The following is a 57,671-nucleotide window of genomic DNA, read 5'->3' as shown; positions in this document are numbered from 1 at the left end:
TCTTACCTTGAGGCTAGCCCTAAAGCTATTTCGGAGAGAACCAGCTATCTCCAGGTTCGATTGGCATTTCACCCCTACCCACACCTCATCCCCGCACTTTTCAACGTGCGTGGGTTCGGGCCTCCATTCAGTGTTACCTGAACTTCACCCTGGACATGGGTAGATCACCTGGTTTCGGGTCTACGACCACGTACTCATGCGCCCTATTCAGACTCGCTTTCGCTGCGGCTCCGCATCTTCTGCTTAACCTTGCACGGGATCGTAACTCGCCGGTTCATTCTACAAAAGGCACGCCATCACCCGTTAACGGGCTCTGACTACTTGTAGGCACACGGTTTCAGGATCTCTTTCACTCCCCTTCCGGGGTGCTTTTCACCTTTCCCTCACGGTACTGGTTCACTATCGGTCACTAGGGAGTATTTAGCCTTGGGAGATGGTCCTCCCGGATTCCGACGGAATTTCACGTGTTCCGCCGTACTCAGGATCCACTCAGGAGAGAACGAAGTTTTGACTACAGGGCTGTTACCTCCTATGGCGGGCCTTTCCAGACCTCTTCATCTACCTCGTTCTTTTGTAACTCCGTACAGAGTGTCCTACAACCCCAAGAGGCAAGCCTCTTGGTTTGGGCTAATCCCGTTTCGCTCGCCGCTACTCAGGGAATCGCATTTGCTTTCTCTTCCTCCGGGTACTTAGATGTTTCAGTTCCCCGGGTCTGCCTTCTCATATCCTATGAATTCAGATATGGATACCACTCCATTACGAGTGGTGGGTTTCCCCATTCGGAAATCTCCGGATCAAAGCTTGCTTACAGCTCCCCGAAGCATATCGGTGTTCGTCCCGTCCTTCATCGGCTCCTAGTGCCAAGGCATCCACCGTGCGCCCTTTCTAACTTAACCGTTAAAAAGAATCACTATGTGATATCTTGTGTTACTAATTGAATGTGATGTCTACTGTTATCTAGTTTTCAAAGAACACGTTTCGAAGGAATGATCCTTCAAAACTAAACAAGACAGGGAACGTTCTGTTTATAAGACCCAAGGTCTTATATTCCGTATAATATCCTTAGAAAGGAGGTGATCCAGCCGCACCTTCCGATACGGCTACCTTGTTACGACTTCACCCCAATCATCTGTCCCACCTTCGGCGGCTGGCTCCTAAAAGGTTACCTCACCGACTTCGGGTGTTACAAACTCTCGTGGTGTGACGGGCGGTGTGTACAAGGCCCGGGAACGTATTCACCGCGGCATGCTGATCCGCGATTACTAGCGATTCCAGCTTCACGCAGTCGAGTTGCAGACTGCGATCCGAACTGAGAACAGATTTGTGGGATTGGCTTAACCTCGCGGTTTCGCTGCCCTTTGTTCTGTCCATTGTAGCACGTGTGTAGCCCAGGTCATAAGGGGCATGATGATTTGACGTCATCCCCACCTTCCTCCGGTTTGTCACCGGCAGTCACCTTAGAGTGCCCAACTGAATGCTGGCAACTAAGATCAAGGGTTGCGCTCGTTGCGGGACTTAACCCAACATCTCACGACACGAGCTGACGACAACCATGCACCACCTGTCACTCTGCCCCCGAAGGGGACGTCCTATCTCTAGGATTGTCAGAGGATGTCAAGACCTGGTAAGGTTCTTCGCGTTGCTTCGAATTAAACCACATGCTCCACCGCTTGTGCGGGCCCCCGTCAATTCCTTTGAGTTTCAGTCTTGCGACCGTACTCCCCAGGCGGAGTGCTTAATGCGTTAGCTGCAGCACTAAGGGGCGGAAACCCCCTAACACTTAGCACTCATCGTTTACGGCGTGGACTACCAGGGTATCTAATCCTGTTCGCTCCCCACGCTTTCGCTCCTCAGCGTCAGTTACAGACCAGAGAGTCGCCTTCGCCACTGGTGTTCCTCCACATCTCTACGCATTTCACCGCTACACGTGGAATTCCACTCTCCTCTTCTGCACTCAAGTTCCCCAGTTTCCAATGACCCTCCCCGGTTGAGCCGGGGGCTTTCACATCAGACTTAAGAAACCGCCTGCGAGCCCTTTACGCCCAATAATTCCGGACAACGCTTGCCACCTACGTATTACCGCGGCTGCTGGCACGTAGTTAGCCGTGGCTTTCTGGTTAGGTACCGTCAAGGTACCGCCCTATTCGAACGGTACTTGTTCTTCCCTAACAACAGAGCTTTACGATCCGAAAACCTTCATCACTCACGCGGCGTTGCTCCGTCAGACTTTCGTCCATTGCGGAAGATTCCCTACTGCTGCCTCCCGTAGGAGTCTGGGCCGTGTCTCAGTCCCAGTGTGGCCGATCACCCTCTCAGGTCGGCTACGCATCGTTGCCTTGGTGAGCCGTTACCTCACCAACTAGCTAATGCGCCGCGGGTCCATCTGTAAGTGGTAGCCGAAGCCACCTTTTATGTTTGAACCATGCGGTTCAAACAACCATCCGGTATTAGCCCCGGTTTCCCGGAGTTATCCCAGTCTTACAGGCAGGTTACCCACGTGTTACTCACCCGTCCGCCGCTAACATCAGGGAGCAAGCTCCCATCTGTCCGCTCGACTTGCATGTATTAGGCACGCCGCCAGCGTTCGTCCTGAGCCAGGATCAAACTCTCCGATAAAGTAGTTTGACTGACTACGCACATCGCTGTGCGATTTTTAAAAACTGAATTAACAGGTACGTTTTGTCTTGTTTAGTTTTCAAAGATCATTTTGTTCACTTCGTTCAAGCGACTTTATTATTATAACTCGTTGACTCAGTGAAGTCAATAACTTTTTTTGAAGTTCTTTTTTTCGTTATCGCCTTGTTTAGCGGCAACGAATAATAATATACCACCTAGTAAATAATAGTGCAATAGTTTTTTTGAAGAAATACTAAGGAATTTAAAAAGAGCGGCATCCTTTCCCTATGGAGGATACCGCTCTTCTTTATTAGCGTTGTCTCATTTGCGGGAATAACAGCACATCGCGAATAGAAGGGGCATTCGTCAGCAGCATAACCAGACGGTCGATACCGATGCCTAAACCTCCTGTTGGCGGCATACCGTATTCCAGAGCTTCAACAAAGTCTTCATCCATTAGATGAGCTTCATCATTACCGGCTTCACGCTCTTTTAATTGCGCTTCAAAGCGTTCTCTTTGATCAATAGGATCATTCAGCTCTGTAAACGCGTTGGCATGTTCACGGCCAACGATAAACAGCTCAAAACGGTCTGTAAAACGCGGGTCCTCAGGGTTTTTCTTAGCAAGAGGAGAAATTTCTACAGGATGCCCGTAAATAAACGTTGGCTGAATAAGCGTTTCTTCAATTTTTTGTTCGAAGAATTCGTTGATGATATGGCCTACTGTCATAGAGTCTTTAATTTCTACTCCATGTTCTTTTGCATATTCACGCGCCTGTTCAACAGTAACCTCTTCCCAGAAATCAACGCCGGTCGCTTCTTTGACTGCGTCAACCATATGGATTCTTTTCCACTCCGGTTTAAGGTCGATTTGCTCTTCCCCGTATTGAATCGTAGTTGTGCCAAGCACTTCTTGGGCGATATGAGCGACAAGGTTTTCAGTTAAGCTCATGATATCTTTATAGTCCGCATATGCTTCATATAACTCAATCATTGTAAATTCAGGGTTATGGCGTGTAGAGACACCTTCGTTACGGAAAACACGGCCGATTTCATATACTTTTTCTAAACCGCCGACAATTAGACGTTTTAGGTGCAGTTCGATAGCAATACGCATATAGAGTGGAATGTCTAACGCGTTGTGGTGAGTGATAAACGGACGTGCAGAAGCTCCCCCAGGAATGCTGTGCATTGTAGGTGTTTCTACTTCTAAGTATCCATGATCATCAAGGTATCTTCTCATAGCTTGAATGATCTTGCTTCGTGTAATAAACGTATGTTTGCTGTCTGGGTTTACGATAAGATCCAGGTAGCGCTGACGGTAGCGCTGCTCAACGTCTTTTAAACCATGGTATTTGTCAGGAAGCGGACGAAGCGCTTTTGTCAGCAATTCAAAGGAAGTTGCTTTAACAGACAATTCGCCTACATTTGTTTTGAAGACTTTTCCGGTTACGCCGATAAGATCACCGAGGTCAGAAGACTTGAAGATTTCATATTGGTCGTCACCGACACTGTCTTTTCTTACGTAGATTTGGATTTGGCCTTCTAAATCCTGAAGATGGGCAAAGCCGGCTTTTCCTTTGCCGCGTTTTGTCATCATGCGGCCTGCGATTGTAACTTCAATCGCTTTTTCTTCCAACTCTTCTTTGGTTAGATCTTGATATGCCGAAATAACTTCTTGAGACTGATGAGTTCTTTCAAAACGTGCGCCGAATGGATCGATGCCGTTATCTCTCAGCTGATTCATTTTATCGCGTCTGACTTGCAGCTGATCATTCAATTCTTCATGGTTATGCTCTTCTTGACTCATTGTTATCACTCCATTACAGATATTGTTTCATGAAAAAAGCAGAAAAACTGCCAGCGTAAAACTAGCAGTGAGCAGCAAATAGAGGTGAGTATTATCCTACTTTTGCATTTTGAAGCTCTTTTGCCTCAACTTCAACCGTAAATGCATCTAAAAGCTGTACAAACTCTTCTCTCGTCTCGCAATGATTGATTTCATTACGAACGTTCGCATTGCCTTTCACGCCTTTCAGATACCATGCAGCGTGCTTTCTCATTTCTCTTACCGCTACGTTTTCACCTTTTAAGTCAATCAGGCGGTCAAGATGCAGTTTGCATACGGCCATTTTTTCGCGTACTTGCGGCTCTTCTTTTAATTCACCTGTTTCAAGATACTGAACCGTACGGTAAATCATCCACGGGTTGCCCAATGCAGCGCGTCCGATCATAACCCCGTCTACTCCTGTCTCATCGAGCATACGCTTAGCATCCTGCGGTGTCTTAACATCGCCGTTTCCGATAACCGGAATCGATACTGATTGTTTTACTTCTTTGATGATATCCCAGTTTGCCGTTCCTTCGTACATCTGCACTCTCGTACGGCCGTGAAGCGCAACTGCTTTACCGCCCGCACGTTCTACAGCCTGTGCATTTTTCACTGCGAAAATGTGGTCTTCATCCCAGCCCATTCTCATTTTCACTGTAACTGGTTTATTAACAGCATCCACTACTGCAGAAACCATTTCGTAAATCTTATCAGGATCGAGAAGCCATTTGGCTCCCGCATCGCATTTTGTAATCTTCGGCACGGGACATCCCATGTTAATATCAATGATATCAGCAGTTGTGTTTTGGTCTACAAACTTCGCCGCTTCCACAAGGGTTTCCTTTTTTCCTCCGAAAATTTGAAGGCTCAGTGGTTTCTCACGTTCATCAATATAAAGCATACCCATTGTTCTTGCATTGTTGTAAAGGATCGCTTTGTCACTGACCATTTCAGCGCATACCAATCCGGCTCCGAATTCCTTTACAGTCAATCTGAACGCAGAGTTGCAGACACCAGCCATAGGTGCGAGCACAACCCGGTTTTTCAATTGAATATCTCCGATTTTGAACAATTTTTCTCCTCCTTTCATTTGTTCTATTTTTCTGGCGGCGCCAATTCGTCCGCACTTATATTTAAAACATCTGCTGCATCTTGAATGATGGCAGCTGACGGCAATCGGTTTCCGCGTTCAATTTCGCCGAGAATAGAAACTGATATACCTAATGCTTTTGCAAATCCTTCTTGAGTATAACCTTTCAGCTTTCTGAATGCACGAATTCGTCTACCCCAGATTTCTGCTTCCATACTCTTACACCTTCTTGGTCTGTTTCGGCGCTTGTAGCCTCTTTTTCAACCTGCTGGCAAATTTCCGCAAGCGGCGCAAGGACAAACAAACGCTCATACATTCTCGGATGCGGAACAATTAGTTGCTCTGTTTCAATATTTTCACGATTAAATAACAAAATGTCAAGGTCTGCCGTCCGCGGCCCCCATCTTACTTCCCTTGTTCTGCCTAATTCATTTTCTATCTGCTGCGTCAGTTCAAGGAGTTCAAAAGGGTTCAGTGATGTCTTGATTTCAACAGCCATATTCAAAAATTGAGCTTGATCTTCGTATCCGACCGGGTCAGTTTCGTAAATAGACGACACTTTAGTGACTGTCACCGCAGCATGCTGATGCAGTAAAGCCACTGCTTGCCTTAAATACGTTTCTCTATCTCCAATATTAGATCCAAGTGCAATATAAGCTATGTTGTTCATGACTTTTTTCTCGTAATTTCAATTGCTACTGATTTATAGTGTCCGGGAATTGGCGGGTCTGGCTTAATCACTTTCACCGTACATTGCTGAACAGGCTGAAATTTTTCGAGAACAGTGCCAGCAATACGTTCCGCCAGCGTTTCTACCAATTTTACAGGCTCCCCTTCCACGATATCTTTACATACGTGATAGAGCTCAGCATAGTTGATCGTTTGCTCAAGGTCGTCTGTTTGTCCGGCTTTGCTTAAATCCAGCTCAGCGGTTAAATCGACTTTAAACCGCTGGCCAAGTTTGTTTTCTTCTTTGAACACACCGTGATATCCGTAAAACTCCATACCTTCTACATAAACTTTATCCATGGTGCACCCCTCCCTTATTCAGCATCGCGTCCATCATTTTCGCCATTCTGGCAATTTGCTTTACATCATGGACCCTGACAATGTCACAGCCTTTTTGAATGCCGAGACACACAGTCGCGCCTGTGCCCTCAGCCCGCTCCTCAGGCGGAAGATCCAGAACACGTCCGATGAATCTTTTTCGGGAGGTTGCCAGAAGAACCGGATACCCCAGCCCGCTGAAAATCTCTAGTTTGTTCATCACTGCCAAGTTATCGTGATAGGTTTTCGCGAAACCGATACCGGGATCAAGAATAATGTTCTTCTCGTCTACTCCGGCCTCAACAGCAATTTTTACACTCTCCATTAAGTCCGACAGCATATCCGGCAATAAGTCATTGTAGTTTCTTTCAGGGCGGTTATGCATGAGTACAATTGGAACATTATGTTCAGCTGCAACGGAAGCCATCTTCGGATCATGTTTGGCTCCCCAAATATCATTGATAATGGATGCACCGGCTTTCACTGCTTCATCCGCGACAGAAGCCTTGTACGTGTCTACAGAAATAGGAACACCAAGCTCTTTCGTAATCCGCTCAATCACCGGAATGACTCTGGACATCTCCTCATCCTCAGATACGCACTCAGCGCCAGGCCTTGTCGATTCCCCTCCAATATCAATGATATGGGCACCATCATCGATCATCTCTTTCGCGTGCAGCAGCGCCTTGTCCAAGCTGTCATATTTTCCGCCGTCCGAGAAAGAGTCAGGCGTTACGTTTAAAATTCCCATCACCAGCGTCTTCTCTTTATATGATAAAGCGCTGGGCTTAGTGTGGATTACTTGTGTTTGATCTATTGTGTGCTGCGCCATGCTCTTCCTCCCTTTTCATGAATCATGTTCTTTATTTCTTTTTTGTATAACAATTGAAGAGCGGAGGTTGCTTCTCCGCTTTGGCTTCCATAGTTTACTTCTTCTATTTTAGTAAACGGGATGATTTCAAGAACCGAGTTCGTCATCCACGCTTCGTCAGCTGTCAAGAGAGCTTCTAGCTCATATCGGCCCGTTTTGAGCTCCAGGCCGATATCCTTTGCATTTTCTATGATAAAACGTCTCGTGACGCCGTCCAGAATACCAGTATCAAGCGATGGCGTATAGATACAACGACCTTTTCTCCAAAAGACATTAGATATGATACCCTCTGCAACAGCTCCATCCTCCGTTAGGAAAATTCCCTCGACACGCGGATCATTTCCAATTTCCCGTTTCGCATACATATTATTTAGATAATGATGAGATTTTAACCGGAACGATCCCTCAGGAGTGTTTCTCCGTATCGATAAAACCTTCCCTTCTTTTTGCAAAGGAAGGCTTTCTGGATTCAGCTGATTCACAAAGCATAAAACGGTCGGCTTATCGTACGTCTGGGCGACAAAGCCTTTATCGCTGATCCCCGCTGATATGTTCAGTCTGACGCGGGCATTGCCATCCTTGATATCATTTAGCTTAAGCAGCTTGTCCAGCATCTCAAGGATCTCATGCTTTGAAACAGTATATTCGATTTGCAGATCCTTAAGCGCGCGTTCAAGCCTTTCTATATGCCAATCAAGCAAAAACGGGCAGCCTTCGTAGAGCCTGAAGGTTTCGAAAACACCGATCCCATATAAAAACCCATGGTCAAAAGGAGAAAGAACTGCATCTTTCTCCTCCATATACCGGCCGTTCACATATATCATCACGCAAAAACTTCCTTGCGATATGTCTCAATAAAATTTCTGAGCATTTCTTTCCCAAAGGAGGTCATAATAGACTCTGGGTGAAATTGCACGCCCTCTATCGGGAGGTCATTGTGGCGAATAGCCATGATTTCTCCTTCTTTCGTTTGTGCTGTTACTGTAAAACAGCTTGGCAGCGTCTCAGGTTTTACGATCAGCGAGTGGTATCGCGTCGCAACAAGGGGATTTTTCAACCCTTCAAAAATGGTTTTGCCGTCATGCTCGATATCCGAGGTTTTCCCGTGCATAAGCCGTTCTGCCCTAACAACATCACCACCGAACACTTGTGCGATGGACTGATGTCCGAGACATACACCGAAAATAGGAATTTTCCCTGCGAAATGTTTAATTGCTTCGAGGCTGATTCCCGCCTCATCAGGGCTGCACGGTCCGGGAGATATCATCAGAAAGTCCGGAGACAGTTCTTCAATTTCATCGATTGTGATGCTGTCATTGCGTTTCACAACCAGCTCTTCCCCAAGCTCGCCCAAATACTGTACCAAGTTGTACGTGAATGAATCGTAGTTATCAATCATTAAAATCATTTCTCCGCTCACCTCATCTAATTTTTGTCTCTTCTTCGCTCAGCTCTAATGCTCTTTGCATCGCAAAAGCTTTTTTGAATGATTCCTTGTATTCGTGCTTCGGAACAGAATCAATCACAACTCCTGCGCCGGACTGCATAAATGCCTGCCCTCCGGTTGCATAAATGGTTCGAATGACGATATTAAACTGCAGATCGTGATTATATCCAAACCATCCTATAGATCCAGTATAAAGCCCTCGGCGTGTCGGCTCAAGTTCTTCTATAATTTCCATCGTTCTTACTTTCGGTGCACCAGTAATGGTTCCTCCGGGAAACACAGCATGAATAATATCTACAGCATCATACCCATCCTGCAGTTCACCTTGGACATTAGACACAATGTGCATCACATGCGAGTATTTTTCAATTGCCATGAATTCATTTACGCGAACAGACCCGTAACGTGATACTCTTCCCAGATCATTTCGCTCAAGATCAACCAGCATGACATGTTCCGCGCGTTCTTTTTCATTGTGTATCAATTCGTTTGCAAGCGCCTCGTCTTCTTCATTTGTTTTCCCTCTGGAACGGGTGCCCGCAATCGGTCTCGTCTCTAATAGCTTGCCCTTTTTGCTGACAAGCAGTTCAGGCGATCCGCAAATGATTTGGAAATCAGGTGTTTCTAAATACGCCATATAAGGAGAAGGATTTACTTCTCTCAAGGTTTTGTAAATTTGATATGGGTGGGCAGACAGTGACTGTGACTGCCTTATTGATAGATTGACTTGAAACACATCTCCGCTGGCAATGTATTGTTTGATTTTCTCTACAGCTTGTGAGAACCCATCCTCGGTAAATGGCGCCGCGAAGGAACCATCTGTTTCAGGCTTCATCTCTCGCGAAGAGACAGCGGGAAGCTCAGTCAACCACATCTGCTCTAACTCAGATAGCTTCACATCCGCTGTTTCCTGATCAGAACCATTAACATGAGTAATCAGCCATAGAGACTCTTCTTGATGGTCATAAACTGCTATATCATCAAAAACAAGAAAATAAATATCTGGTGTTTCTAGATCATCTAACGAGAGCATTTTAAAATTTTCAATGTACCGTGCGTAATCATAGCTGAGAAACCCGATTGCCCCGCCTTGAAAGTCAGGGAACTCATGATTCGTTTCTGTTTCCAGCGTTTTAAACCAGCTGTGGAAGGCCCTTAATGGATCACCTTCTTTAAACAGCATCTCATCACCATGCTTAATTGTAGTTATTCCGTCTTTTCCTTTCACAGTTGCAATTGGATCAAGACCGGCTATACTATATCTGCCGCCTCTTGCACTTTCGAGAAGTACATGATGTTTCCGGGATTGCGCAAGTTTCTCAAATTGTTGTAAGAATGAGTCTTTTTGAAAAGGTATTTTTTTGCCTGCCGGTCTGCGTTGTGCCATTTGTATCATTCCTCTATTTTCTTTTTTACTTGTTTTTAATTGTAAAGCAATGTGGTTAGTGAAAAAAGTGAATTTCTCTTCCAAGAATAACATTCGTCGCAGACATGGCATATTTGATGCACGAAATATAAAAAAACTCCCGGCAGACCGGGAGTTTTGGCTTTTTTTAATCGAATTGATACAGCGGCGTGCTTAGATAACGTTCGCCGTTACTTGGAATGATGGCCAATACTTTTTTGCCTTTTCCGAGTTTTTTTGCTACTTGAAGAGCAGCATAAATTGCCGCACCTGATGAGATGCCTCCGAGAATTCCTTCTTCACGTGCAGCTCTGCGGGCATATTCGAATGCTTCTTCATTCTTCACAGGGAAGATTTCATCATATACTTCAGTGTTTAAGATGTCCGGCACGAATCCAGCTCCTATTCCCTGAATTTTGTGGGGGCCTGGTTTTCCTCCTGAAAGCACTGGGGAATCTGACGGTTCAACAGCATAAATCTTGATGGAAGGGTATGCTTCCTTCAGCACTTCGCCCGCTCCCGTAATCGTTCCGCCCGTTCCGATTCCGGCTACAAATGCGTCAAGCGGGTCATCACCGAATTGCTCAACGATTTCTTTACCCGTTGTTTGGCGGTGAATTTCTGGGTTAGAAGGGTTGTTAAACTGCTGCGGCACAAAGTATCCGTGCTTTTCAGCAAGCTCTTCAGCTTTCTTAATGGCACCTTTCATGCCTTCCGCACCAGGAGTCAGCACAAGTTCAGCACCGTATGCGCGAAGAAGGTTGCGGCGCTCCATGCTCATTGTATCAGGCATAACCAAAATGGCTTTTAATCCTTTAGCAGCAGCAACCATTGCAAGCCCGATTCCAGTATTTCCGCTTGTCGGTTCAATGATTGTATCACCGGCTTTTAATTTTCCTTCTTTTTCAGCCGCTTCAATCATGGCTAAACCGATACGGTCTTTTACACTGCTTCCAGGGTTCATGTATTCAAGTTTTAGATATACATCCGCACTGTTTTCATCTGCAAGGCGATTTAATTTAACGATTGGCGTATTCCCAATTAATTCAGTAATGGAGTTTGCTACACGTACCATTCTCGACACCTCAATTTCCGACTATTTGTATTGGTATTATGTATATAATCTATCAATTTCAAAATTTTTTGTCAATCACTTAGTACTTTTTTCCCCATAAAACCAAGATACATCGGCTTCTTTCCAAAGTGTCTTAACTGTCGCTTTATCGCCTAGCTGATCCATTGCGATTTGCCGTCTGATCTGGTCCTTTACTTCATCAAATGAGAACGTTCTTGCCTTTAGTTTTTCTTTCAGCTGGATAATGGCATATCCGTTGCTGACCTTTATTGGTTCCTGAGACCATTCATCCTCTTTGAGTGTTTTCGCCTCTTCAATGTATGCTGATGGAATGTTGTCTGATGCCTCTGTGACAAAACCTAAATCTCCGCCGTATGGTGATGTATATCTGTCAGTGGATCTTTCGGCAGCGACAGCTTCAAAGCTTGATCCGCCTTTCAGTTCTTTCAGGACTTCTCTCGCTTCTTCTTCATCTTTTACAACAATGTGCCGAATTCGATACGAATCATCAAACTGATATAGTTCCTTATTTTTATGATAGAATGATTCCAATTCTTTGTTTGAGATATCGATATCCCTTGTTAACAATTCCTCAAGGAGGATATTATAACGAATTTGGTCTTTCCACTCTTTCTCCGTCGTATGTTCATCTTCGTAAAAGGAATTATTGACCGCTTTAATCAGCAAAAACTCACGATCAACTTCGCTTTTGGATATTTTAAGGTTGTTCTTTTTAGCCAGCTGCTCAACAACTCGGACATTGATCATATCTTCAAGCGTTGACTTACCATACTGATCTTCCATTTCTTTCAGCCATTCTTCTCTTGTCACACTCTTGCCCCCGATAGTCGCAATAGACTCACCGGATGACGATGCGCCGGCTTGGGATTTCGTCAGCGTATATGCAACAGCAATACAGCAAACCAACAGCGCCCCTAAAATAATGGTCCAGATTGTTCTTGATTTCAAACCTGCTTTCAGCCCCTTTTCTCAAATTAAAAACCCGCTAAAGAGCTTAGCGGGTAGTTTGGTCACGAAGCCCTTCCAGCTCTTCTTTTGTAAATAAGTACTTTTCATTACAAAAATGGCATACTGCTTCGGCTTGTCCATCTTCTTCTATCATATCTTGAATTTCTTTTTTGCCTAGTCCTAAAATGGCTGTTTCGAACCGTTCTTTTGAACAAGGGCAATGGAATCTGACAGGCATCGTTTCCAAAATCTCAGGTTTCTCGCCTAGGACTTCTTCTAAAATTTCTTCTGGTGTCAGCCCTTTCTGGATGAGCTTAGAAATCGGCTCTACTTGAGATAGACGCTGTTCAATTTTTGTGATTGTTTCATCATCTGTTCCCGGCATCAGCTGAATAATAAAGCCCCCTGCCGCAAGAATGGTATTGTCAGGATTCACGAGCACACCTACGCCCACTGATGAAGGAACCTGCTCAGATGATACAAGATAGTAAGTGAAATCATCTCCTAATTCTCCTGAAACGATTTCTACTTGTCCTGTGAAGAACTCGCGCAAACCTAAATCTTTTACGACACTTAACGTTCCGTTTGTTCCAACCGCACGTCTGACATCAAGCTTGCCTTGTTCATTTAAATCAAAATGAACTTGCGGGTTAGAGACATAGGCTCTGACTTCTCCTTTGGCATTGGCATCAGCTACAATAGCTCCGATCGGACCTCCGCCCTCGATTTTCACGGTCAGCTTATCATCGCCCTTCAGCATAGCGCCGAGCATGAGTGAAGCTGTCATTGTGCGTCCCAATGCAGCGGATGCTGTCGGCCACGTACCATGGCGTCTCTGCCCCTCATTTACCATATCAGTCGTTCTCGCCGCATAAGCCCGAACTTTTCCGTCATACGCAAGTGCTTTTACTAAATAATCCATTACTAAACCTCCTATACACTTCCTACGCGGTTTCTTTCATAAATCAATTCCAGCCCTTTTAGGGTTAAGAATGGATCAACGATGTCTATACAATCTGATTCGTTCGCAATGAGCGGCGCCAGGCCTCCTGTCGCAATGACCTTTGGTTCCTGTTTTGCCTGCCATTTCATTCGCTTAACGATTCCTTCCACTTGGCCGACATAGCCAAATAAAATCCCAGATTGCATCGCGCTAACAGTGTTTTTTCCGATAATATTGTCGGGCCGGGTGATTTCGATACGCGGAAGCTTTGCTGCACGCGAGTAAAGCGCCTCTGTCGAAATTGTAATCCCAGGGGCAATCGCCCCGCCCATGTATTGTTTGTTTTCATCAATATAGCAGTACGTTGTAGCGGTTCCGAAATCGACAACAATTAATGGATTGCCGTACAAGTGTATCGCAGCGACAGCATTTACGATTCTGTCTGCCCCCACTTCTTTCGGATTGTCATATTTTATATTTAAACCGGTTTTCATACCTGGACCAACAATTTGAGGCTCGATATGAAAGTATTTTGTGCACATTCTTTCTAACGCAAACATGATTGGCGGCACTACTGACGAAATAATAATGCCATCTATCTGTTCAAACATAAGCCCGGAGTGATCAAATAAGGAGCGCAAAATCATCCCAAACTCATCTTCTGTTTTATGCCTGCTTGTTTCTATACGCCAGTGATATTCTAATTTTCCATCATGATATACACCAAGTACAGTATTGGTGTTCCCCACATCGATAACCAGTAACAACCTCTATCACCACTTTTGAATAGTTTCTCTACTTTACTTTTTACAAACATTCTACAATACCATACACGATCAGCGGCTCATTTGTAAACAAATCGATACCAGAATTGGATGATTGTAAAAGCCGCAGCTGAGCCCATCATTTACATAAAAAAACTGCCAGCGTCAGCCGGCAGTTTTTTTAGAAAGAAAGCGAATTACTCCTTCGTATCGTCTTTCTTTTCTTCTGTTTTTGTCAGAATGTTTACTTTCACATCATCGTTCTTTTCATCATCTGAGAAATTACGCTCAGGTAATGTTCCATGATCGATAAGGTGTTTGATTTGTTCAGCGTCAAGCGTTTCAACTTTCAGAAGCGTTTGGGCAATCAATTCAAGCTTGTCACGATTTTCAGTCAGGATTTGTTTCGCACGCTCATAACATTCTTTGATGATGCGCTGAATTTCCTGATCAATTTCGTAAGCGATTTGATCACTGTAGTTCTGTTCGTTGTTGAAATCACGGCCTAAGAATACCTGACCGCCCTGAGACTGTCCAAATTGCAACGGTCCCAGTTTTTCTGACATACCGAATTCCGTAACCATTCGTCTTGCAATATTCGTCGCACGCTGGAAGTCATTGTGCGCCCCTGTGCTGACTTCACCGAAGATAATCTCTTCAGCAACACGTCCGCCCAAGAGGCCGACAATTTTATCAAGCAGCTCCGGCTTTGTTTGGAAATAACGGTCTTCTCTTGGCAGCATAACAGCATAACCGCCAGCCTGGCCCCGAGGAACAATCGTTACTTTATGCACCATATCTGCCTCATCTAAAACGAGACCGATAACGGTGTGTCCGCCTTCGTGATAAGCCACGATATTGCGTTCTTTCTTGGAGATAACGCGGCTCTTCTTAGCGGGTCCGGCAATTACACGGTCCGTCGCTTCGTCAATATCACGCGCATCGATTTTTTTCTTGTTTTGACGAGCCGCTACAAGAGCAGCTTCATTCAAGAGGTTTTCTAAGTCAGCGCCTGAGAAGCCTGGTGTTCTCATGGCAATTGATTTTAGGTTAACCGTTTCATCCAGCGGTTTGTTTCTCGCATGGACTTTCAATACAGCTTCACGGCCAATGACATCTGGGCGGTCCACTGTGATTTGACGGTCAAAACGTCCCGGACGAAGTAAGGCTGGGTCCAAGATGTCCGCACGGTTCGTCGCAGCAATGATGATAATTCCTTCATTAGCGCTGAATCCGTCCATTTCAACAAGCAATTGGTTTAGCGTCTGTTCACGTTCATCGTGTCCACCGCCGAGACCAGCGCCACGCTGGCGTCCGACTGCGTCAATTTCATCAATGAAGATCAAACAAGGCGCATTCTTTTTCGCATTTTCAAACAAGTCACGCACACGGGAAGCACCGACCCCTACAAACATTTCAACGAAATCAGATCCGCTGATGCTGAAGAAAGGTACGCCGGCTTCTCCTGCACAAGCCTTGGCAAGCAATGTTTTACCGGTACCCGGAGGTCCGACTAAAAGCACGCCTTTCGGTATTCTGGCGCCGAGCTCGGCAAACTTGCGGGGATCTTTCAGAAACTCAACAACTTCAACAAGTTCTTGCTTTTCTTCGTCAGCCCCTGCAACGTCTTTAAATTTGACGCGTTTCTTTTCCTCTGTATACAGCTTCGCTTTACTCTTGCCAAAGTTCATGACACGGCTGCCGCCGCCTTGAGCCTGATTGAGCAGGAAGAAAAACAGAATAAAGATAATGACAAATGGGATGATGGTCGTCAGGAACGTCACCCATCCGCTTGTTTCTTGCGCGGGCTCAACCTTTACGTCTGTCTTTTTCAAAGCGTTAAATATCTGGTCTGCTCCCTTTCCTTCAGGAACATGAGTCAAAAAGTATTGATCTTTGTCGTAGTTTTTCAGCTGCCCTTTTACCTCATAAACACCTCTGACAGGCTGAACCGATACGCTATCAACTTTCCCGTCATCCAGGTTTTTGATGAACGTACTGTACGACATATTTTCTGTTTTCGGATTTGAGGTCTGGAAGTAGCTCACAACCCCGATTACTACTAATAAAATAAGTAAATAAAAAATGGTATTACGGAAGACCCGATTCATTCCTTACCTCCTCCCACAGTAAGCACAACTATGTTCAATAGTACCATAGAAAATCATTCCAATACAAACAATAACCATCTCGGAAGCAGGCTGCCGATCAGCTTTCATAAACTGCCGGTTTTAACACTCCGATATAAGGCAGATTGCGATAGCGCTCAGCATAATCAAGTCCGTAACCCACTACAAACGCGTCAGGAACTTCAAAACCGACAAAGTCTGCTTTGATGTCCGCTTTTCTTCCGCTCGGTTTATCCAAAAGGGTAACAATCTTAATTGATTTTGCTTTACGGTATCGGAAGAGCTCTACGAGATAACTTAAGGTTAACCCACTGTCGATGATATCTTCAATAATTAAGATGTCCCGGCCCTCTACAGATGTATCCAAATCTTTAATGATTTTTACTTCTCCAGAAGAAACCGTAGAATTTCCGTAGCTTGATACATCCATGAAATCCATTTCCAAATATGTATCAATATGCTTGATAAGATCCGCCATAAAAGGAAGTGCTCCTTTTAACACACCGATTGCCAACGGAAATGTATCTTGATACTCGCTCGTTAATTCTGCACCTAACTCTTTTACTTTCTTTTGTATCTCTTCCTCTGAGATCAGTACTTTCTCGATATCATGTTTCATCATGATTTTGCTTGCCCCCTACACTTTTCATGCTGTCTATATTGTAATACAATGCGGTCGCTGTTTGGAATCACAAGATCTTCAAAAATTGATTTTTTCAAGCCAGGTATCCAGATAATTTCACCGCTTGCGTCCGTCACAATCGGCCAGTTGTCTCTTTCTTGGAGAGGCAGTTTCTTATCAATAAATATATCCTTTACCTTTTTTGAGCCGTTCATCCCTTTTAGTTTGATCCGGTCTCCAGCTTTTCTCGTCCGGATTGTTAAGGGAAATCGCACCTTTTTTTCACTTGTGATAAAAACAGCATTCCCATGTTCTTCAGGCGAGTCCGCATAATGCCTTGCCTCTATCAGATATCCATTAGGGAGCACTGCCGTTTCATCAGAAGCTCCGCTAATTTGGTATTCAAAGGGAACATTTTTGCACTGCCATTGTTCAAATGTAAACAAACATGTCTGATATGATTTGACCACCTTCAGCCCTTTCGGAAAGTCCAGTACTCCTGAAGGACTGCCATTTTCCGCCCAATCGAGAAACTGCTGAATGTGATGGGCTGAAAAGGATGATGGAACGTTTTCATAAAGATAGTTTAATATTAGTTGAACTCCTCTTCTTTGTAAAGGCATCGGGAGGGCAAGCAATTGAGAGGAATTGATTTCAACTGATGTATTAGACTGGCTTGTGATTACTTTATTCATTTCATCTTTCGTTAATGACTGTAAGAATTGCTCATCTTCCGTCAGTGCTTCACTCACTTTCTGAAACCTTTTATGCACATCCGGAGATTCCTGCTTCAAAAACGGGAGCACTGTTTTTCTGAATCTGTTTCTTGTGTAGTCATCTTTGGCGTTGCTTTCATCCGTCCGGTAGCTCAAGCCGTTTTCACGGCAATAGTGAAGGATCTCTTCCTTTGTAATGGTTAAGAACGGCCTGATGATCCGCCCCGTGCCAAAACGTCTAACCGGCTGCATTCCCGCAAGTCCCGTTCCAAGCGTACCCTTAGCCAGTTTCATAAGCATTGTTTCAACCTGATCATCACCATGATGCGCAAGAGCTAGATAGTCCGCTTGGTGCTTCGACATGATTTCCTCAAAAAACTGGTAGCGGCAATCGCGTGCTGCAGCCTGCTTATTGAGTCCTTTTTCCTGTGCATATGCGGTTACATTGATTTGAGCCGTTTCGCACACGAGCTGTTCAGCTTTACAATAAGCTTGGACAAAACGCATGTCCTCCTCGGATTCCGCACCTCTGAACCGATGGTCAACGTGAGCTGCAATAACATTCGCTGAACGGCCGCATAACGTATGCAACGCGTGAAGAAGAGCCATTGAGTCCGGACCGCCGGAAACGCCTACAATGATTGTCGCCCCTTTTAACGTAAGATTGTGTTTGTTTAAAAAATCTTTGACACTTTTCACAATGTCCTCCTCACAATGAGCAGGTATTTTAAAGATATTCATATCCTAACACTTTCAACCCCTCCAAGCAAAGAAGAAGCATAGGCTCTGCAGTTTGCACCATTCAGATTAAGAAAAAGATAATATAGGCGAAATAAAGCGCTAAAACACTGATCACGATCAGCGTTGTTTCAAATAACCCCCCCGACTTAGCCGGTTTCTGTTTTGGGGTATATCGCGTCTTCGTTATTTTTCCTTGGCGCGGTTTTTGCTGTCTTTGTCGTGTGGCAGGCTGCGGTGATGCTTTTATAGGCTGTTTTCTTTGTGCTGCTTTTTGCCCCGCGTCTAGCATATCCTTTTTCATTTCATCTGCGGATTGATAATCTCCGTTCAAGGCTGAAAAAAGCACTTTTTTATACTTTTGAAGCAGCGAGTTTCCTTCGATGAGAGACCTAAGCTGTTCTTTGGGCTGGCTCGTTTTCTTAAATTCTTTTTTATGCACACTGTTGATCATAATCATGGCAACTGCGAACAGATCATAGGATGGCTCTGCCTTCCTTGTTCCATACCCCCAATAGCCTCTGTCATAAAACTCCGTATACTCTTTTATCGCCCGGCCTTCCTTTGTCGTGCCGCCCACATCAATGCAGCGGATCCTTGCGGGCGGACCAGTTACGATCAGATTATCAGGTTTAAGATCGCCGAATATCCATCCTTGCTGGTGAAGCACCGATAAGCTGGATAACAGCTGAATCATTAATACAGGTATCCACTCTGCTCCTTTATCACTGACATACTTCAAAAGCAGCGGCCCTTTTATGTATTCCATTGCATAAAATGAAACTTTCGTATTGGTACCGGGAATATAAGCATCATCCGTATCAAAAAAAGAAGGCCCCATCGTAACGGACTGGGCCTTTGAGAAAGATTTCAAGACATTCACTTCAGAAGTAATAGACAGGCTGTCATCACTCACCTTTAAGGCAACATGTCCATCTGATGCTTCTGCCAAATACACAATTCCATTGGCCCCTTTACCAAGCTGTTTACGCAATGTATAAGTGTTTCCATTCCACTTGCCTTTGATTGTCGTACCCGGCTTGAGGCTACATGCCAAACTCGTCAAAGCGTCGTTCATCATCTGCCAGCATGCCCCTTCTTGAGCGTATTTTTTCAAACTGCAGTGTCGCTTCACGAATCGCCGGACCTGTCGGCGTGATGCCGCCTGTCGAAAGCTTTGCAAAGAGTGTGGAAAGAGATTGCAGCTTCGGTGTCCAGTTCAGCACAAGCTCGACCTCTTGTTTTTTCCCGGGAAATATACACATCGCAAATTCGTTATTCCCAATTCGGGAATTGAGGCTTACAGACAAATCAATCAGGGCCTCTTTTACTGTTGGAAGCTTTGGCGCCATACTTGCACTTGTATCAACAAGAACCAAAACCTGAAGATGCACCGTTTCTCCAAGCTCGTCTACCACTTCCATGACTTCGCCGCGTTTTTCCGGAGAAAGCTCTTCCATTTCCACATTCTTTCCGAGAATCTGTTTCAGTTCTTGATTGACTACACCTTGTAAGGTTTGCGTCATCGCTTTCTTTGTTACCATTTGAACAGTTTGTGAAAGCTGAGATGCATAAACGACTTGGTGCACGCCTCCTCCGGCAAGTGCAATCCCTTCGACTTCCTTCATTGCCTCAGGGTCAATTTGATTTTCTTCCATTATACCAATGACATTTACCGTAATCCCCTGCTCTTTAGCAAAAGCAGCCATTGCAAGCGGGTCTTCCCCATGGTTTGAGCAGCCATCCGTTATCAGCAAAATTTGATTTAAATGTCCGTTGTTCACATTCATTCCTCCTGGAGAATACGAGGATTCTCAGATTCATATATTCCCATCTTCGCCAGAAGAAATTTGATTTATACGGAAGCGTTATGAAATTTCTTGTTTGTTTTGAAAGATTGCCGGAACAGGAATGGATGCCCACTTCGGTGTATTGTGATCAATCCGGACGACAACAACAGTCATATCGTCCTCAATTTGGCCGGATCTTGTGCGGATGACTTCTTCCATAAGCAAATCGGCAATCTCCTGCGGGTCATTTGTTTTCAACCCTTTCATTTTACGCTTCATCCATAAGTCGTGATTTTCCACATGCTTAGGCCCCTCAAAAATGCCATCACTCATCATAATTAAGAGGTCACCCGCTTTCAGCTGTTCACTCACAACCTCCACATCAAATTCATTAATAATACCGATTGGCAGATTGCTCGCTTGAACTTTCATGACCTGGTCACCCCGTTTGATAAAGCTAGGCGTCGATCCAACCTTCAAAAATTTACAGCTGGCATCTTGAAGATCGATAATAGATAGGTCAAGCGTGGAATATATTTCGTCAGTTGTCCTTAGAGACAGTATGCTGTTGATCGTTTTAATTGCTATTTTTTCATCAATTCCCGATTCAAGGATTTTTTCAAGAAGCTTGATCGTTTCATTGCTTTCAAAGTGCGCTCTTGCGCCATTGCCCATTCCGTCACTGATTGCTGCAGCATATTTTCTGGCTCCAAGCTCCATCATGCTGTAGCTGTCGCCGGAGACAAGGCCGCCGCCCTTCGCAGCGTGAGCAGCTCCCGTGGACACCCTGTATGATTTTGTTGATCCAAAGGCAACATGGCTGTATCCATTCGGATGCGGAGAGTGCTGTTCGGCTTTCACAAGAATTTGTTCTTCCAGAATGTCAGACAGCATAGGAGCAATGATTTTTTCACTTTCTCCATGTCCGCTGAACGGAATGGTCATTTCAATATCGATATTTCCTTGTTCAAGACTATAGATCTCGACATGCTGAATCTCAATTCCGAAATGCTGAAGCGCTTCTATGATTTGCTCTTCCTGCAGAAAGTGCTGTTCTCGCTCTCTTTTTATTTCCCGAGAAAAGTCGGCCATAACCTCAGAAACACCTAAAAGCTGTTCAGCAACAAGGCGCCTGCTGTCTTGGACTTTTTTCTTGAGTGTCAAATGGGCATGATGATGTGCGAGCTCATCCTCAATCAGCTCTTCAACCTGCTTGGATTTAGAACAATGCTGTTGAAACTCTTTTTTCAGCCTTCGGTTTGATGCATATTCTTTTTCCTCTGTTTCAAGCATAACTTGTTTCATTAAATCATATGTTTTATCAAAGTTCTGTACCCAGCACCTGTTTTTCTTGTAGCACGTCTGACAGGAATGCTCCGTGATTTTGCTTAAGAACAGATCAACTTCGCTGTCATCTGTCTGTTCGTCTGACGCTTGGTAAAAGGTTGCAAAGCTTTCAGACAGCGCGTGAAATACATTGGAGAACTGGTCTACCTTCTGAGCAGTGACATCACGGATTTTTCTAGCGTATTGCTGTTGCTCTTGAAGATGCTCGACAGTTCCCGGAATATATCTCGCCACTTTCCTTGTAATAGATTGAGGTGTGAGCAAAAACAGGCCGACTGCGATTAATGACTCATAGAGCGTTGTCATCAGACCGGCAGAGCCTTCACCATATAAAGATATAAGAAGTGAACCAACGATAAGACCGATTGCTGCACCTGCTTTTTTCCCTTCCTTCAGCAAACCGCCCAATAAACCGGAAAAAGCAAGCAGACTCATTTGATATAGGTTTCCGATATTCGCCAAGCCAAGAATCAGGCCGGTCACAACACCAACCGTACAGCCGATGCTTGCTCCGCCAATAAAGGAAAAACTCAACACAACATAACGAGCCAATATATGTTCTGCCTGCATCCCTTGGTAGGACAAGCCAGCCAGCCCCGTTAAAACAGAGGCAATAAGAATCATAAAGCAAATGATTTCCTCTATTTTTAATGATTGTTTCACTTTTTTCACAGTAAAAATCGGAAGGCTCTGAAGGAAAATCAGTGTTAAGATAAACGATAGTCCAGCCTCAACGATAGCCATTACATAATCATAGGTTGTAAATACGCCATTTTGGGCATAAACAAACCCGGCTCTTGCTGCAGCCATGGAGAAGAACACGACAATCGGGAGCGCTTTAACACGATCGTCGGTAATGAAGGCAGCCACTTTAGAAAATACGAAGAATGCCAGCAATGCCGCCAGTATGAGCAATGAGTGCTTTGGAGATATGGTCAGCGCACCTGCAAGCACAGCCAAAACCGCATAAAACGCTTTGTCTCTTCTGATAAGAAGCATCGCTCCAAAGAAAGGAAGTGCGAAAGGAAGCACCTCGGATAATATGAAAGCCCGTCCAAGCAAAAATCCGATGACAACATAAATGAATCCTTTATAGAAAAACAGTGAATGCAAATGATGAGTCACCAGCTTCGTGCCCCTGTTAAAAAACGATTGGAGTTTTTCCAAAGCTTGTCCCGCCATTGGCCCGTTCACTCTTCTTTCTGCTTTTTCCATTCCTCTCATCTCCCACCTGTTATATTCGTTGCCTGTCATTATAGCGAAAGCACAGATAGGATTTTGTCAAAAGAAGGTAACAATACCAAAGAAATCTTCGACGGTTTCTGCCTTGATATTCGTTTATGAAAAGAATTTCCGGAATGTTGTCTAAAAATGAAAAAAATCGGCTTCTGCAAGAGAAACCGATTTGTTAGGATGACCCGTACGGGATTCGAACCCGTGTTACCGCCGTGAAAGGGCGGTGTCTTAACCGCTTGACCAACGGGCCAAACAAATATGGTAGCGGCGGAGGGGATCGAACCCCCGACCTCACGGGTATGAACCGTACGCTCTAGCCAGCTGAGCTACACCGCCATATTGTTTTGTGCTTCTAAGCACAAGTTATATAATACAAAGGTTTGTCTCTTTCGTCAACAGAAACTTTAATGTTGTAATTTTCTGACTCTTAAAGAGAATGAGGATAATAAAAAAGCATCCGTCGGGATGAACGGATGCTTCATTTATTTTATAGAAAGCAGCAAGTTATCCTCTTCTTGCTCCGCGCCCTCCACGTTTTGATTCCGTATTGCGTTTTAAAGATGACAAGCGATCTTCGCTGTCTTTTAAAAACTTATTCATTTTCTGTTCAAAAGATTCTTTCGGACGGAAATCATTTCTAGGTCTGGCTTGCGGACGGTCTTTAGCTTTTTTAATAGATAAACCAATTTTCCCGTCTTTTTCAACGTTGATGACTTTCACTTCAACTTGGTCGCCGACTTTTAAGTGGTCGTTAATGTCTTTGACATAATTATCAGCTACCTCACTAATGTGAACGAGACCGGTTGAGCCTCCAGGCAATTCAACAAATGCTCCAAAATTTGTAATACCTGTAATTTTCCCTTGCAACTTGCTGCCAACTTCAATCGACATAAAAAAAGTGCTCCTCCTTAGGCTTATAAAAAGATCGTTTGCTTAATTATACCTAAATAAAAATTTAAGTGTCAACAAGGCTACTTGCTCTTCTTCTCCACATTGAAGATAATTTCTCCGTCTCCAGACATGAATAAGTCCCTTCTGGCAAGCTCTGTGACGTAATCCTCATCCTTCAATTTGGATATTTCTTCTTTTAAATCCGTTTGTTTTGTCTTTAAACTTTTCAGTTCTTTTTCAAGCTGTTCTTTCTTTTCTTCTTTTGCACTAAGGGAAGATGTTTGGGACCATACAGAGCTTGCCAGCACAATTGCCGTCAGGAATACTAGGGCGCCGAATACAGTTAACCGTCTGTACAGCCCTTTGCGTCTTCGTTTCTTCAGCTGATTTTGCCGTTCTACTTGTTCTTTATAGTCGTTTTGTATTTCAGTTATCGTTCGTTCCCTGGAAAAATTCAAACCAGACGGTCCTCCTTTCATCTCTTCAAAAACCGTGTGATGGTCGTTCTTATGGTTATCAATAGTTTCTTCTTCTTTTTGAGAAATCCTGCACCTTTTTCAAAATAACGTCTAAAAGTTAGACGCATTTTCACAGGAAGAAGTTTCAAACATTGTTTCGCGATAAAACGGATCGGAAAACACAGAACCATGACTATTTTATATAGACACAGCAGGAGAAAACCTATCAGGCTGTATGTTTTCTTGAATAAAAATGCCGCCAGCCAGATGATCGCTCCGCATGTCCACACAATAGGACGAAATAACACGTGCTGAATGAGTTTTTTGAAGAATTGATAAACAGAAACAACAAGGTAAATGACGAATTTCAGTATTTTTATATAGATTCGTTTGCAAAGGCTCTGATACGTCGCAACGCCCAGCAGAACCGCTAAAAAGATGTAAATCCTGAATTCTCCCTCATTTACATGAAGCAAGACATAAAAGAAAAGCAGCCCTTGCATAATCCAGAAAAGAATATCATGAATAAATAATAGCCATCTGGCTGTTTTGGCACGAATGACAAAGAGCCGGTATGTATCAAGCGAAGCACCAAGCCAGAGACCCATACCGGACATCGCCAGCATTGTATAGAATTGTGTCGTCAGCGTCATTTAAACAACTTGCTAAAAAACCCTTTAGCTTTATCCCCTTGTTGTTCGTCTAAGTACACTAAATCAAATACCCTGCCTTTAATCGAAACAATCCCTTTTTCCACATCAAGATTTTTCATCTGCAGGTTTTGGCCTCTGACGGAGAGCATTCCCATCACCGTTTCCAGCAGGAATTCTTCGTTATCAAAACTCTCCACATGCTTAACCCCAGAAATATCTAAATGCTTCCGGCCTTTCATTGTCACATCATGCTGTTCCGGAACAGACGAAGAACCTTTTTGATCATAATATGAATTCATCTATTCAGCCCCCATATCCTCGATACTTTTAGCATTATTACTGCATTGTATGAGGTGGGGGGTTTTTTTAGAACAAGCCTATTCGCCGAGTTTTTCTTCTTTTAGAATCGTGTACATGTTTGCAGCTTCTTCTTTTTTCGTCGTGTCTTTCAATTCATTAACCTGAACCGTTACAAGCTTTTGGCCGAAGCGGACCGTTAGTTCATCTCCCGGTTTTACGTCAGAGCTAGCTTTAGCTTGGTTTCCGTTAATAGAGATTCGTCCTTGGTCAGCTACTTCCTTCGCTAGTGTACGCCGTTTGATCAGCCGTGATACTTTCAAAAATTTATCTAATCTCATATCTATGATCTCCTCTCAGTTTCTTTTGCTTCATTCCACAGTTTGTCCATGTCCTCAAGGGACATATCAGCCAACTCGACTCCCTCTTCCTTCGCTGTTTCCTCAATGTACGAGAACCGTCTCCGGAATTTGTCATTAGTCATGGTCAGCGCTTCCTCTGGCTCTATTTTGTAGAAGCGGGCTACATTCACCAGCGCGAACAAAATGTCGCCAAACTCAGCTTTAAGATTGTGTTCGTGAGGAGCTTCAGAAACCTCAGAAGAAAATTCCTTCATTTCCTCACTTACCTTTTCCCAAATATCGCTGACGTCTTCCCAGTCAAAACCGACCTTCGCTGCTTTTTTCTGCAATTTAGCTGCTTTCGAAAGAGCTGGAAGGGTTTTCGGTACGCTGTCTAGTAATGATGATTCAGATGTATTTTTTTCGGCCTTTTTTATATCTTCCCAATTGGCTAAAACAACGTTTTCATCCTGAACCTTAACATCTTTAAACACATGGGGATGTCTTCGGACCATTTTTTCACTGATTCCTTTTATGACATCATCAATTGTGAAATAACCTTCATCTTCACCAATTTGCGCGTGAAGCAAGACCTGAAGCAAAACGTCGCCAAGCTCTTCGATCATATGGTCTGTGTCTTCTTCGTCAATAGCTTCGAGAAGCTCATAACATTCTTCAATCATGTACTGCTTTAATGACTGATGCGTCTGCTTTTTATCCCACGGACATCCATTAGGTCCGCGAAGCTCTCTGATGATGCTTCGGAACGTGGAGAATTCGTGATAAAGCAGCTTCTCTTCTTTAATCGGCGGAATATACACACTTGTTAAGTTGTTCAAAGCGACATTGCGGTCCAGCTCAAATAATGGCACTGTCCTGATCTCCTCGCCACGGCTGCCTGCTGCAGTCACAATGACGACCTCATAATCATCAGGCAGCTTCTCCATCAATGTCAGCTTGACTTCAGAAGCCGTCATTTGGTCGTAAACCTGACATATGATCAGATGATGTCTGAGCTCAAGCTCATCCGCGGACAATGTGCCGGCATCCACAAATTGAAAACCTTCAATCGGGTCAATTTGCAAGGCATTGAATGTGGCATCAAGGAAACTTTGTCCTCCCGCGACTTTCACTTGAACATTTTCCTTTTCCTGCCGCTCCGTCAGCAGCTGAACTGTTTTTTCTGCGACAAAAGGGTGTCCCGGCACAGCATAAACCACGTCCTCACGTCGCGCCGCTTCAAAGAGGATATCTGCAATTTCTTCATATACCGCCTCGAACTGATCATGTTTCTCATATATATCATCAAAGAAACGGATGTTCTTCGTTTCTTTTTCAAGCTCCTCAATTAAAGGATGATCCTTGGTTCTGACATACAGCGTATCTGCCTTCGTCAACAGCTTGTGTATACCAATTGTCAACTGGTCCATGTCTCCGGCACCAAGTCCCACGACTGTAATTTTACCCGCCATTTTGTTCTCTCCTTCTCATGAATTTGCTTAACTTGCTGCCGAATGGCACACTGTTCAGCTCTTCATCTGTAAATATTCCCAATCTCATCATACAATAAATAAACACCGCGCCACCAATGGCAACAGCAGAAAGACTCTCAATCACAGCCGCTCCTCTTCCTGTAGCAGGAAACAAAAAAGTCCAGAAACGGATATACGCAAGCAAGACAGCTGACATCAAAAGAGCAGATCCAATAATCGGAATCAAAACGCCTCTAAGCTTATCGAGCCATTCCTTTTGCCGAAGCTGATACAAGTTAAGGCCGGCGACAGCCGCAAAGGAAGCCGCTGTCGCAAGCGATGCGCCTTCAATCCCATAGCGCGGAACCAAAAGTGTGTTTAACACCCATTTCACCGCAACACCCGCGCCCACCGCTATCGCAGGAAAAACTGTGTACCCCGCTCCCTGTAAGACTGCCGCTGCCGTTACCGCCAAGGATGCAAACAAAATGGAGCAGCTAAATACTTGTAACGCACCTGTCCCTTCTCCATTTTGAAACAGCATGATATTAACCGGCTTAAGAATGCAAATCAACCCAGCCGATGCGCCTGTACCGAGCACAAGGCATAGTTTCAAAGATGACGTGATTTTTTCTTTCATGATCTTCAGCTCTTTGTTTTTTACAGCCATAGAAATATACGGAACGAGTGACGTCGCAATGCTTACGGCAAAAACTGAACCGAGCTGCAACAAGGGTTGTCCCCGATCATAGATCCCCTTTAGGCGTTTTGCTTCTTCGCTTGCCTCACCACCCGAAAGTAATGCATATAAATTCAAAGCATCAACAAGCTGGATAAACAAAAGCAGCAAACTGCTTACACAAATTGTAACCGAATATAAAAGCAGTTTTTTCGTCAATTCTTTTGTTGTGATGACATTTTCGTTTTGCCTATCCGTTTGGTTGTCTCTTTTCGTTTTGAACCAAAAAAACCCCAGTATTATCAATGCAACCAAACTTCCGGCAAGAGAGCCTGAAGCGGCTGCCGCTCCCGCAGTATAAAGCGAGGCTCCCTTTTTCACGAGCCAAAATGATAAACCCAAGAGCACTGCAACACGCAGAAACTGCTCTGTCATCTGTGATAAGGCTGAAGGGAGCATTTCGTGCCGCCCCTGAAAACCGCCTCTAAGCAACGCGACAAATGGGAACAGCAGAAACGCGCATGCGGCCACTTGAATTAACACGGCTAGATGCGAATCTCCCATAAAGAGTGCAATAGGAACAGCACCCAGATATAAACAAAGAAATAATAAAATACCGATTAAAGACAAAAATAACGCTGATATTTTTAATATGGTGTGATGATTTTTTTCACTATAATCATTCATCAGTTTTGAAATAATGACTGGAAATCCTGATGTGGACAGCATGACCGCAATACCAAGAAAGGGATATACCTGCTGATATATATAAAATCCAACATCGCCGACAATGTTTTGAAACGGGACTCTGTAAACAGCGCTTAAAATTTTTGTGATGATGCCTGCCAGAATTAAAACAAAAGCCCCCTGCCAAATCCAATGCCGTTTAACGCCTATTGAATCGTCCATCCAAAAGCTCCTTCCCAACGTCAGGGGCAATACGGTTCACGTATTACCGCGGCACAAATAAAAACGAGGTTATTATACCACATCCCAACCCTTGGATTCCTTTTTCGGCACGCATGAAAAAGAACAGCGTCCCAAGGAGAGCTGTTCTTTACATACCTATTTTCGAAGAAAGGAATAAGACCTACTGTTCCATTTGACGAGCCAAAAATCCAGCTGCTGTTTCAACAGCTTTATGCTCTACTTCGCCCATTGTCTGGTCTTTTGAAAAGATCACCACAGCACCTATCGGATCACCGTTCGCCACAATTGGGCCGACAGTATAAGAATTCATGTCCTCATCAATTCCATTCACAAGCTGTACTGATTTCGCATCACTCTCAAGCACGGAGCTGCGCTGATCCATTGTTCTTTCCAGCATTTCACTGATTGACTTGTTTAAGTAATCTTTTTTGGAGCTGCCGGACACGGCAATATATACATCACGATCACAAATCAGCACTGAATGGCCGAGGCTGTCGTAAAGCGCGTCTGCATACTCCTTTGCAAAGTCTCCAAGCTCACTGATCGGAGAGTACTTTTTCAAAATCACTTCTCCGTCACGATCTACAAAAATCTCAAGCGGATCGCCTTCCCTGATTCTCAGAGTTCTTCGAATTTCTTTAGGAATCACGACCCGACCTAAGTCATCAATACGACGTACGATACCGGTTGCTTTCATCTCTGGTGCCTCTCTTTCATTTGATGGTATATACATGTGGGAAAGACCTAAAGCAGTTACTTTATGTACCTTCCGCCTCGCTTGAAATTAGTATCCGTCACATCAAATGTAATATACACCAGAGAGTAACAAAATTTACGTTGATGAAATGGTTTGTTTTTTCACATCTTTTAAGCCCTTCAGCATGCCCAGCACGGTGTCGAGCCATTCATCAGCACTACGGCCTTTCGTCTGTATGGAGATTTTGAGTTTTTTCCCTTCCATTCCCAGTCCGATTTGTCTGCCATATTTATTGCCAAGCTCAAACAGCTTCTGTCCGTCAATTTCAGCACTTGCTTCTTCAGAAATCGTCAATCTGACAGCATCTTTATCCTGCTTAATCAGCTCGACACGTTCCTGTCTCGCATAGACTTTCATTTCTGCAACAGTAAACAAGTATTCGACTTCTTTTGGATAGTTTCCAAAGCGGTCGATCATTTCATCTTGAAGCTCATTCTTCTCTTCGATTGTCGCCACAGACCTGAAGCGTTTATACATATCAATTTTCTGTTTGCCGTCTTGAATATAAGTTTCCGGAATATACGCATCAAGCTCGACATCAATTTCTGTTTCAAACTGCTCTGTCTTCGCTGTGTCTCCTTTACGCTCCTCAATGGCCTCCTTCAGCATTTGTGAATAGAGGTCAAATCCGACCGAATCGATGAAGCCATGCTGCTGGGCACCAAGAAGATTCCCAGCTCCGCGAATCGTTAAGTCACGCATTGCGATTTTAAAACCGGAACCTAACTCTGTGAATTCTTTAATAGCCTGCAGCCTTTTTTCAGCCACTTCTGTCAGCACTTTATCCCGGCGATACGTGAAGTACGCATACGCCACACGGTTAGAACGGCCGACACGCCCCCGCAGCTGGTAAAGCTGAGAAAGTCCCATCTTGTCGGCGTCAAATACGATCAGCGTATTGACGTTCGGGATGTCCACGCCAGTTTCGATAATGGTTGTGCTGACGAGAACGTCTGATTCTCCTTCAAGGAAACTTAGCATAACGGTTTCTAATTCATTTTCTGTCATTTTCCCATGCGCATATGCTACCTTCGCGTCAGGGACTAGCATTGAAATTTCATCCGCTTTCCGCTCAATGTCCTCTACCCGGTTGTACAAGAAATAGACCTGGCCTCCGCGTGCAAGCTCACGTTCAATCGCCTCTCTGACAAGAGCGCCGTTATATTCCACAACATACGTCTGTACGGGGAAGCGATTTTCCGGCGGAGTCTCGATGACTGAAAGGTCCCTTACGCCAAGCATAGACATATGCAGCGTACGCGGAATCGGCGTTGCTGTTAACGTTAATACATCAACATTGGCTTTTATTTGCTTGATCTTTTCTTTATGGGTTACACCGAAACGCTGCTCTTCATCAATGATGAGGAGCCCTAAGTCTTTATACACGACATCCTTTGATAGCAGCCGATGCGTCCCGATGACGATATCAACCGTTCCGTTTTTCAGCCCTTTGATTGTTTCGTTTGCTTCTTTTCTCGTTCTGAACCTGCTGAGAAGGCCGATATTAATCGGATAGTCCTGGAAGCGCTCTTTTATGGTTTCATAGTGCTGCTGTGCCAAAATGGTTGTCGGAACGAGCAGAGCTACCTGCTTTCCGTCACCGATCGCCTTAAACGCGGCACGTATGGCAACCTCTGTTTTACCGTAGCCCACATCTCCGCACAGCAAGCGGTCCATCGGACGTTCTCTTTCCATGTCTTTTTTGATTTCGTGAATCGAACGGAGCTGATCCTCAGTCTCTTGATAAGGGAAAGCCGATTCGAATTCACGCTGCATCTCATGGTCAGGAGAAAACGCATAGCCCTTGCTCGCTTCTCTTTCGGCATACAGCTTAATTAAGTCGTCAGCAATATCCTGAACGGATGTCTCTACTTTTTTCTTGACCCGCTTCCATTCACTTCCACCTAATTTATACAGCTTTGGCTCTTTTCCTTCGGAGCCGACATATTTTTGGACCTGATCAATTTGTTCTACAGGGACGTAAAGCTTGTCACTGCCCTGATAATGTATATTTAAATAGTCTTTATGAATGCCGTTGATTTCAAGAGTTTCGATCCCCAGGTATTTTCCGATCCCGTGATTAATATGAACGACATAATCTCCAATTTGAAGCTCAGAATAGCTTTTGATGCGTTCTGCATTGGTAAGCTTCTGTTTTCGCGGCTTCTTCTTTACACGGTTTTTGAACAGTTCTTCTTCCGTAATAACGGCAAGCTTCATTAACGGCAGCTCAAATCCTGATTGAAGCTCGCCTTCCATGATATAGACCTGTCCCTGAACAAGCGCTTTTTTGCTGTCTGTCACGGCGGCCTCGATATCATAATCAGCCAAAACAGATGACAATTTCTGTGTACGTTCCTTGTTTGCTCCTAAGAACACAACAGTGAAATTTGATTTTTTAAAACGCTCCATTTCGCCCGCAAGCACGTTCATTTGGCCATGGAAACTCTGCATTTGCCGGCCTGACACATTGACGATATTTTGCGGGCTCGTATGGTGTACATGCCGCAAAAATAAAGAGTAGTACAGCAGAGGCCGTTTTTGCTCAGCCACTATTTTTTGGAAGCTGAATGACAAACGAATGTCATGCAAAATCTTCCCTTCCTCAAGAAGATTTGTTATAAACTCCGCTTCTTCTTTTTGAAGCTGTTCTTCCATCTCATGAATCCGACTGACTTCATCCAAAATCAGAAGTGTATTATCAGGTGTATAATCTAGTAAACTAGCAGGCTTTTCATAGAAATATGAGAGATACTTCACGAGCTCCTGATCTGTCTGGCCTTCAGACAAGCGTTCTTTATCGTGAGAAATATTCGCATGAAGTATTTCTTTTTGTTTGTCAGCCTTTAATTTTTTCAAGCTCGCGGCAAGACCACTATCGATTTTCTCCATCGCCCGCGCTTTTTCTTCCGGTCTGATAATTAATTCCTTCGCGGGACCGATATTGATCGAGGTAAGGGTCTCAATTGACCGCTGATCATCTGAATTAAAGCTGCGGATTGAATCCACCTCGGTGTCAAAAAGTTCAATTCTCACCGGATTCTCTGAAGTCAGCGGATAAATGTCAATGATTCCCCCGCGAATACTGAATTCCCCGGGCGCAGAAACCATATCAGACCGCTCATACCCTACCTCTACCAGCCGTGAGGCAAGCTGGTCAGGTTCGATATCATGGCCTACTTGAATGAGCATCTGGCTGCTTTTCCACACCTCAACAGGCGGCAGCATTCTTCTGATTGCCGCTACCGGAGCAACGACAATTGGCGCTTCTCCATTCGTTAGTCTATTAATGACATCTAATCGCTGCGCCCGCAATTCAGGGCTTGCAACTGCGATTTCTGATGAAATGAGTTCATTGACGGGGTACAAAAGGACAGACCGATCCTCTAGAAGTGAAGTCAGATCATCTGTTACTTTCTGGGCTTGATATAAGTTATGGGTGATGAGAAAGATAGGCTTATTCGTTTCATTAGCCAGAGCAGAAGTAAAAACAGAACGCGCGGAACCCGACAGACCCGCGAGCAGCTGTTCCTTCAGGCCCTCGTGTAAACCGTTGATGATGGATTTAAAGTCATCGCTTTCTTTTATAAAGGTTTGAATGTTGTCCATATGGCCCCTCCTCTCTGTTTCCTGCGAGAACAGAAAAACGCTTTGGTCTAGTGTCTACACCAAAGCTTTTTATTGAATAAATGTGTGATATTCGTGGTAATGCGGATTTCGGTCAAGCGCCTCTTGGCAGTCTTCACATATCGTCAAAACATGGACATCTCCATTTTCTTTATAAGAAATCATATCGTTTCTTTCCTCATTTGTTAAGTGCTGAAATCCAAGTGAGTCTGTCGATACCATTGAAGATTCGAGACTGCCTACTTTCACTCCGCAATGACGACAATAATAATGCAAAGCCATACAAGGGACCTCCTGATGAAAAAGTCATTTTGGTGTAGTATGGACTTTGTTGTTACATTTTATACCTTTGCGTTAAATTCGTTCATGACTTCTAAAAACGGTTTACTCAAAGAAGCCTCACAAGCCTTCACAGATTTATCAACCGCTTCTTCGATCTCAGGTGCCTCCTCCATGGTAAAGGAGCCTAACACATAATCAACGACCTTCATGCCGTTTACAGGCCGGCCGATTCCGATGCGGATACGGTCAAACTCGGATGTTCCAAGATGCTGGATCAGTGATTTGATGCCATTGTGCCCTCCGGCGCTTCCTTTCGTTCTTAAACGGATCTTACCAGTCGGAAGGTCAAGGTCGTCGTAAATGACTGTCAAATCTTCGTTATCGACATCATAGTAGTCCATTAAAGGCCGCAAACATTCTCCTGATAAATTCATATATGTAAGCGGTTTAACAAGTAGAACCTTTTTGCCGGAAACAAATCCGGTTCCGTATAATCCGTTAAATTTATTTTGATTCAGCTCTATATTCCATTCCTTTGCAAGCTGATCTATCACCATAAATCCGACATTATGCCGTGTATTTTCATAGTTCTTCCCCGGGTTTCCGAGACCGGCAATCACAAGCATGGCGAATCCTCCCTTAGTCACATAACTCCCGTCTTCATAAACGGGCTATAATTCTTCTCATTCTAGCACAAAAGACGTAACCGCGGGAGGGTTACGCCTTAAGCTATTATTGTTCGTTTTCACCTTCAGGCTGAGCATCGGCAGATTCCTCTTCATCGACCTCAGCTGCTTCCTGCTGCTGCGGAGGAAGGATTGAAGCCACAACCTCATCTGATTCATGATTAAAGGAGTAGTCACCGCCAGCAGGCAAATCCGCAATCGTCAGTACTTCATTTACATCGAGGCTTGAAATATCAGCCTCAATCGTTTGCGGAATGGCTTTTGGCTTGGCCTTTACAGTAAGTGCATATAACGGCTGCTGCAGTACGCCTCCGTTTTTCACTCCAATGGCTTCTCCGGTCAGATGAATCGGAACTTCCACTTCAATGTCCTCACTCATATTAACTACTTGAAAATCAGCATGAGTGATTTCATTTTTCAGCGGGTCCGTCTGCAGGTCTGTTACCATGACTGAGTGTTTTTCTCCGCTGACCTCAAGCGTAATGACTGCATTTTTGCCTTCGTCCCTCAGCGTTTTGATGAGCTCCACACTGTCTAATGACACAGGTTTGTTACCCGTATCCTTCCCATATATGATACCTGGAACATGTCCTGAAGTACGGATATTTCGAAGAGACGAACGAGTAAAGTCCGTTCTTTCTTTTGCCGTTAAAGTTGCCATATTCAGCACCATCCTATTGTCGTTTTAGTTGTCCTATTACAAACAATACCCATAACGATAAGGATTTAAACCTCGAAAAATGGTTTAGCTGAACAGATAGCTGACTGATTGCTGCTCATGAACGCGAATAATCGCTTCGGCCAGAAGCGGTCCGACTGAAAGCTGCTTAAAGCGTTCAATTTTCTTTTCTTCAGGAAGCTTGATGCTGTTTGTCACAACAAGCTCTTTAATTGTTGAATTATTAATCCGTTCTACCGCAGGGCCTGATAGTACAGGGTGTGTACAGCATGCATATACTTCTTTCGCTCCGTTTTCAACGAGCGCATTAGCAGCAAGTGTAATCGTACCTGCAGTATCAATAATGTCATCGATGAGGATAGCAGTCTTCCCTTCGATGTTACCTACAATATTCATGACTTCCGCCACGTTTGGACGCGGACGGCGTTTATCGATAATCGCAATTGGCGCTTTTAGTCGGTCAGCCAGTTTGCGGGCACGTGTCACACCGCCATGGTCTGGTGAAACAATGACGATATCTTCAAGATTTTTGCCTTCAAAATATTCTCCTAAAATCGGAACACCCATTAAGTGGTCAATCGGTATATCAAAGAATCCTTGAATTTGCGGCGCATGCAGGTCAAGTGCAATCACACGAGTCGCACCGGCTGTTTCAAGCAGGTTAGCGAAAAGTTTAGCTGTGATTGGCTCACGGGATCTTGCTTTTCTGTCTTGACGCGCATAACCGTAATAAGGAATAACAATGTTAATCGTTTTTGCAGAAGCGCGTTTTAACGCATCTACCATAATCAGCAGTTCCATAATATGCTCGTTAACGGGGTCACTTGTAGACTGGATGATGTAACAATCACATCCGCGAATACTTTCTTCGATATTAATTTGGACTTCCCCGTCACTAAATCTTGTGACAGAACATTTCCCTAATTGAACTCCAACTATATCTGCGATTTCTTTTGCAAGCTCTGGATTCGAATTCAAAGAAAAAATCTTTAAATTCTTATCTCCGTATTGATTAGACATGGATAAACCTCCGAATTTAGGATTATTTTTTATGAATATTTTTCACATAATCGTCTTTATTTACTTGTCTCGCTCTGGCAATAGCAAGTGCTTTTCCAGGTACATCTTCCGTAACAGTTGAACCTGCCGCCACATAAGCGCCTTCTCCGACTGTGACAGGGGCAACCAAGTTGGAATTGCAGCCGATAAACGCGCCATCTTCAATTTTTGTCAAATACTTATTCTTTCCATCATAATTGACAGTAATTGAACCGCAGCCCAGGTTTACATCAGTGCCTACCTCAGCATCGCCGACATAGCTTAGATGAGATGCCTTGCTTCGGTCTCCGAATTGAGTCTTTTTAATTTCTACAAAATTCCCGATCTTCACTTCATTTCCGATGACAGAATCAGGTCTGATGTGAGCAAAAGGTCCTATGTTTACATCATTCCCCACTTTACTGTGATTGACTACCGATTGTTTAATAACCGTACGGCTGCCAATGGCACTATTCATAATCTCCGTATGAGGGCCAATAATCGTATCTTCTCCGATTTGCACCTCACCTTTAATCACAGTTCCAGGGTAAATCACAGTATCGCTTCCGATAACAGCGTCAGGAGAAATATACGTATTCATCGGGTCGATCAACGTCACGCCATTTTGCATATGCCGTTTATTAATGCGCTCTTTCATAAATTGTTCTGCCTGAGAGAGAGCAACTCTATCATTAACTCCGAGCGTTTCTTGGAAATTACCAGTCTGGTAAGCGGCAACAGTTTCGCCTTCATTTTTAAGAATCTCTATGACATCCGGCAAATAATACTCGCCTTGGGCATTATCATTAGACACCAGATCAATAGCCCGAAATAGCGCTTCATTGTCAAAACAATACGTACCGGTGTTGATCTCAGTTACAAGACGTTCTTCTTCAGAGGCGTCCTTATGCTCAACGATTTTTTGAACCGCTCCGTTTTCGCTGCGAATAATGCGGCCGTATCCGGTTGGATCTTCTGCAACCGCAGTTAAAATCGTAGCTTTCGCTTCTCTTTGTGTATGTTCTTTCAGCATCTGTTCCATCGTCTCTGCTGTCAAAAGCGGCGTATCTCCGCAAATGACAATCGTGACGCCTTTTTCGTCAGCAAGAAATGGCTGTGCCTGTTTTACAGCATGAGCAGTGCCAAGCTGTTCTGCTTGAAGCGCGTACTCGCTTTTATCACCAAGCTGCTTTTTCACTTCTTCCGCACCATGTCCGACAATCGTGACAAGCTTCGATAAAGATAATTTTAAGGCTTCGTCCACGACGTGCTCTACCATAGGCTTACCGCAAACTGGATGAAGGACTTTATAAAGCTTCGATTTCATTCTCGTTCCTTGTCCAGCCGCTAAAACAACTGCAAACCGCTTATCCATTTATTGGCCTCCAATATCCCTTTTATCCATAGAAAAATATATCCTAAATATCTTCTGATTTCAAGGAGACTTCATGAAGTGCAAGAATTTTCTATTGAGTGCAACTAAGTTTGAAAAATCAGAATTAAAAAAAGGACCGCCGGCAAAAGGCTTATGTCAGCCCTTTCAGCAGTCCTTGCTTTTTGGTTATTTTTTAAGAAGCTCCAGCTTCTTCGAATTCTAATGCTTCAGTGTCACCCAGACGATGATACTCATTTAACACGGCATCTTGAATCTTTCCTCGCGTGCTTGAATTAATAGGATGAGCAATATCGCGGAACTCTCCATCAGGGGTGCGTTTACTCGGCATCGCAACGAAAAGACCATTGTTTCCATCAATCACACGAATATCATGTACAACAAATTCGTGATCCAGCGTGATGGATGCAATCGCTCTCATGCGACCATCGGTATTCACGCGGCGTAATCTTACGTCAGTAACTTCCACAGTAGTTCACCACCTTTTCCCTATATAAAAGCATTAGTGTATCAATTCCACGATTTTTTCTGAAATCCTGCTCGTTTTTAAAATATTTTTTGAAAAAATAGGATATAGTTACACAATTAGGTCATAAAGCTTTCATTTCGGGCATAAGGTAAATAAAAAAGTGATCCCGGGCTCTCCCAGAATCACTTTTCTTATTATTTCACCAGTGCAATAACTTCAATCTCGACTAACGCATCCTTCGGGAGTCTCGCGACTTCAACACAAGATCTCGCCGGTTTGTGAGTGTCAAAGTATTGTCCGTACACTTCGTTTACTTCCGCAAACTGTTCCATATCCGCGATAAATACAGTTGCTTTGACAACTGTTTCAAAAGAAGCACCCGCTTCTTCCAGAACCGCCTTTAAATTGCTGAATACTTGATGAGTCTGCTCCTTAATATCGCCGTTCACCATTTCGCCTGAAGGAGTCAAAGGGATTTGGCCTGAGCTGTAAAACATATTGTTGACGATAATCCCTTGTGAATAAGGCCCGATTGCCGCTGGGGCATGTTTTGTGTGGACTGCTTTTGTCATGATTCTGTCTCTCCATTCTTTAAAAGATTGTCTTTAAAAAAACGCAGAAAATTGCCATTCTGAATTTCAATGGACTTCTCTTTCATGTTGATGGTTGAAAGAGTAAGAAGTGACATATATTCATCAACAAGACGTTCATCTACTCCTTCGGCTTCAACTAAGACGCCGATTCCCGCCACATTTGCGTTAAACTCATCCAACAGGTTAATCATACCATTAATTGTGCCGCCTGCTTTCATAAAGTCATCAATAATGAGTACGTTTGAACCCGTTTTCATGCTTCTTTTCGCAAGTGACATTGTTTGAATGCGGTTTGAGGAGCCTGAAACGTAATTAATGCTGACTGTGGAGCCCTCTGTTACCTTATTGTCTTTACGAACGATCACAACAGGCACATTCAAATAGCTTGCAGCTGCGTACGCAAGAGGGATGCCTTTCGTGGCAACGGTCATGACAACATCAATTTCGCGCTCTGCAAACACGGAAGCAAACAGCTTCCCTACCTTGGAGAGTACAGATGGCTTTCCTAAGATATCCGTTAAATATACATAACCGCCCGGAAGGATACGCTCAGGATTTGCCAGCGACTGTCCAAGTGTCTGCACAAACTCTTCAGCTTCAGCCTGCTTCATTTTCGGAATATATTTAACGCCTCCGGCAGCTCCGGGAACAGTAAGCAAAGTACCAATCCCCTGCTGTTCAAAGGTTTGTTTAATAATTGTTAAATCTTCACTGATGGATGATTTTGCAGATTCATACCGCTCAGAGAAAAAGGTTAGCGGTATTAACTCGTGCGGATGGGTTAACAAATAATTTGTTAAGTCCACCAATCTGCCGCTGCGACGAAACTTCATGAACTTACCCCCAAAATCCGAATATTTTAAGATCAATATAACTTAACATACGGATTTAATCAAGAGCGTTCTGTTCGCCGATCATTCTCACCGCATAAACTTGATCGCAGAAGCCTCTTAACCCGTTATAAATTCTCTGCACCTTCGACTCATACTGAACCAGTCCAAACACTGTCGGGCCGCTCCCGCTCATTAACACGGCATCTGCACCAAAGCGTTTCATCTGGTTTTTGATCATCGCAACTTCAGGATGCATATCGAGTGTAACAGATTCAAGCACATTGCCTAAACGGCTGCACATCTTCTGAAAACTCTTTTCTTCTATCGCCTCGATCATGCCTTGTACATCGGGATGCTCTATACCATCCAGTTTCAGCGCTCTGTACACTTCAGCAGTTGAAACACCAATTGTCGGCTTCGCTAAAATGACCCAGCAGTGCGGAGGCGTGCTGATATGTTTAATTTTCTCGCCGCGCCCTGTTGCTAATGCAGTTCCGCCATAGACACAAAATGAAACGTCAGAGCCAATTTCCGCTCCAAGCTCAGCAAGCGTTTCCGCAGACAGATTTAAATTCCACAGTCTGTTCAGCCCTCTGAGCGTCGCCGCCGCATCACTGCTTCCGCCGGCAAGACCGGCAGCCACCGGAATTACCTTCGTAATCATGATGGAAACTCCCTTTTTCACGTTGTATCTGTCCTTGATCAGCTTGGCAGCCTGATAAGCTAAGTTTCTTTGGTCATCAGGCACAAATCGGTTGTGGGAGGAAACCCTCACTTCATCCTCTGCAAGCTCCGTCAATTCAATTCGATCAGCTAAATCAATTGTCGTCATGATCATTTCGACTTCATGATAGCCATCCGGGCGTTTTCGGGTGACGTCAAGTGACAGATTGATCTTAGCTGGCGCTTTTTCTAAAATACGCATAGCTTTCACCTACTTCTCCATCTAAACATAAGTATGAACATTGTATCACATTTGAAGTACAGGATGAACATATCCATATTCAGCCCATTATGTATTTATATCCAAAATAAAAAAACCAGGGAACAGCACGTCCCCCGGGTCACATCCTTATCGGTTATTCTGATTCTGAGCCATTTGCTGTTCGGCGATTTCAATGGCACGCTTCACCATGTTACCGGCATCGCGGGCCCGAATTTCGCCCCAGCCGCCATTTTTTACTGTGTCATAAAAACCAAGGTCTTTAGCCAGCTCATATTTAAACTCATCTGACATAACTCCACGACGTCTGCCCAAACGAAACAACCCCTTTTTTAGAAGTGATAGCCATTCGTGCACGTCACGATAATATGTGACTGTTTTATCTTTTGTTAAATCAGATGGAACTTTCGTTAAAATTATTGGAAACCAAAAAAGGGCAAAACAAAAAGCAGTAAACAAAAGGTTCACTGCCCGTTAAAATGCCACTGAGCTTGCGGCGTCATCATTAAATGTCAGCTCAACAGTCTCAGTCAAAATATCAGCATAACTGTATGAAACTCTTTCAAACGAGTTCTCGTCTTGATCTAGTTGTATCACAAAAACAGAAGGGTACGTCTCAGCTAAAATGCCCGAACGCTCAATCGTTTTTCGGCGGCCACCGTTTGCTTTTAACGTCAGCCTTTTACCTAAATTCCCATCAAGCGATCTTTTAATATCGGACAACGTCTTCGCCATTGCATCCACCTCACTACATTTATTGTACAACACGAGCCCATTTTTGTCAAATAAAATTTAAATTATATCAACGTTAATAAGACGTTGTCAATAAAATTATTTTGACAAAATTCTATGATTCCTCAATTATGTTCCGCAAGTTTCGGTAAATTATGTATCATTATGCAAAATAAAAAACCCGCATAGACCTACTATGCAGGTTTTCAACTGTTAATTGGATTTATAAGGCATGCCAATTCTCAGTACTCCTCTTGTTTCAATACCTCCAAGCCCTTTCTCTCGTGTCAGCGTATTACGGAGCACTTCCCATACATTGATCCGTTCCATAAACGGCGTAAAGCTGATCTTCGCGACGATATATACCGGATCAAGCGCATGAATATTGACTCTTGATGGCGAACTCGCAAAATTCGCACCCGCTCTGATGAGTGATTCAAAATGGGATTGGCAAGCCCCCGCAAAAATAACAAGCTGATCTAAGTGAGGGATCTTTTTTCGGGCTGTTTGAACTGTTTCAACAAAGTGCTTAGAATGTCTGTACGCATTCAAATCATCAATACCGCCCTTTTGCTTTGAGTAAGCATCATGCCCTGTGATCACCAGGATGTCAGGTCGATATTTGTCGAGCAATTCTTCAATAGAAGCAGACATTTTCTTTTCATGGCAATGGATGCCATAGACCGGCACTCCAATTTTTTTATAGACATTCAGGCATTTTTTCAGATATGCTTCATCGCCATCCAGATGAAGCACTTTGCCCGGCATATGGAAATAATGCTCCTGATGCTGATATTGGCTTGTCGCATAGTACTCCTGTTTTTCTCTGAGCAGCTTATAATCCTGGCGGAGCAATTCGAGCGACTCATTCATTCTGCTCTCATCTTTCTTTTTCCGCATCATCTGCTCATCTTTTTTCACTGCTACCAGATCAGAAAAATCCGAATCAGCAATCAGCCTGACTTCATCTCCATGCAAAATGGCAATTGAATTTCCTTTGCTTGTTTGCTCTATTCCTATAATTCGAAACAAAACATCCATCTGATAGGATTTTCTGGCTACCATATCCCCTATTTGAAATTGCACGTTCCTCACTCCACACATAGACTAAGCCTCATCATGAAAGAAAGAGCCTTGAGAAAGCGCCTTTTTTCGCTGAGTCCAAGTTTTTTCTTATCATTGAATGAAAGGTCCTTCTCTAGCCTATGTAGCGGCAGTCCATGTGGTGCGCAAAACAAAAAGCCCTTTTAGAAAAGGGCTTTATACAATCCGTTAGACAGCGCTGCGAACTCCTCAATAGACAGGGATTCACCTCGGCGCTTACCGTCAATATTTGTTTCTTTGAGCACTTGCTCAATCGTTGATTTTTGTGCTTTTCCTTCAGGCAGATTGTTAACTAAGTTATTGAGCAGCGTTTTACGGCGCTGTGCAAAGCTTGCCTTGATGAGCTGAAAGAAAAAGGATTCGTTTTCCACGTCCACTGCCGGGCCGTCTCGGAGAACCAGACGGATGACTGCGGAATCGACATTAGGCTGAGGAACAAATACGGTTTTCGGAACGATCATCACCGTTTTGGCTTCTGTATAAAACTGCACCGCGATTGAAAGCGAGCCGTACTCCTTAGATGAAGGATCAGCCGCCATGCGCTCAGCCACTTCTTTTTGCAACATGACCACAATTCCTTTCAGCGGAAGATGTTCTTCAAGCAGTTTCATGATAATCGGTGTTGTTACGTAATAAGGAAGGTTGGCAACTACCATAATCTCATCACAATCTTGAAATTGTTCTTCAATGACCGATTTGACATCAGCCTTTAACACGTCCTGATGAATGACAGTGACATTGTCGTAAGGTGACAGTGTATCCTTCAGAATCGGCAATAGTCGCTGGTCAATCTCAAATGCCACGACCTTTTTCGCCCGCTTGGCAAGCTGTTCGGTTAAAGCCCCGATTCCCGGGCCGATTTCAATGACACCTGTTTTCTCCGTCACTTCCGCGTGATCGACAATTCTGTTTAAAATGTTCGTATCAATTAAGAAATTCTGTCCTAAGCTCTTTTTAAAAGAAAAACCGTATTTCTTCAGTATCTCTTTCGTTCTAATCGGTGTCGCAATATCTTTATTCATTCTGTTCCTCCCGCATAACGGTATCGAGCGCACTCATAAAATCACTTTTTTTAATTTGAAACATTTGCAGCCGTTTTTGAAGCTGTTTACCATTTGTATAGCCGATTTTCAACAGATCACCCAGTCGTTCCCGGCGGCGTTTGGCCGCAGGTCCGCCTATTAGTCCGGCATGAATCAAATCCTCAGCTGAAATGTCACTCGGCTGCGCTTCCATCTCCTCATGCACATTTTCTAAACATGCCCTAATGCTTTCAACCGATGCATGCTCCACACCAATTCCCCGCTTGTTTTTAGGTTTGGCAAGATGTTTTGGCAAAAATGCATGCTTACAGCCGGGTACAGCCTCTGAGATGGTTTTGCGAATCTTCTCTCCCGGAAAGTCCGGATCCGTTAAAATAATGACGCCTCTGGTCTTCTGGGCCAAACGGATTTGGTCAATCACATGATCATCGATGGCTGAACCATTTGTTTCAATTGTGTCTGCATCAACAGCCAATTTGATGCGGGCCGTATCGTCACGCCCCTCGACCACAATGATCTCTTTAATTTTCATTATTTCCTCCAAGACAAAATAAAAACTTTTGTATATTCATGAAACTTTTTCTTATGTCGAGCGTCTAATAAGCAGAAAATGCACTTTGTCTATTATAACGAAAAAAACAGAGGGCGCAAAACCCTCTGAATACATAATTATATACTAATTTAAGATTTTAATTTTGACTGTTTTATTTCCCCATCGGTACGCCGATGATTTCTCTGGGAAAAAGACGTCTATCTTGTTCCCTTTAATCGCTGAACCGGTATCTGCAGCAATGGCATATCCATAGCCTTCCACGTGGACTTTGGAGCCTAGCGGAATGACATTTGGATCCACAGCGATGACTTTGGCATTCGGATTATTTTTTAAATTGACGCCTGTCGCTGTATGTCCTGAACAACCGCTGCAGCTTGCCGTATAAGCCGTAGATGATACAGTCATGACTTTGCCTGTTGATTCATTGCTGCGGGACACAACTGTTTTTGAATCACCTGAAGCACTGACCGTTTCAACTTTTGGACTGCTTTGCTTTGTGCCGACAGCAATCACTTTATCTTTGCTTTGTTCAGCTGTTTCTTCTTTTACAAGCTCTCTGGACACTTCTTTACCGTTTTCTTTAACGACTTCGAAATGTTTTTTTAGCTTGCCTTCTTTTCCTTTTTGGACGACCATTTCTTTCCCTTTTTCAAGAGAAGCGTCTTCTTGCTTTTTCACATCGAACGCAATCTTCTCTTCAACTACATCGGTGACCTTTTCGATACGAGTAATTGTAATATCAGCCTTTCCTTTCGTCAGCTTTGCATCTAACGCAGGCTTGATTTTATCTTCGTCTTTTATGTTCATCTTTTGCTGTTTTAAAAAGTCAGCGACCGTAGTCGAAGTCGTCCAGATCTTCTTTTGTTTCCCTGCATCATTCACAGTAACCTGAAATGCGGGCTCTATGTTAATCTTCATGTCTTTCGAAATATCTGTATCTATTGCGGGATCAATTTGATCTTGTTCTTTCACATCAACATCATGTTCGTCCAGTAATGCACCGACCGTTTTTGCTGTTGACCATAACGTCTTTTCTTCCCCGTTTATTGTAAGCTTCACAGGTTTTGCAGCCTCATACACAACGTCCATGTCTGCTGTTATCTTTGTCTGTTTAGCAGGTGTGATCTTGTCTTCGTCTCTTGTCTTTATATCAAGCGTCTCCAAAAGATCACCGACTGTATTTTCATGTGTGCGTATATGTTTCTTTTTGCCATTGATAGAAACTGAGACTGATTGTTTCGTCAGCTCATGAGCCGCGTACGCAGTCCCGCTTCCTGCCAAAAGCAAACAAGCAGCAACCAGAATGACTTTGCTTTTGCTAAGCTTTACGGAAAACAGCTTTTTCATTTTTTGTGTGATGAAAAACGCCTCCTTCTCCTCGGAGAGATTATATAGAGTATCTAAAAGGCTGTCAACCCTCCCTTCTCTTTCTCCCAAAAGCTCAGTGTCCTCTTCATTATCCTGAAATACACTGAGAAACGGAAGAAAGACTTGTCGACAAACCTATCCTATGAGGAGAAGAAAGCATGTAGAACTTTTATAGAAAAACGCTGTAAGGGACAAGCTCTTACAAAACCCGCTAGCGTTTTTTGTCAGTTTATACGGAAAAGTCTTTTCGCATTTTCAGTCGTGATGGAAGCAATCTCTTCAAAGGTCATTTCTTTTAATTCGGCGATTTGTTCTGCCACATATTTCACATAGCTTGGCTCATTTCTTTTCCCGCGGAAAGGGTGCGGTGTGAGAAACGGGCAGTCCGTTTCAATCAGCAGCCGGTCATTGGGAATTTCCTTCACTACTTCCTTCGGTTTCTTCGCATTTTTAAATGTCACCGGTCCCCCAAATGATAAATAAAAATTCATTTTCATGCATTCTCTTGCCACTTCCGTACTTCCTGTAAAGCAGTGCATGATTCCGCCCACAGCTTCTGCGCCTTCCTCTTTCAAAATGGTCACGACATCCTCCGTTGCATCACGGTTATGAATTATAATAGGCAAATTGACCTCTTTCGCTAAGGCGATTTGTTTTCTAAACACCTCTTTTTGAATATCTTTAGGTGATTTATCCCAATGATAATCCAGTCCCATTTCCCCTATCGCTACCACTTTCTCATGAGCAGAAAGCTCTTTAATCCACGCTAAGTCTTCCTCTGTCATGTCAATAGCGTCAACAGGGTGCCAGCCAATGGCTGCATAAATAAAATCATATTCCTCAATCATTTCCATCGCACGGGTAATCGTCGGACGGTCAAAACCAACTACGACAATTCGTTCAACTTTTTCAGCTTTTGCCCGTTCAATAACCTCTTCAAGATCAGTATCATATTGTTCTGCATTTAAATGCGCGTGAGTGTCAAACAACATAAGTGAAAAACTCCTTTCTTGTCGAAACACAAAAGGTGTTCGACGAATTGTTACACGTGAAACACCTTTTGTTTATCATTATTTAATTCTTGTGCCTTTTGGTAACGACTGATCGATAGATACGACCTTTAAAACGCCGTCTGCTTCTCCTGCAAGGATCATACCTTGAGAAAGCTCTCCTCTGAGTTTAACCGGTTTTAGATTTGTTACACAAACGAGTTTTTTTCCAACAAGCTCTTCAGGCGTATAATGCTTCGCAATGCCGGATACCACTTGGCGCTTTTCAAAACCAAGATCAAGCTGCAGCTTCAATAAACGGTCTGCTTTTTTCACTGGTTCTGCCTCAATGACCTCAGCTACGCGAAGCTCTACATCCATAAATTGATCAATCGTAATTTCAGGTAAACGATCGACCTCTTGCGGCTCTTCTTCTTTTGTTTCTTCTTTCGCTGGTGCCGAACCTTGCATTTTCTCTTTGATGTAAGCAATTTCTTCTTCTGCCTCTAAACGAGGGAACAATGGATCGCCTTTTTGTACTTTTGTATCTTTCAGCTGGCCGAAAGTTGTAATGCTGTCCCAAGCTTTTAAAGATTCATCAGTAATGCCCAGCTGCTCGAACATTTTTTCAGGTGTTTTTGTTAAGAATGGCTGAAGCAGTACCGCTGAAATACGCAATGATTCAGCGAGATGATACATAACTGATCGCAATTCTTCTTCTTTTGCCGGATCTTTCGCAAGCACCCATGGAGCTGTCTCGTCAATGTATTTGTTTGTGCGGCTGATGAGCTGCCATAAAGTCGAAAGTGCTACCGAGAACTCCATATTTTCCATTGCTTTCTCATAAGCTTTCACTGTTTCTTCAGCAACAGAAGTGAGCGTTTGGTCAAATTCCGTAACAGCACCTTTGTAAGAACCAATTTGTCCGTCAAAATACTTATTGATCATCGCAACAGTACGATTCAATAGATTTCCTAAATCATTCGCTAAATCATAGTTGATTCGCTCAACAAATCCTTCCGGCGTGAAAACACCGTCTGATCCGAACGGCACTTCGCGAAGCAAGTAATAGCGAAGTTCGTCTAAACCATAGCGTTCAATTAATGTAACCGGATCTACAACGTTTCCTTTTGATTTCGACATTTTTCCGTCTTTCATCAAAAGCCATCCATGCGCGAATACTTGCTTTGGCAGCGGAAGATCCAGCGCCATCAGCATAATTGGCCAGTAAATAGTATGGAATCGTACAATCTCCTTACCGACTAAATGAACATCGGCAGGCCAATATTTTTGATAAAGCTCATCATTTTCTGTATCATAACCGAGTGCCGTTAAATAGTTAAATAGTGCGTCAATCCAAACATATACAACATGCTTTGGATTTTCCGGCACCTTCACGCCCCAATCAAAAGTGGTACGTGATACTGCCAAATCCTCAAGTCCAGGTTTGATAAAGTTATTAATCATTTCGTTTTTGCGTGATTCTGGCTGAATGAATGTCGGGTTTTCTTCATAGTATTTCAGAAGTCGATCCGCGTATTTCCCCATGCGGAAGAAATAAGATTCCTCTTTGATCAATTCAACTGGGTGACCGCTGTCAGGGCTTTTTCCGCCGATGACCTCTCCCTTTTCATTCCGCTCAATATCAACGAGCTGAGTTTCCGTGTAGAACGTTTCATCAGGGATGCTGTACCAGCCTTCATACTCATCAAGATAGATGTCCCCGTTATCAAGAAGCTTTTGAAACACCTTTTCAATGACAACTTTATGCCGTTTTTCTGTCGTGCGGATAAAGTCGTCGTTTGAGATTTCAAGCTGCTTCCACAGTTTTTGAATATCTGCCGCTGCGCGATCCACATACTCCTGAGGTGTAATGTTTTCCTGTTCAGCTTTTTGCTGGATCTTTTGTCCATGCTCGTCCGTTCCCGTTAAATAGCGAACATCGAACCCTTTTAATCTTTTGTAACGTGCCATTGCATCTCCTGCGACTGTCGTATATGCATGGCCGATATGTAATTTTCCGCTCGGATAATAAATCGGTGTTGTAATGTAAAATGTATTGTTTTCTTGCGGCATCTTGAAACCTCCTAATCAGAATGTCAAAAAGCTCCCGCCCAAAGGACGAGAGCGGCGATAAGTGCAAATCATATATGAATATTATTTATATTTATCCTTTATCTATGATACCATCTTAGCCTTTAAGATCAAGAATATATACATACACCCTGAAAAAGAATAATTAAAATTAAAAATCTTTAATGAAAATAAAAAAAGTCTGTTCGTGTCGAATTTTGTCGTATATAATCAAATGAAATAAAAAACTTTGGTTCGAAAGTCTTGATTTAAAAGGATTTTTAGTAGGATAATAGCTTTATTAAATATTTATAAAATGCTGTTATTTCGGTAGTTTCTAAGACATTACTGACTATAAGAACTAATTCTTACAATCAATAGTAAACAAAATGATTGACGATTATTGGAAACCTTGTTATGCTATGAAGGTAAGGATTTTGTCGAATAATGACGAAGAAAAATATAATTTAAACAAATAAGTATCTCTTGGGAGGAGAATGTTTATGAAATCTACTGGTATTGTACGTAAAGTTGATGAATTAGGACGTGTAGTTATTCCTATCGAACTGCGTCGTACTCTTGGAATCGCAGAAAAAGATGCTCTTGAAATCTATGTTGATGATGAAAAAATCATCCTTAAAAAATATAAACCAAACATGACTTGCCAAGTAACTGGTGAAGTTTCTGATGATAACCTTAAACTTGCAGGCGGTAAATTGGTTCTTAGTAAAGAAGGCGCTGAGCAAATCATCAGCGAAATCCAAAACCAGCTTCAAAACCTTAAATAATCATTTCTTGTACAAAAAACGTTCTTGTTATGACACAAGAACGTTTTTTTATTGGTTAATATGGTAAGCATCGTACACTTCACGCTTTGGTACATTGCGATCGACTGCTGCTTTTTTAATGGCTTCTTTAGACGTAGCGCCTTTCGAGATGTAATGCTCGACATGTTCTTTCGCAGTGAGGGTTTCCCACCATTGTTCTTCCTCATCTACCTCTTCATTATTACTTCCTTCTACGACAAGACAAAACTCGCCGCGTATCTGATCTTCGTTTGCCCATCCAATGACCTCGGATATCGTTCCTCGGATAAACTCTTCATATTTCTTAGTGAGTTCACGCGTTACAGCAATTTCCCGATCTCCTAATATCTCTGCCATCGCTGACAAGGTTTCCTTCAATCTGTGAGGCGCTTCATAAAAAATGATCGTTTCCCGCCGTTTTTTAAGGGCTTCAAGCTCCTTCTTCTTTTCTTTTTTCTGTCTGTTGAGAAAACCGTAAAAGAAAAAAGGCTGCGGTACAATACCTGAAGCAATAAGAGCTGTTAATGCGGCATTTGCTCCCGGCAACGGAACAACATAACCGCCTATATCCGTAAAATCCTTTACAATTTCCGCTCCGGGATCAGAAATCGTCGGCAGACCAGCATCACTGACAAGAGCAATGTTTTTTCCCGACTTCAGCCATTCAATAATTTTGTGCCCACTGCTTTCTTTATTGTGTTCGTGATAGCTGACGAGCGGTGTTTCAATTTCATATACATGACAAAGCTTTTTCGTTTGCCTCGTATCTTCCGCAGCAATCGCATCCACCGATTTCAGCGTGTCGATCGCCCGGAATGTCATATCCTCTAGATTTCCGATTGGGGTTGGGACCAAGTAAAGAATCCCCATGTCCGACTTTCCATTAAAGCTCTTTTGGCGCCTTAACATATACAGCCTCCTTGCTGTTCCGCTTTTCTTCTATATAAAGCTCTTTTTTCTTCCGAGTTAGTTTTTTGAAATAATATTCCGCCTGCATAGCTTCCCGCTTTGTTGAAAAGCTCTCGGCAAAAATTAATTCAACCGGACGTCTTACTTTTGTGTACTTTGCGCCCTTTCCATCATTGTGCGTTTTCACTCGTTTATGCAGATCGTTGGTATATCCGGCATACCAGCTATTGTCCTTACATTTCACGACGTAGAAGAAATGGTTATTTGTCTCCATATAAAATGGTCCTGATTTCTTTTGTATATTCATTTTGTTCATCATAAACGAATAAGGGAGGAAGAATTTTCAAATCTGGGCGCCCGCCTTTGATACCTTCAACCAGAATGGTATTGGCTTCTTTCCCTTGCTTCGGATAGACAAATTGTACACGTTTCGGCTCGATTTGATAAGCCTTCATCAGTTCAAAAATCTCCAGAAGCCTTCCCGGCCGGTGAACAAGAGCTGCTTTTCCCCCTTGCTTGAGCAGCTTGCTGCTGACTGAAATGACATCCTCCAGCGTGCAGTGGATTTCATGTCTTGCGATTCGGAGATGCTCGTTCATGTTTTGTTCAGTTTGTTTCGGCGTTTTAAAATACGGCGGATTGCAGGTGACAACATCATATCGATTATGTCCAAGTTTCTCCGGCATGTTTTTCAGGTCATCATGTATGATCTGGATCTGATCGTCCAGCTTATTATACTCCACGCTGCGAACAGCCATATCATGCAGCCGTTCTTGAATTTCGACTCCCAGAATGTCTGCTTTTGATCTTGTACTGAGCAGCAGCGGCACAATACCATTGCCGGTGCATAAATCAACAATTTTCCCTTTTTGAATCGGAACGTACGCAAATTTGGACAGAAGCACAGCGTCCAACGAAAAAGCAAACACTGTTGGGCTTTGTATGATTTTCATGTCCTCTGCCAGCAAATAATCTAATCTTTCATCATCATGTAATGAAACCATCTTCTTATCCTTTCAGTACCTTTGAAAAAGGCTCCCGTCTTATGCGGAAGCCTTTTCCCTATTTTTTATTTAAGAATGACAGACAGAAAAGACAATCCTCTTTTCGAACACTTCCATAGTGGACATTGCAGATATGAAATCCTTCTTGATACAGACGTGCCAGATTATCATATCCTTCCCCTATATCAGTTTGCTCTGTCTTCTGTGTTTTTGATTCTTTTTTATCAGCTTTGAACTTTTCAATCTGCTGCGTCGTATCGTCCAGCCGTTTGCGCAAATGCTTGTTTTCAAGCTGTAAATGATGATTTTCCTCAATCATCTCACCGATATGCTGCTTCAAATCCCCCAGCTGCCGGTACAGTGAGCCAATTTGTTCTTCTAAGTTAATGACTGTATCAAATAACTCTTTTTTATCCAAGGTTCCACACCTCGTTAATCTGTGGTTTGTGCGGATACGACGCCCTCTTCCAAGAGCTCTTCCCAAGTATATTCTATCACTTTTTCACGGTTTATCAGTTCCACCTGAAGCACCCGTTCCAGAATATTTAGTCCGACGACCTTCGCGGGACCGTTTGCTGTCGTAATCATTTCTCCTATATCCGGAAGCTGTTCTTTTGCCGTCTCATACTCATCGTTCTCATATTTTAGACAGCACATCAATCGTCCGCAAAGACCCGAAATCTTCGTAGGATTTAAAGACAAGTTCTGATCCTTGGCCATTTTAATGGAAACGGGTTCAAAATCTCCAAGGAACGTTGAACAGCAAAGCATTCTTCCGCAAGGACCGATTCCTCCGAGCATTTTTGCCTCATCCCTTACTCCGATTTGGCGCAGCTCAATTCTTGTCTTAAAGATAGAAGCCAAATCCTTTACAAGCTCTCTAAAGTCGACTCGGCCGTCAGCAGTGAAGTAAAAAATGACTTTATTGCGATCAAACGTGAATTCAACATCGACCAGCTTCATATCCAAGCCATGATCAATCACTTTCTTTTGGCAGATATCAAATGCTGATAGTGCTTCCTGTTTATTTTCTTCTACAATGAGAAGATCGCGCTCGTCTGCCACACGTATCACTTTTCGAAGGGGAAGCACCACATCATGCTCATCCACCTGTTTATTTGCAATTACGACCTGGCCGTACTCAACGCCTCTGACAGTTTCTACAATTACGCAGCTGTCATGTTCTATATGAAATCCATTCGGATCAAAATAATATATTTTACCCGCTTTCTTAAAGCGGACACCAATTACATTGTACAAGCTTATCCCTCCTGCAACATTAACACCAAGTGCTCCATTAATCCTTGTACATTCACATTGGAATGAAGCCGTTTCTTTGCTTCTAAAACAGCAAGTATCTGATTCGTAACGCTTTGTTGTGTTGATTGTAGCGCATGCTGTTTTATTGATTGGAATAAGTCTTGATAAATCAATTTATCTTCATTTCCTATTTGGATGGACAACACATCACGATATATCAATAAGAGCATATCAAGACCCATTTCTTGATGGGTTTTTTCTTTGAAAAAGGGCATCCATTGATCTTGAATAAAGAAAAAAGCATGTCCTTTCCGCTGGTGTAGGACTTCATACAATTTTATCACTTTCGCTCTAGACTCTGCAAACTCATCATTTCGACTTAATTCGACTGCTTCTGCTACATTATTAGTCATGTTGGCCAGAAGCCTTGCCATATGAGGCGAGACGTCCTGTTCGATCAGTCTGTCTTCAATTGCTTTCGGCTGCAAAGGCTGAAAAGGAAGGGTTTGGCATCTTGAAATGATGGTATCCAATAACCTTTGGGGCTGCTCAGTGATGAGGACGGCCATTGTGTCTTTGTTCGGTTCTTCTAAAAATTTCAGCAGGCTGTTCGCCGCATTTGCTGTCATTTGATCTGCGTGCGAAATAATATACAGCTTTTTATGCGATTCAAGTCCTGTCTTAGAAAACTCTTCTTGGAGCGCTTGAATTTGCGCCTTTTTGATTGATAAGCCATCAGGCTGAACAAGATGGAGATCAGGATGGTTCCCTGACTCTATCCGTTTACAGTTTCGGCAGCTCTCACAAGGCTCCGCGCCACCCTCCAGACAAAAGAAGCTTTTTGCAAGAAGCAGCGCGGCGTCAAGCTTGCCTGTTCCTTTTTTCCCCTCAAACAAATAAGCGTGTGATAGTCTGTCCTTCTCAATACTATTATATAAAAGCTTCATCACTCTGGGCTGAAGCTCGTTCATTTCCTTCCAGGATATTGCCATTGTATCACTCTCTATGTGTAAAGGTTAATTAATAAACCTTTTATTTCGCCAATACGCTCCAGCAAATCAATTGCCGGTTTTTCCTGATCCATCATCTCTTCCGTAAGCTGTATCAATTTGTCATCTATTTCTTTCACAAGTCCCAGCGTTCTGCTGTTCCCGTAAAGGTCAAAGCTTTTCGATGTTTCATGTGAAAGGCCGCTGTCCACAGCTTCTTTGACAAAACGTTTCACAAGTCCTTTAAATCTCGCTAAGTCTTTAAAATTCCGAGATTTCGTTAGCCTTTTTCCGAATGCTTCTATATCAGATAACAGCCTGGTAAGCTGATCAAGCTTCATTTTGCTGCTTTGGTTTTCCATTGATGTTTTAAACGATGCTGTGATCTCAGATGTTTTCACAGAGGGAATCTGCTTATTATCTATAAATGTACGTATATCTTTATTAATTTTCACAGTTTCAGATCCTTAAAATTGATGAAATTCATCGACTGGAAGGACAAATACTGTCGCTCCGCCAACTTCAACTTCGACTGGATAAGGGACATAGGAATCAGCATTTCCGCCCATTGGAGATACAGGGGCAATCATCTGATCACGTTTCTGCCCGTTTTCTTTAATGAGACTCAACGCTTTATTGACGCGTATATCCTCGACACCGATCATAAACGTTGTATTGCCTGATTTAAGAAATCCTCCTGTCGTCGCAAGCTTTGTGACTCTGAAGTTGTGATCCGTTAAGGTTTTCAAAAGTCTGTTGCTGTCCTGATCTTGTACAACTGCCACTATCAATTTCATCTGTGAAGGCCTCCTTTAGATTGGAAACAACGTGATCTCGTTTACATTATTATATCAACTATTGGGAAACAGGTCACAATTGAATTTTTTTCAACGCTTCATCGATTACCTTTAGAACATCCTGAACGACGAGGTCTTTGGATTGACCGGCATCAACTGAATGATATCTTTCCGGAAATCGCTTCATCAGCTCTTGATAACCTTCTTGTACTTTTGTATGAAAGTCCAGTTTTTCTAAATCGAGCCTGTTTTTCTCCCGTGAGCCGTTTGCGTAAATACGCTTCAGTCCTTCTTCCGGATCAATTGAAAAATAAACCGTTACATGGGGCATCATATCTCCAATGGCAAATTCATTAATGGACAGAACCTCATCAATTCCAAGTCCTCTTGCATATCCTTGATACGCAAGAGAACTGTCTATGAATCTGTCGCAAAGAACGATAAACCCCTGTTCTAAAGCAGGTTTTACTTTTTCAACTAAATGCTGGCGTCTTGCAGCCGCATATAAGAGAGCTTCTGTTTTTGGGTCCATTAATGTATTGTTCTCATTCAGAATAACCTCTCGAATTTGTTCTGCAATATCTATTCCGCCTGGCTCTCGAGTTGCCATAACCTGAAGGCCTTCTGCTGTCAGTATGTTTTTGATCTCCTGCAGAACAGTCGTTTTTCCTGCACCTTCAGGACCTTCGAATGTAATAAATAAACCGCTCATGATTTCTCCTCTTCTATATAAACAAGTAGTTGTTTCTCTTTGATTTTCATATTCCCTTGAACATGCGTTTTCATGCTGATCAAGCGGCTGAGCTTTTGCACACTTTCTTTTGTTATTCTTTCTCCCGCCATAATCATCGGGATACCCGGAGGATAAGGGATGATATCTTCTGCATTCAGCCGGCCAGCTGCTTCCTCAAAGTCCACATATTCTTTCTTAAACGAATGTAAGACCTTTTTTGGATAAGGCAAGACAGTAACAGGCTGCACTCCCCATTCTGCAGAAACAAACGCCTGATCCGGAGGCGTTTTCTCAATCTCTTCATCAATGCTTCTAATGGTTTCAGCATTTATTCTCCGTTTTCCCCCCAATGGGAGAACGAGCAGAACTTGATTTTCATCAGCAAGCTCAGTGAATATGTTAGCACGCTCTAAAATGCTTTGCAGCGTATAGCCAGAATGCCCGCGTTTTGAACGAATTGTGAGCTTCAGCGGGTCCGTGATGATCAGTGGATTAGCAGGGTTAACAGCTTCAGCATTTGTAAGTGAATCAAACGTTTGTTTAAGTGTTTGTATCCGCTGCAGAATGTCAGAAAGCTTTTGTTCTTCTATAATATGCTGTACATAAGCGCGGGCAATATCTAACGAAGCCATAATCGGATAAGACGGGCTGCTGCTTTGTAATCGGTTTAAATACTCTGCCACCCGATCCCTGTTAATCCTGCAGCTGCTGTTGAGATGCAAATAAGAACCCATCGTCATGGCAGGCAACGTTTTGTGGGCCGACTGAACAACAATATCTGCCCCCATTTTTAAAGCTGAGACCGGAAAAGGCTCACCTAAAATAAAATGTGCGCCATGCGCTTCATCGACCAAAACAGGAATCCCGTAATGATGGGCTTCAGTAATGATCTCAGTCAAATCAGCACTATGTCCGTAATATGTCGGATTGGTAAGTACCAAGCCTTTCGCATCTGGATATGCTTCCAGGGCCTCTTTAATTGTTCCAAGCGGAACATGCGTAGGCACATGCATCGCTGAATCAACGTCAGGTGCAAGATAAACCGGCTCAGCACCGGACAAATCAACAGCATGAAATACAGATTTATGACAGTTTCTTTGAACCAGAATTGTATCACCAGGTTCACAAACAGATAAAATCATCGCTAAGTTTCCGACAGTCGTACCATTTACCAGAAAAAAACTTTCCGCCGATCCATATAATTGACTGGCAAGCTCCTGAGCTTCCTTAATCACCCCAGAAGGATGATGGAGATCATCCAGTCCTGCCAGTTCAGTTACATCAATGGTGAGAAGCGGATCGAATATTGACTTAGCGTCATCAAAAAAGACATCTCCATTGTGATGTCCCGGAACATGAAATGAATGAGAATTTCTTCTCGCATGTTGAATTAATGCTTTATATAAAGGTGTGTTCATGAAAACAATCCTTTGAATGTGTCTTCTTACACCTTATTATATCGTGCCTCTGACAGAACTTAAAGCCAGACTTACTGGTAACTATCTTTCCTTTATTGTAAGCAGCTTTTGCTTTAGGTCGCCTTCCATCATCATCAGCTCTTCTTCTGCCTGACGGCGTTTGATTCGTCCTTCTTCTTGTATAGTCAGTGTTTCTTCAAGCGTGCTTATTAAGCTTTCCTGCACCTTTTTTAAGGTATCTATATCAACAAGGCCTCGTTCATTTGCTCGTACAGTTTCAATTGTATTGGTTTTTAAAAGCTCCGCATTTTTCAGCAAAAGCTCATTGGTTGTATCAGATACTTTCTGCTGTGCATCCACTGCATTGCGCTGCCTTAAAAGCGTCAGTGCAATGGCAACTTGATTTTTCCATAACGGAATCGCTGTCACAATGGATGACTGAATCTTTTCAGCTAACGCTTGGTTTGTATTTTGAATCAGCCTGATTTGCGGTGCACTTTGGATTGTAATTTGCCTGCTCAGCAGCAAATCATGCACCCTTTTATCTAACCGGTCAGCAAATTGAATTAAATCATTCACCTCTTGAACGGCCATTTGGTTATGATCACTCGATTCAGCCTGTTGCTTCAGTTCAGGAATCGTTTTTGTTTTTAATTCCTCCAGCTTCAGTTCTCCTGCAGCAATATAAACATTCAGCGCGGCAAAATATTCTTTATTTTTTTCATATAACTGCTCTAACAGCTTGTTGTCACTGATTAAAGCATTTTTAGAGTGCTCCAGCTTCAAGCTGATTTTGTCTATCTGCACACTGGTCTTTTGGTATTTAGACAGCACCTCTTGAAGAGAACTTGATACTCTTCCAAACATGCGTGCCAAAAAACCCTTTTTCTTAGATTGGAGATCATCAGGATTTACTTGCTCCAGCTTTTTCATCAGCTCTCCAAGTATTTCGCCAATCTCCCCGACATCCTTCTTTTGAACATGATTAATCATATCATGAGAAAAGTTCAGCAGTTTAGATTGAGCTTGTGAACCGTATAAGACAATGCTTTGCATATTTTTATGATCAATCTGTCCAGCAAGCTGAATTGCTTTTTCCTTGTTTTCCTCAGGAAGAACATCAACAAGCCGTACTTGCTCTTTCTCTGCTTTTACAGCCTCCGAACCTGGTATCTCTATGTTACCACCAAAAGGATCTGCCAATAATTCATCTATATGAAGGTCGCTTTGGTCTCGGTTCATCGCTCTTACCCTCTTCCCTTATTTCTTTAATGAATGTTTTGCTGCGTCTAATTCAAACTGCAACTCGTCAATTTCATCACCCATTACTTGAGTTAAATCTTCCTCTAAACGCTTGGTCAATTCAGTAAGAGTGATGCGTGTCTCACTTAACGACATCGACAGTTCTTTGCTTTTTTTTGGGTGAGATGATAGAAAAGCATACTTCTCTGTCAATTCAACAACCGAATCGAGAGTTTGATAAAAAAATCGTTCTGCCTGATAAAACCGCTTTGGCTCTTTTTTGGTGAGGAGATAAATCCTTCTCACAATCCTTAGCATTTCTGCATTTTGCTTAAACATTTGAATGCTTTTAGCCTGAAACAAGGCTTTCCTAAGACGGATCATTTTCTGCCTTGCTTCCTCTAAATTTTTCTTAATATAAGCATACTCTCTTCCTGTCAATTCATGCTTTTTAAGAAATAACCGTCTTGCATTCCAGATGCCAGCTATATATACGGCTGCTCCAGAAGCAAGCCCATAAACAATAGATAAAAAAAGCGACTGGTTTAAACCAAAAAAGCTCAATATTCCAATGAAAACAAAAGTCGCACTGCTAGTTAAACTCCACATCAAAAAGTGAAAAAATCTCTGCATGAGATAATCGACTCCTGTGTCTATACTCAGTTTTAATATTATTATCTACTACGTTCAATCCTTAAACAAGTTTCATCTTCTTTTTATTATTAAGAGTACAAAAAAAGACCTTTTCAGGTCTATGAATATAATGGCGGTGTATGAATGCTCTTTAGTTTTTTTACGTAAAACGCATAGTCAGGATCAGAAGTTGATGTAGAAATTACTTTTCTCTCACAATCTAAGCATATGAATTTCGTATAAAGATGAATGCCTCTATTCTTCTCTTGATCACAAATCACACATGTATGATTAAGTTTAACTGTTTCGTCCATCTTCTCCACCTCCGTACAGTTAGCCTCCCCTTAAAACGGATATTGTA

At 43.1% G+C, this 57,671-nt stretch carries 59 protein-coding genes, 2 tRNA genes and 2 rRNA genes (1 of these 63 only partly in view); 1 reads left to right on the top strand and 62 read right to left on the bottom strand.

The genetic code is table 11. The features are described 5' to 3' along the window. From MKX71_RS00490 to metG, 49 genes are all read right to left on the bottom strand, one after another. A 23S ribosomal RNA gene (locus MKX71_RS00490) occupies positions 1–896 on the bottom strand (it extends 2,032 nt beyond the left edge of the window). Positions 897–1,066: 170 nt separating this feature from the next. Next, positions 1,067–2,616 (bottom strand): 16S ribosomal RNA (locus MKX71_RS00485). The 16S and 23S rRNA genes sit together here, the layout of an rRNA operon. 310 nt (positions 2,617–2,926) lie before the next feature. Next, positions 2,927–4,426, bottom strand: a complete 1,500-nt coding sequence (lysS, locus tag MKX71_RS00480; RefSeq protein WP_003226674.1) for a lysine--tRNA ligase — start codon at positions 4,424–4,426, stop codon at positions 2,927–2,929. 91 nt (positions 4,427–4,517) lie between these two features. Then, positions 4,518–5,519: a tRNA dihydrouridine synthase DusB gene (gene dusB / locus MKX71_RS00475; protein ID WP_014475588.1), complete on the bottom strand. Its 1,002-nt coding sequence runs from the start codon at positions 5,517–5,519 to the stop codon at positions 4,518–4,520. 23 nt (positions 5,520–5,542) lie between these two features. Further along, positions 5,543–5,752, bottom strand: coding sequence for a helix-turn-helix transcriptional regulator (locus MKX71_RS00470; RefSeq protein WP_003226678.1), 210 nt, complete (start codon positions 5,750–5,752; stop codon positions 5,543–5,545). Further along, entirely contained in the window at positions 5,704–6,207 is a 504-nt protein-coding gene (folK, locus tag MKX71_RS00465; protein WP_003242690.1) for a 2-amino-4-hydroxy-6-hydroxymethyldihydropteridine diphosphokinase, read from the bottom strand. The genes MKX71_RS00470 and folK overlap by 49 nt, the downstream gene beginning before the upstream one ends. Beyond that, on the bottom strand, positions 6,204–6,566 hold the full coding sequence (folB, locus tag MKX71_RS00460; protein WP_014478613.1) for a dihydroneopterin aldolase: 363 nt from the start codon (positions 6,564–6,566) through the stop codon (positions 6,204–6,206). Before folB ends, folK begins: the two co-directional genes overlap by 4 nt. Then, positions 6,559–7,416 carry a dihydropteroate synthase gene (gene folP / locus MKX71_RS00455; RefSeq protein ID WP_003242672.1) on the bottom strand — a complete coding sequence of 286 codons (858 nt, stop codon included), beginning with the start codon at positions 7,414–7,416 and terminating at the stop codon, positions 6,559–6,561. The genes folB and folP overlap by 8 nt, the downstream gene beginning before the upstream one ends. Further along, on the bottom strand, positions 7,398–8,279 hold the full coding sequence (gene pabC, locus MKX71_RS00450) for an aminodeoxychorismate lyase (protein WP_116316717.1): 882 nt from the start codon (positions 8,277–8,279) through the stop codon (positions 7,398–7,400). The genes folP and pabC overlap by 19 nt, the downstream gene beginning before the upstream one ends. Next, positions 8,279–8,863: an aminodeoxychorismate/anthranilate synthase component II gene (gene pabA / locus MKX71_RS00445; RefSeq protein WP_076458803.1), complete on the bottom strand. Its 585-nt coding sequence runs from the start codon at positions 8,861–8,863 to the stop codon at positions 8,279–8,281. Before pabA ends, pabC begins: the two co-directional genes overlap by 1 nt. A 13-nt stretch (positions 8,864–8,876) precedes the next feature. After that, positions 8,877–10,289 (bottom strand): anthranilate synthase component I family protein, encoded by a 1,413-nt coding sequence (locus tag MKX71_RS00440; RefSeq protein ID WP_192858150.1) that lies wholly within the window; start codon positions 10,287–10,289, stop codon positions 8,877–8,879. A 166-nt stretch (positions 10,290–10,455) separates the two neighbouring features. Beyond that, complete coding sequence (cysK, locus tag MKX71_RS00435; RefSeq protein WP_015715109.1) at positions 10,456–11,382, bottom strand: cysteine synthase A; 927 nt, start codon at positions 11,380–11,382, stop codon at positions 10,456–10,458. Between the two features lie 75 nt (positions 11,383–11,457). Continuing rightward, positions 11,458–12,351 carry a peptidyl-prolyl cis-trans isomerase gene (locus MKX71_RS00430; protein ID WP_003226693.1) on the bottom strand — a complete coding sequence of 298 codons (894 nt, stop codon included), beginning with the start codon at positions 12,349–12,351 and terminating at the stop codon, positions 11,458–11,460. A gap of 46 nt (positions 12,352–12,397) precedes the next feature. Beyond that, positions 12,398–13,273, bottom strand: coding sequence for a redox-regulated molecular chaperone HslO (hslO, locus tag MKX71_RS00425; RefSeq protein ID WP_003226695.1), 876 nt, complete (start codon positions 13,271–13,273; stop codon positions 12,398–12,400). Positions 13,274–13,284: 11 nt separating this feature from the next. Next, positions 13,285–14,061, bottom strand: coding sequence for a type III pantothenate kinase (locus tag MKX71_RS00420; protein ID WP_010886388.1), 777 nt, complete (start codon positions 14,059–14,061; stop codon positions 13,285–13,287). Between the two features lie 194 nt (positions 14,062–14,255). Continuing rightward, positions 14,256–16,169 (bottom strand): ATP-dependent zinc metalloprotease FtsH, encoded by a 1,914-nt coding sequence (ftsH, locus tag MKX71_RS00415; protein ID WP_003243881.1) that lies wholly within the window; start codon positions 16,167–16,169, stop codon positions 14,256–14,258. A 97-nt stretch (positions 16,170–16,266) separates the two neighbouring features. Further along, a complete protein-coding gene (gene hpt / locus MKX71_RS00410) occupies positions 16,267–16,809 on the bottom strand; it encodes a hypoxanthine phosphoribosyltransferase (protein WP_003226700.1) in 543 nt (180 codons plus the stop codon). After that, positions 16,806–18,224, bottom strand: a complete 1,419-nt coding sequence (gene tilS, locus MKX71_RS00405; protein ID WP_198879165.1) for a tRNA lysidine(34) synthetase TilS — start codon at positions 18,222–18,224, stop codon at positions 16,806–16,808. The genes hpt and tilS overlap by 4 nt, the downstream gene beginning before the upstream one ends. Before the next feature lie 103 nt (positions 18,225–18,327). Beyond that, complete coding sequence (gene prkT, locus MKX71_RS00400; protein ID WP_327847547.1) at positions 18,328–19,344, bottom strand: serine/threonine protein kinase PrkT; 1,017 nt, start codon at positions 19,342–19,344, stop codon at positions 18,328–18,330. Beyond that, the gene (locus MKX71_RS00395) at positions 19,310–20,047 is read right to left on the bottom strand and encodes a VWA domain-containing protein (protein ID WP_003243782.1); all 738 of its coding nucleotides are present in this window, start codon (positions 20,045–20,047) and stop codon (positions 19,310–19,312) included. The genes prkT and MKX71_RS00395 overlap by 35 nt, the downstream gene beginning before the upstream one ends. Positions 20,048–20,131: 84 nt before the next feature. Beyond that, positions 20,132–22,615 carry a stage II sporulation protein E gene (spoIIE, locus tag MKX71_RS00390; protein WP_047181970.1) on the bottom strand — a complete coding sequence of 828 codons (2,484 nt, stop codon included), beginning with the start codon at positions 22,613–22,615 and terminating at the stop codon, positions 20,132–20,134. A gap of 199 nt (positions 22,616–22,814) precedes the next feature. Further along, positions 22,815–22,886 (bottom strand) — tRNA-Glu (locus MKX71_RS00385). Between the two features lie 9 nt (positions 22,887–22,895). After that, positions 22,896–22,972, bottom strand: a tRNA-Met gene (locus MKX71_RS00380). A gap of 168 nt (positions 22,973–23,140) precedes the next feature. Next, positions 23,141–23,527 carry a S1 domain-containing RNA-binding protein gene (locus tag MKX71_RS00375; RefSeq protein WP_003218379.1) on the bottom strand — a complete coding sequence of 129 codons (387 nt, stop codon included), beginning with the start codon at positions 23,525–23,527 and terminating at the stop codon, positions 23,141–23,143. A gap of 80 nt (positions 23,528–23,607) precedes the next feature. Next, the gene (divIC, locus tag MKX71_RS00370) at positions 23,608–23,985 is read right to left on the bottom strand and encodes a cell division protein DivIC (protein WP_003243211.1); all 378 of its coding nucleotides are present in this window, start codon (positions 23,983–23,985) and stop codon (positions 23,608–23,610) included. Between the two features lie 17 nt (positions 23,986–24,002). Then, positions 24,003–24,638, bottom strand: coding sequence for a spore cortex biosynthesis protein YabQ (gene yabQ / locus MKX71_RS00365; RefSeq protein ID WP_003243260.1), 636 nt, complete (start codon positions 24,636–24,638; stop codon positions 24,003–24,005). Then, a complete protein-coding gene (gene yabP / locus MKX71_RS00360) occupies positions 24,635–24,937 on the bottom strand; it encodes a sporulation protein YabP (protein WP_003226714.1) in 303 nt (100 codons plus the stop codon). Before yabP ends, yabQ begins: the two co-directional genes overlap by 4 nt. 78 nt (positions 24,938–25,015) lie before the next feature. Then, positions 25,016–25,276, bottom strand: coding sequence for a S4 domain-containing protein (locus MKX71_RS00355; protein WP_003226716.1), 261 nt, complete (start codon positions 25,274–25,276; stop codon positions 25,016–25,018). A gap of 2 nt (positions 25,277–25,278) precedes the next feature. Next, complete coding sequence (mazG, locus tag MKX71_RS00350; protein WP_339231623.1) at positions 25,279–26,748, bottom strand: nucleoside triphosphate pyrophosphohydrolase; 1,470 nt, start codon at positions 26,746–26,748, stop codon at positions 25,279–25,281. Continuing rightward, positions 26,738–28,336, bottom strand: coding sequence for a polysaccharide biosynthesis protein (locus MKX71_RS00345; RefSeq protein WP_339231622.1), 1,599 nt, complete (start codon positions 28,334–28,336; stop codon positions 26,738–26,740). Before MKX71_RS00345 ends, mazG begins: the two co-directional genes overlap by 11 nt. Positions 28,337–28,517: 181 nt before the next feature. Continuing rightward, positions 28,518–29,054: a stage V sporulation protein T gene (gene spoVT, locus MKX71_RS00340; protein WP_003218365.1), complete on the bottom strand. Its 537-nt coding sequence runs from the start codon at positions 29,052–29,054 to the stop codon at positions 28,518–28,520. Positions 29,055–29,189: 135 nt separating this feature from the next. Beyond that, the gene (mfd, locus tag MKX71_RS00335; RefSeq protein ID WP_041850256.1) at positions 29,190–32,723 is read right to left on the bottom strand and encodes a transcription-repair coupling factor; all 3,534 of its coding nucleotides are present in this window, start codon (positions 32,721–32,723) and stop codon (positions 29,190–29,192) included. A 69-nt stretch (positions 32,724–32,792) separates the two neighbouring features. Then, positions 32,793–33,023: an anti-sigma-F factor Fin gene (gene fin, locus MKX71_RS00330; RefSeq protein ID WP_003243417.1), complete on the bottom strand. Its 231-nt coding sequence runs from the start codon at positions 33,021–33,023 to the stop codon at positions 32,793–32,795. 59 nt (positions 33,024–33,082) lie between these two features. Continuing rightward, positions 33,083–33,649 carry an aminoacyl-tRNA hydrolase gene (gene pth, locus MKX71_RS00325; protein WP_339231620.1) on the bottom strand — a complete coding sequence of 189 codons (567 nt, stop codon included), beginning with the start codon at positions 33,647–33,649 and terminating at the stop codon, positions 33,083–33,085. Between the two features lie 106 nt (positions 33,650–33,755). After that, positions 33,756–34,370 carry a 50S ribosomal protein L25/general stress protein Ctc gene (locus MKX71_RS00320; RefSeq protein WP_003243443.1) on the bottom strand — a complete coding sequence of 205 codons (615 nt, stop codon included), beginning with the start codon at positions 34,368–34,370 and terminating at the stop codon, positions 33,756–33,758. Positions 34,371–34,454: 84 nt separating this feature from the next. Beyond that, positions 34,455–35,408 (bottom strand): ribose-phosphate diphosphokinase, encoded by a 954-nt coding sequence (locus MKX71_RS00315; RefSeq protein WP_003218353.1) that lies wholly within the window; start codon positions 35,406–35,408, stop codon positions 34,455–34,457. 22 nt (positions 35,409–35,430) lie between these two features. Continuing rightward, positions 35,431–36,801 carry a bifunctional UDP-N-acetylglucosamine diphosphorylase/glucosamine-1-phosphate N-acetyltransferase GlmU gene (glmU, locus tag MKX71_RS00310; protein ID WP_017696375.1) on the bottom strand — a complete coding sequence of 457 codons (1,371 nt, stop codon included), beginning with the start codon at positions 36,799–36,801 and terminating at the stop codon, positions 35,431–35,433. 193 nt (positions 36,802–36,994) lie between these two features. Then, positions 36,995–37,288 carry a septation regulator SpoVG gene (gene spoVG, locus MKX71_RS00305; RefSeq protein ID WP_003218346.1) on the bottom strand — a complete coding sequence of 98 codons (294 nt, stop codon included), beginning with the start codon at positions 37,286–37,288 and terminating at the stop codon, positions 36,995–36,997. 194 nt (positions 37,289–37,482) lie between these two features. Continuing rightward, complete coding sequence (gene ridA / locus MKX71_RS00300) at positions 37,483–37,860, bottom strand: 2-iminobutanoate/2-iminopropanoate deaminase (RefSeq protein WP_003226738.1); 378 nt, start codon at positions 37,858–37,860, stop codon at positions 37,483–37,485. Next, complete coding sequence (gene purR, locus MKX71_RS00295; RefSeq protein WP_003218342.1) at positions 37,857–38,714, bottom strand: pur operon repressor; 858 nt, start codon at positions 38,712–38,714, stop codon at positions 37,857–37,859. Before purR ends, ridA begins: the two co-directional genes overlap by 4 nt. A 55-nt stretch (positions 38,715–38,769) precedes the next feature. After that, positions 38,770–39,639: a 4-(cytidine 5'-diphospho)-2-C-methyl-D-erythritol kinase gene (ispE, locus tag MKX71_RS00290; protein WP_003226742.1), complete on the bottom strand. Its 870-nt coding sequence runs from the start codon at positions 39,637–39,639 to the stop codon at positions 38,770–38,772. A gap of 147 nt (positions 39,640–39,786) precedes the next feature. Next, entirely contained in the window at positions 39,787–39,972 is a 186-nt protein-coding gene (locus MKX71_RS00285; protein ID WP_003218333.1) for a small, acid-soluble spore protein, alpha/beta type, read from the bottom strand. 159 nt (positions 39,973–40,131) lie between these two features. Then, positions 40,132–40,392 carry a Veg family protein gene (locus MKX71_RS00280; protein ID WP_003218330.1) on the bottom strand — a complete coding sequence of 87 codons (261 nt, stop codon included), beginning with the start codon at positions 40,390–40,392 and terminating at the stop codon, positions 40,132–40,134. A gap of 210 nt (positions 40,393–40,602) precedes the next feature. Continuing rightward, entirely contained in the window at positions 40,603–41,475 is an 873-nt protein-coding gene (gene prtG, locus MKX71_RS00275; RefSeq protein WP_014475574.1) for a sporulation-specific protease PrtG, read from the bottom strand. A gap of 161 nt (positions 41,476–41,636) precedes the next feature. After that, on the bottom strand, positions 41,637–42,515 hold the full coding sequence (gene rsmA, locus MKX71_RS00270) for a 16S rRNA (adenine(1518)-N(6)/adenine(1519)-N(6))-dimethyltransferase RsmA (protein ID WP_041054370.1): 879 nt from the start codon (positions 42,513–42,515) through the stop codon (positions 41,637–41,639). Continuing rightward, positions 42,508–43,068 (bottom strand): ribonuclease M5, encoded by a 561-nt coding sequence (rnmV, locus tag MKX71_RS00265; RefSeq protein ID WP_015253010.1) that lies wholly within the window; start codon positions 43,066–43,068, stop codon positions 42,508–42,510. The genes rsmA and rnmV overlap by 8 nt, the downstream gene beginning before the upstream one ends. 144 nt (positions 43,069–43,212) lie before the next feature. Continuing rightward, positions 43,213–44,526: a ubiquitin-like domain-containing protein gene (locus MKX71_RS00260; RefSeq protein ID WP_339231619.1), complete on the bottom strand. Its 1,314-nt coding sequence runs from the start codon at positions 44,524–44,526 to the stop codon at positions 43,213–43,215. A gap of 155 nt (positions 44,527–44,681) precedes the next feature. Beyond that, positions 44,682–45,449: a TatD family hydrolase gene (locus MKX71_RS00255; protein WP_220396527.1), complete on the bottom strand. Its 768-nt coding sequence runs from the start codon at positions 45,447–45,449 to the stop codon at positions 44,682–44,684. 78 nt (positions 45,450–45,527) lie between these two features. Then, positions 45,528–47,522 carry a methionine--tRNA ligase gene (gene metG / locus MKX71_RS00250; RefSeq protein WP_089172433.1) on the bottom strand — a complete coding sequence of 665 codons (1,995 nt, stop codon included), beginning with the start codon at positions 47,520–47,522 and terminating at the stop codon, positions 45,528–45,530. Between the two features lie 494 nt (positions 47,523–48,016). On the opposite strand from metG, the gene abrB reads away from it, so the two are divergent. Continuing rightward, positions 48,017–48,307 (top strand): transition state genes transcriptional regulator AbrB, encoded by a 291-nt coding sequence (gene abrB / locus MKX71_RS00245; protein ID WP_003226760.1) that lies wholly within the window; start codon positions 48,017–48,019, stop codon positions 48,305–48,307. 48 nt (positions 48,308–48,355) lie between these two features. Here the strand turns inward: abrB and rsmI are convergent, their stop codons facing one another. The 13 genes from rsmI to csfB all read right to left on the bottom strand — a co-directional run bounded on the left by rsmI (position 48,356) and on the right by csfB (position 57,624). Beyond that, positions 48,356–49,234, bottom strand: a complete 879-nt coding sequence (rsmI, locus tag MKX71_RS00240; RefSeq protein ID WP_339231618.1) for a 16S rRNA (cytidine(1402)-2'-O)-methyltransferase — start codon at positions 49,232–49,234, stop codon at positions 48,356–48,358. Continuing rightward, complete coding sequence (locus tag MKX71_RS00235; RefSeq protein WP_163130845.1) at positions 49,209–49,508, bottom strand: GIY-YIG nuclease family protein; 300 nt, start codon at positions 49,506–49,508, stop codon at positions 49,209–49,211. Before MKX71_RS00235 ends, rsmI begins: the two co-directional genes overlap by 26 nt. Continuing rightward, the gene (locus tag MKX71_RS00230; RefSeq protein ID WP_003244526.1) at positions 49,495–50,238 is read right to left on the bottom strand and encodes a tRNA1(Val) (adenine(37)-N6)-methyltransferase; all 744 of its coding nucleotides are present in this window, start codon (positions 50,236–50,238) and stop codon (positions 49,495–49,497) included. Before MKX71_RS00230 ends, MKX71_RS00235 begins: the two co-directional genes overlap by 14 nt. Before the next feature lie 58 nt (positions 50,239–50,296). Next, positions 50,297–50,656 carry a replication initiation-control protein YabA gene (yabA, locus tag MKX71_RS00225; RefSeq protein ID WP_003218308.1) on the bottom strand — a complete coding sequence of 120 codons (360 nt, stop codon included), beginning with the start codon at positions 50,654–50,656 and terminating at the stop codon, positions 50,297–50,299. Between the two features lie 14 nt (positions 50,657–50,670). Continuing rightward, entirely contained in the window at positions 50,671–51,498 is an 828-nt protein-coding gene (ricT, locus tag MKX71_RS00220; RefSeq protein WP_151261945.1) for a competence/sporulation regulator complex protein RicT, read from the bottom strand. Positions 51,499–51,500: 2 nt separating this feature from the next. Then, positions 51,501–52,490 carry a DNA polymerase III subunit delta' gene (gene holB / locus MKX71_RS00215; RefSeq protein ID WP_003244417.1) on the bottom strand — a complete coding sequence of 330 codons (990 nt, stop codon included), beginning with the start codon at positions 52,488–52,490 and terminating at the stop codon, positions 51,501–51,503. 11 nt (positions 52,491–52,501) lie between these two features. Continuing rightward, positions 52,502–52,942, bottom strand: a complete 441-nt coding sequence (locus MKX71_RS00210) for a YaaR family protein (protein ID WP_009966249.1) — start codon at positions 52,940–52,942, stop codon at positions 52,502–52,504. 12 nt (positions 52,943–52,954) lie between these two features. Next, positions 52,955–53,284 carry a cyclic di-AMP receptor DarA gene (gene darA / locus MKX71_RS00205; RefSeq protein ID WP_003242755.1) on the bottom strand — a complete coding sequence of 110 codons (330 nt, stop codon included), beginning with the start codon at positions 53,282–53,284 and terminating at the stop codon, positions 52,955–52,957. Positions 53,285–53,357: 73 nt separating this feature from the next. Then, positions 53,358–53,996, bottom strand: coding sequence for a dTMP kinase (gene tmk, locus MKX71_RS00200; protein WP_038428261.1), 639 nt, complete (start codon positions 53,994–53,996; stop codon positions 53,358–53,360). Next, complete coding sequence (locus tag MKX71_RS00195) at positions 53,993–55,435, bottom strand: aminotransferase class I/II-fold pyridoxal phosphate-dependent enzyme (protein WP_167407781.1); 1,443 nt, start codon at positions 55,433–55,435, stop codon at positions 53,993–53,995. The genes tmk and MKX71_RS00195 overlap by 4 nt, the downstream gene beginning before the upstream one ends. Before the next feature lie 81 nt (positions 55,436–55,516). Next, a complete protein-coding gene (locus tag MKX71_RS00190; protein ID WP_033885427.1) occupies positions 55,517–56,677 on the bottom strand; it encodes a toxic anion resistance protein in 1,161 nt (386 codons plus the stop codon). An 18-nt stretch (positions 56,678–56,695) separates the two neighbouring features. Next, the gene (locus MKX71_RS00185) at positions 56,696–57,310 is read right to left on the bottom strand and encodes a 5-bromo-4-chloroindolyl phosphate hydrolysis family protein (protein ID WP_069963934.1); all 615 of its coding nucleotides are present in this window, start codon (positions 57,308–57,310) and stop codon (positions 56,696–56,698) included. A gap of 119 nt (positions 57,311–57,429) precedes the next feature. Beyond that, positions 57,430–57,624 carry an anti-sigma-G factor gene (gene csfB, locus MKX71_RS00180; protein ID WP_003243294.1) on the bottom strand — a complete coding sequence of 65 codons (195 nt, stop codon included), beginning with the start codon at positions 57,622–57,624 and terminating at the stop codon, positions 57,430–57,432. Between the last annotated feature and the right edge of the window lie 47 nt (positions 57,625–57,671).

It is taken from the genome of Bacillus sp. FSL M8-0071 (assembly GCF_037975455.1).
GTDB classification, from domain to species: Bacteria; Bacillota; Bacilli; order Bacillales; family Bacillaceae; genus Bacillus; species Bacillus subtilis.
This window is presented reverse-complemented; position numbering and strand designations above follow the sequence as displayed.

Excerpts from the sequence above, each read along its gene's own strand:
- lysS (WP_003226674.1), bottom strand. The coding sequence starts at position 4,426 with ATGAGTCAAGAAGAGCATAACCATGAAGAATTGAATGATCAGCTGCAA.
- MKX71_RS00470 (WP_003226678.1), bottom strand. The coding sequence starts at position 5,752 with ATGGAAGCAGAAATCTGGGGTAGACGAATTCGTGCATTCAGAAAGCTG.
- folK (WP_003242690.1), bottom strand. The coding sequence starts at position 6,207 with ATGAACAACATAGCTTATATTGCACTTGGATCTAATATTGGAGATAGA.
- folB (WP_014478613.1), bottom strand. The coding sequence starts at position 6,566 with ATGGATAAAGTTTATGTAGAAGGTATGGAGTTTTACGGATATCACGGT.
- folP (WP_003242672.1), bottom strand. The coding sequence starts at position 7,416 with ATGGCGCAGCACACAATAGATCAAACACAAGTAATCCACACTAAGCCC.
- pabC (WP_116316717.1), bottom strand. The coding sequence starts at position 8,279 with ATGATATATGTGAACGGCCGGTATATGGAGGAGAAAGATGCAGTTCTT.
- pabA (WP_076458803.1), bottom strand. The coding sequence starts at position 8,863 with ATGATTTTAATGATTGATAACTACGATTCATTCACGTACAACTTGGTA.
- MKX71_RS00440 (WP_192858150.1), bottom strand. The coding sequence starts at position 10,289 with ATGGCACAACGCAGACCGGCAGGCAAAAAAATACCTTTTCAAAAAGAC.
- cysK (WP_015715109.1), bottom strand. The coding sequence starts at position 11,382 with ATGGTACGTGTAGCAAACTCCATTACTGAATTAATTGGGAATACGCCA.
- hslO (WP_003226695.1), bottom strand. The coding sequence starts at position 13,273 with ATGGATTATTTAGTAAAAGCACTTGCGTATGACGGAAAAGTTCGGGCT.
- ftsH (WP_003243881.1), bottom strand. The coding sequence starts at position 16,169 with ATGAATCGGGTCTTCCGTAATACCATTTTTTATTTACTTATTTTATTA.
- hpt (WP_003226700.1), bottom strand. The coding sequence starts at position 16,809 with ATGATGAAACATGATATCGAGAAAGTACTGATCTCAGAGGAAGAGATA.
- prkT (WP_327847547.1), bottom strand. The coding sequence starts at position 19,344 with ATGATGAACGACGCTTTGACGAGTTTGGCATGTAGCCTCAAGCCGGGT.
- spoIIE (WP_047181970.1), bottom strand. The coding sequence starts at position 22,615 with ATGGAAAAAGCAGAAAGAAGAGTGAACGGGCCAATGGCGGGACAAGCT.
- MKX71_RS00375 (WP_003218379.1), bottom strand. The coding sequence starts at position 23,527 with ATGTCGATTGAAGTTGGCAGCAAGTTGCAAGGGAAAATTACAGGTATT.
- yabQ (WP_003243260.1), bottom strand. The coding sequence starts at position 24,638 with ATGACGCTGACGACACAATTCTATACAATGCTGGCGATGTCCGGTATG.
- yabP (WP_003226714.1), bottom strand. The coding sequence starts at position 24,937 with ATGAATTCATATTATGATCAAAAAGGTTCTTCGTCTGTTCCGGAACAG.
- MKX71_RS00355 (WP_003226716.1), bottom strand. The coding sequence starts at position 25,276 with ATGAGATTAGATAAATTTTTGAAAGTATCACGGCTGATCAAACGGCGT.
- mazG (WP_339231623.1), bottom strand. The coding sequence starts at position 26,748 with ATGGCGGGTAAAATTACAGTCGTGGGACTTGGTGCCGGAGACATGGAC.
- MKX71_RS00345 (WP_339231622.1), bottom strand. The coding sequence starts at position 28,336 with ATGGACGATTCAATAGGCGTTAAACGGCATTGGATTTGGCAGGGGGCT.
- spoVT (WP_003218365.1), bottom strand. The coding sequence starts at position 29,054 with ATGAAAGCAACCGGTATCGTACGTCGTATTGATGACTTAGGTCGGGTC.
- mfd (WP_041850256.1), bottom strand. The coding sequence starts at position 32,723 with ATGGACAACATTCAAACCTTTATAAAAGAAAGCGATGACTTTAAATCC.
- fin (WP_003243417.1), bottom strand. The coding sequence starts at position 33,023 with ATGGCTTTGCATTATTATTGTCGTCATTGCGGAGTGAAAGTAGGCAGT.
- pth (WP_339231620.1), bottom strand. The coding sequence starts at position 33,649 with ATGCTTGTGATTGCCGGTCTCGGAAACCCGGGGAAGAACTATGAAAAT.
- MKX71_RS00320 (WP_003243443.1), bottom strand. The coding sequence starts at position 34,370 with ATGGCAACTTTAACGGCAAAAGAAAGAACGGACTTTACTCGTTCGTCT.
- MKX71_RS00315 (WP_003218353.1), bottom strand. The coding sequence starts at position 35,408 with ATGTCTAATCAATACGGAGATAAGAATTTAAAGATTTTTTCTTTGAAT.
- glmU (WP_017696375.1), bottom strand. The coding sequence starts at position 36,801 with ATGGATAAGCGGTTTGCAGTTGTTTTAGCGGCTGGACAAGGAACGAGA.
- ridA (WP_003226738.1), bottom strand. The coding sequence starts at position 37,860 with ATGACAAAAGCAGTCCACACAAAACATGCCCCAGCGGCAATCGGGCCT.
- purR (WP_003218342.1), bottom strand. The coding sequence starts at position 38,714 with ATGAAGTTTCGTCGCAGCGGCAGATTGGTGGACTTAACAAATTATTTG.
- ispE (WP_003226742.1), bottom strand. The coding sequence starts at position 39,639 with ATGCGTATTTTAGAAAAAGCGCCAGCTAAGATCAATCTGTCACTTGAC.
- MKX71_RS00280 (WP_003218330.1), bottom strand. The coding sequence starts at position 40,392 with ATGGCGAAGACGTTGTCCGATATTAAAAGATCGCTTGATGGGAATTTA.
- rsmA (WP_041054370.1), bottom strand. The coding sequence starts at position 42,515 with ATGAATAAAGATATTGCGACACCGATTAGAACGAAAGAGATACTGAAG.
- rnmV (WP_015253010.1), bottom strand. The coding sequence starts at position 43,068 with ATGAAAATTAAAGAGATCATTGTGGTCGAGGGGCGTGACGATACGGCC.
- MKX71_RS00255 (WP_220396527.1), bottom strand. The coding sequence starts at position 45,449 with ATGTTGTTTGACACTCACGCGCATTTAAATGCAGAACAATATGATACT.
- metG (WP_089172433.1), bottom strand. The coding sequence starts at position 47,522 with ATGCCGCAAGAAAACAATACATTTTACATTACAACACCGATTTATTAT.
- abrB (WP_003226760.1), top strand. The coding sequence starts at position 48,017 with ATGTTTATGAAATCTACTGGTATTGTACGTAAAGTTGATGAATTAGGA.
- rsmI (WP_339231618.1), bottom strand. The coding sequence starts at position 49,234 with ATGTTAAGGCGCCAAAAGAGCTTTAATGGAAAGTCGGACATGGGGATT.
- MKX71_RS00235 (WP_163130845.1), bottom strand. The coding sequence starts at position 49,508 with ATGGAGACAAATAACCATTTCTTCTACGTCGTGAAATGTAAGGACAAT.
- MKX71_RS00230 (WP_003244526.1), bottom strand. The coding sequence starts at position 50,238 with ATGGTTTCATTACATGATGATGAAAGATTAGATTATTTGCTGGCAGAG.
- holB (WP_003244417.1), bottom strand. The coding sequence starts at position 52,490 with ATGGCAATATCCTGGAAGGAAATGAACGAGCTTCAGCCCAGAGTGATG.
- darA (WP_003242755.1), bottom strand. The coding sequence starts at position 53,284 with ATGAAATTGATAGTGGCAGTTGTACAAGATCAGGACAGCAACAGACTT.
- tmk (WP_038428261.1), bottom strand. The coding sequence starts at position 53,996 with ATGAGCGGTTTATTTATTACATTCGAAGGTCCTGAAGGTGCAGGAAAA.
- MKX71_RS00195 (WP_167407781.1), bottom strand. The coding sequence starts at position 55,435 with ATGAACACACCTTTATATAAAGCATTAATTCAACATGCGAGAAGAAAT.
- MKX71_RS00190 (WP_033885427.1), bottom strand. The coding sequence starts at position 56,677 with ATGAACCGAGACCAAAGCGACCTTCATATAGATGAATTATTGGCAGAT.
- MKX71_RS00185 (WP_069963934.1), bottom strand. The coding sequence starts at position 57,310 with ATGCAGAGATTTTTTCACTTTTTGATGTGGAGTTTAACTAGCAGTGCG.
- csfB (WP_003243294.1), bottom strand. The coding sequence starts at position 57,624 with ATGGACGAAACAGTTAAACTTAATCATACATGTGTGATTTGTGATCAA.